The sequence below is a fragment of the Pseudomonas sp. MCal1 genome, assembly GCF_026341415.1.
Lineage (GTDB): Bacteria > Pseudomonadota > Gammaproteobacteria > Pseudomonadales > Pseudomonadaceae > Aquipseudomonas.
The window spans coordinates 1-57,671 of record NZ_JAKUMP010000020.1 but is presented as its reverse complement, the minus strand read 5'-3'; the positions used below and the strand labels follow the sequence as shown (position 1 = coordinate 57,671).

The window sequence follows — 57,671 nt, the reverse complement described above, 5'->3', positions numbered from 1 at the left end:
GCACAGGTGCTGGGTATCTCCCAGCCACCGCTGAGCCAGCAGATTCAGGCACTGGAACAGGAAGTCGGCGCGCGGCTTTTCGAGCGTACCAATCGTCGGGTCGAGCTCAGCGAGGCCGGGCGACTGTTTCTGGAGGAAGCGCGGCTGGTGCTCGCGCAAGTCGATAAAGCAGCCGACGTGGCCCGCCGCGCGCAACTTGGCGAGCTGGGTGAACTGAAGATCGGCTTCACCTCGTCGGCGCCATTCAACTCGACCATTCCCCAGGCGATCTTCTCGTTTCGCCAACGCTTCCCGGCCGTGCATCTGAACCTGCGGGAGATGAGCAGCACTCAGGTGGCAGATGCGCTGGTGGACGAGTCGATCGAGGTCGGCATCATGCGGCCGCTGGGTTTGCCGGATTCGCTCAGCGTGGTCGAACTGATGCGCGAGCCGCTGGTGGCCGTGCTCAGCTCCAAACATCCGCTGGCGCAGGGCTCTGAAGAGGGGCTGTTCCTCTCGGCACTGGCCCTCGAACCGTTTGTGTTTTTTCCGCGCAGCTACGGCAGTGGTTTGTACTCGCAACTCATCAACCTGGCCCGAGATGCCGGATTCAGTCCGCATTTTGCACAGGAGGCGGGCGAAGCCATGACCATCATCGGTCTGGTAGCGGCGGGTTTGGGCGTGTCGGTGCTGCCGGCGTCCTATCAGCGGATGCGCATCGATGGCGTGGTTTATCGACCCTTGCTCGATCCTGAAGCGATTTCGGCCGTGTGGCTGGTGCAGCGCAAGGACCAGAAATCACCGATGGCCAAGGCATTCGTCGAGTTGCTCACGCGCAAGGTTGAAGCCGGTTGATCAGGGCAGCCGCACCAGATCCCCCTTCAATGCCACGCGCGTCACAAACACCCCGGCGCGACATTCGTAAGTATTCAGATCCTTGCGTACGTGCTGGTCGTAGTAGCTGACGATATTGGTCACCGCATTCGCCCCGACACGCTTGGCTTCGGCCTGCAACGCAATCAGATTCGACTGCAGCACCCACTCGCACGAGTCGTGATCGCTCTTGTTGAAGCCGTTGGTCTTCAAGTCACTGACCACTCCGCGCTGCAACAACCGCTGAGTGCCCTGAGGCCCGTTGCCGACCAGATAAAACTTCACACTGCCATCCAGCCGCCCGGCACGCATCGCATCCGACACGACTGTTTCGAACGGCATGTACATCAGATTGGTGGCGTGGCTGGCGCTGGGAAGCAGGCTGAAGAGGGCGGCGGCGATCAGGGCTTTCGCTTGCATGGTTGTCTCCTTGACGGTGAAAGAGAACCGCGAGTACTTGACCGGCAGGGCTCGCCGTTCCGGCAGGCGTTGTGTATCGGCCTGTTTGAGCGAGTGTAGTTGTGGTGAACTGGTTTGGTTGGCTCGACTCCGTACATTTCGAGAAACGGAACTGTCTTAGGGAATATGGCCGTTGTTGCGCAAAATCAGTTCTTTTTCAAACGAGTGTCACGGATGCCACTTCGATATCAGCCTAAGGAGGGCAGCGTTTTGATTTGCGATTTCAGGGGTTATGAAATCCCCGAGATGGTCAAAGTCAGACCCGTTGTTGTGATACGTAAACATCGAACCAACAGCCTGTTGGTAACAGTAGTGCCGTTGAGTACCACCGCCCCTGATTGTTTGCTTGGGCACCATCTTGAACTTGCAAGTCACCTTCAGGGGGCCAGTCCGACTTGTTGGGCAAAGTGCGACATGATTGCCACGGTCAGCCTTTCGCGGCTTGATCGGATCAAAAGCCGGGATCGGCAAGGCAAGCGCATTTACCTGATCTCACATCTTGCAACAGACGAGTTTCACGCCATTAAAACTGCGGTCAGACGGGCGTTGGGACTGTGATGGCAACGGAAGTGGCGCATCGAAGCCAAATGCCAGCCGTTGCTCGACATGAGGTTTCAGGCAATACTGCCGGCGTTCCCGAAAGGGGCTTGTGAGACTCTGAGGATCCTGGGCAACCAGCCATCGCAGAGCCAGACAGGTGACAGGCGATGACAAGCCAACCTGTTTGTGAAAGGGCGCCGAAAGGCGCCCTTTGTCATTTTCAAAGGTTTGATTGCATTACCTCCTGAGTCGAAGTCTCATCCTGCAATCTGCGCCCGATCACATCCAACAAGTCACAACCATCGCGCAACGATGTGACCAATACCTTCGCCAACTCACTGTAAATGCCCTCGCTGAACGCCAGATTTTCAAGAAACTGTGTCGCAGTGCGTATGCGATAGGCGGCTATTTCGTGAAGTACGTCCAGTGGTGCTTGAGTGTCGATCAGGAGTGAAGGTATTTCGCAGTCAATTCCGGTGATAGGCCTGTATCGATCCATGACAGAAGAACTCCATTAGGTAATAGGTGCGGATACTCGGTAGTCAGTGTTCAGTGAGTTTGCAGGCTCTTTTTCAAGGAGGATCCAGGTTGTCCAGCGCCCGATTCACCAGCAACTCGCTCAGGACGGTGAGCTGCTGAATAGCCAACGTTACGTTCCGCTGCGGCCCTTCCACCTCGCCCGCGAGATTCGTAGCCATGATATTGAGCGAAGCGAGGTTTTCGGACGCATGGCAAAGCAATGACTCAGTGTCGACCTCCGGAAGGATTGTGAAAATGTGGCTGACTGGCTCTCGATTCCGAGAGTGATCGCGGATGGGGGTAAAAGTAGTTGTGGGTGGTTTTAACGAGTCAAGAGTCTCCCGAGATGTCGAATCTTGAGCGTGCGGACTGTCAGTGTTTTTTATTTTCACCGTGGTGCTCCCTGCAAGTTGAGGAGTTATAAATAATTAATCCCACTTTGGGGGCGTGGATTATGAGTAACCCGAATTTCTACAATGGTAAAGACAATAGTAAAAAAATTTAATATGTTAACCAGGTGAGTGAACGCTTGGTTAATTAAATGATTAATTGTTGCTATAAGTGGGAGTTGGAGGAGTTGTCTAAGTGTATAAAGTTGGCGCGGTTGAATTTTATGTTGGGGTAAGTTGTAGACTCAAACTGTAAGAAAAATCAGCCATGAGGGTGGGAGCTTTCTGGCTTTAGTCTGGTGTCCTGGCGCGAAATATAAATTAACATTTTCCCAGCCTGTTTAATTTTTTGTTTTTTGCGTAAAACATCGGCGTATACGATCCTGAGCTTTGCTGAGCTTTGCTGAGCTTTGCTGAGCTTTGCTGAGCTTTGCTGAGCTTTGCTGAGCTTTGCTGAGCGTGGTGGCGGGTTTTGTAAGTTACCTGTGGGGGATGTTTAGTGCACAGAAAAGAAAAAGTGGAAAACTTAAAGAGCAATCTTAGATATCTAATAAAAAGCCGTGGGGAAACCCAGCAGTCTTTATGCAGCGCCAGCGGTTTGACCAGAACCACGATATATAACATTCTCGAAGGGAGGGTGGTTAATGTACAACAATCTACAATACGGAAGATTTCTAATTTTTTTGGTGTTTCGTATTTGGAAATTGAAACTGTGTCTTTTGAAGAGAGGGAGATGATTGAAAATAGTGTATCTCCGCAAGGGAATATGAATCCGGCTGCGGTTCCAATCATTAAAGAAAGTGTTTTGATGCAGAGTCTTGATAAAAGGATAGGTGAACTCTCTGCGACTTGTCCGTTGACTTACTATTTTGGCGTTGCTTGTAACTTAATTGGTGTTCAGTTGGAGAGGGAAATTGAGGGTTTAAATAAGGTTGGGGATATATTGATAGTCAAAAGAGGTGCCTCGACTAGTGGAATGGAGAGACTGGTGTATGACGAAGCAACAAAAAAACTATGCATAGTTAATAAGTCTTTTTTGTTGATGGATGGAATTTACGTCGTGGGAGACATAGTGGAGGAGAGGTATAATGCTAAGTAGCGGATGTATCGAAAATACTAAGTATAAATTATTGGGTTTTGAAAATGCGAAAAGCCTTGCCATTGTTATGGTGATTTCAACGGGGAAAGTTTTCAAAATTAAGCTAAGCGATTTGTTGGCTAGTGAGATAGTTGAAGACTTAAGCAAGGCAGAGACGAAGGAGATTTACAAGAAATTCTATTCTCAAGGCGTTGCATTGAGCGTTTACGAGGTCAGTGATCGACACGAACGCTCTTGGATGTTTTATGTTTCCCTAAATTTAATGTTGTTCGCGCTATATGTGTTTACCAACGTGTCTGCGACAAAATTAATATATTTGGAATGGTTTGATGTGGTTGTAACTCCAGGCGTCTTTCTCTATCCTTTGACGTTTCTGATAGTTGATTTGTTGAATGAATTCTACGGTTTGAGGTTGGCGAGGAAGGCGATACTGTTTGTCCTTTCAAGCAATGCGCTCATAGTCGTTTTGCTGAGTGTCTCTACTCGTCTTCCGGGAGTTTCTGGTTGGGGGTTAGACGAGCATTACAATGGTGTTATAGGTCATGTCGCATCTGCACTGGTAGCGTCGTCTGTTGCATTTCTTTTTTCTGAGTATGTAAATTCCTATTTGTTGTGCAAAATTAAGGAGCTGACAAGTTCAAGATATTTGTTTCTGCGTGTATTGTTGAGTACTGTTTTTGCCGTGGTGATCGATAGTATTCTGTTTTGTTATATTGCATTTTACGGTGTGATGAAAAATAGCGAGATTTTTTCTATTGTTTGTGTGCAGATATCTATAAAGATGTTTTTCGCATTCTTCAATATTTTACCTGCGTATGGTGCAAGGTCTTTTTTTCGGAAGTTTGTTATTGAAGGTCGTTGACATAAGGATAGGGGCGGCACGGTCTAATGCTGTTTTGCGCCCCTATGTGTTGGCTCACTCTATCTGCAATCTATATTTCAAGCTATTTGTGAATTTTTTCTTGTTCTGAAGGTAATCGCTTAGCCCCTTCGATCGAAGATTACAAGCGTTGCAGTCACCACAACCACTCCCTCTGATTCCGTTATAGCAGGAAAGCGTATGTTGACGGACCATTTCCAATTTGCCGTGATAATCAGCTAGCGCCCAGGTTTCGGGTTTAGTTAGCCACATCAGTGGGGTTTCTAGTTGTATTTCATACTCCATGCCAAGGTTTATCGCTTTATTTAAATGTTTGACAAACTCATCGCGGCAATCCGGATATCCGGCGTATTCCGTTTCACCGATACCCGATATCAAAGTCTGAGCCTGTACTTGATATGCATAAATCGAGGCCAAGGTTAAAAACACAATATTTCTTCCCGCAACAAATGTGTTCGGAAGTTTACTGTCGGATGCACTTGCGGTTGGTACGGGGATGTTTTCACGCGTCAGACTGCTGACGCTCAGATCGTTCAATAGTTTTAAATCGAGCACGTTATGTTCGGTAACCCCCAGCTCCTTTGCGAGCTGCCGCGCGACTTCGATTTCTTCGCGATGGCGTTGTCCGTAATCAAACGTGACGCAGTGAATCTCGTCGTACTTTGACAAGGCATGGATCAAACAAGTCGTGGAATCCTGCCCGCCGCTGAAAACGATTACCGCTTTTTTACGCATTTTTTCGTCCTTGAGGTGTGCCGCTTGATCGCGGCACCACTGACCTTACAGAGTAGAAAATGCGCTGAATGTGGGACTTTTCCGAATAGAAACGCTGAGCTTTCCTTGTGTGCAGTTTTTTGTGCAATAGATGGAAAAAAGGGCGCCGAATGGCGCCCTTTGTCGTTTCCGACGGCTCAATCAATCCACGTGCGCCAGATCCCCGCGCAACGCCACACTCGACACCACCAGCCCGGCGCGGCACTGGAATTTTTCGGTGTCTTTGTACAGGTCGCGCTGGTCGACGCTGGCGATGTTGATTACCGCATTCGCATCGGCTTTCTTCGCCGCTGCCTGCAAGGTCGCGAGGGCCGATTGCAGCGCCCAGAAGCAGGCGTCGGCGTCGGATTTGTTCGAACCGTTGGTCTTGCGGCTACTGCTGACGGTGTCGAGTTTGCGCACCTGGTTGGGCAGCACTTCGCCGGCCAGGTAGAACTTCACGCTGCCGTCGAGCAGGCCGGCGTCGGTAGCGCGTTTGACGCCTTCACGGAAGCTCAGGTAAGTCGGCTCATCGGCGCCTTGCTTGATGATGCCCAGGTTATTGACGGCTTCGATGTCCGGGTTGATCGACAGCTCTTTGAGTACGTTGTCACGCAGACGATTGACCCAGCGATTGTAGTTACCGTGGATCTTGCCGTCCTTGGCGTCCAGGCCGTAGCTGCTGCGGTAGTCGATCTCGAACGAAGTCGCGCTGAACGGAATGTCGACTTCGGCGTGATGGCGGCCGCGCACAGTGATGGCGGCTTTGATCATGCCCGGACGTACCGATTGCACGACCCACTGGCGGTCATTCAGCGCCGTGACAATGGCACGGCTCATCTGCGCGTCGGTGAAGCCCAGGTTGCTGGAAAACTCTTCCTTGGCGTTGTACACCGGTTTGCTGGTGCAACCACCGAGTACGAAAGCCAGGGCCAGGATGGCGGCGATGCGGTGAAACTGAGTCATTCCCTTCACTCCAGAAATGTTGCGGTCAGTGCCAGCGGCGGAAAATCAACGAAGTGTTGACGCCACCAAAAGCGAAATTGTTGTTCATCACGTATTCGTGGCTCATCTGGCGGAACTCGCCGCGCAGGTAATCAAGCTTGCCGCAGTGCGGATCGACCTCATCGAGGTTGAGCGTGTGCACGTACAGGTCACGGTTGAGCATCTCGATGCTGAACCACGACTCCAGTGCCCCGCAGGCGCCGAGGGTATGGCCCAGGAAGCTCTTTTGCGAACTGATCGGCATGCGTTCGCCGAACAGGGCACTGGTGGCCAGGGTCTCAGCGACATCGCCCTGTTCGGTGGCAGTTCCGTGGCCATTGACGTAGCCGATGACGTCCGGCGCAAGGCCTGCGTCTTCCAGCGCCAGTTCCATCGCCCGGCGCATGGTGACTTGTTCGGGGCGGGTGGTGTGCTGGCCGTCGGCGTTGCTGCCGAAGCCGACGATTTCGGCGTGAATGCGTGCTCCGCGTGCAAGGGCGTGCTCCAGCTCTTCAAGCACCAGCATGCCGCCGCCTTCACCGATCACCAGACCGTCGCGGCCCTTGTCGTACGGGCGTGGCGAGGTGTGCGGTGCATCGTTTTTCAGGCTGGTGGCGTACAGCGCGTCGAACACCATGGCTTCGGTCGGGCACAGTTCTTCGGCGCCACCGGCGAGCATCAGCGGCAGACGTCCGAACTTGATCGCCTCGTAGGCGTAGCCGATACCCTGGCTGCCACTGGTGCAGGCGCTGGAGGTCGGGATCAAACGGCCGGTGAGGCCGAAGAAGATGCTGATGTTCGCCGCCGTGGTGTGCGGCATCATCCGCACATAGGAGTTGGCATTAAGGCCTTCGGCCACCGAGTTGAGCAGCATGTTGCCGAACGCCTTGATTTCGTCGGTGCTGCCGGTGGACGAACCACAGGCCACGCCCATGCGCCCGTCCTTGATCGACTCGTCGCCAAGCAGGCCGGCATCGGCCAGCGCTTTTTCCGCGGCGCAGACGGCCAGGCGTGAAACCCGGCCCATGCTGCGCAGTTGCTTGCGGGTCCAGTGCGCCGGGACCTGGAAATCATCGATGGGCCCGGCCAGGCGCGTGTTGAGCTCGCTGAAACGATCCCACTCGTCCATCCGGCGGATGCCGCTGCGGTTGGCGGCGAAATTGCCGGCGATGGTGTCCCAGTCGCTGCCCAGCGAGGTAATGCCGGCCATGCCGGTGACGACAACGCGCTTCATCAGCACAAGCCTCCGTTGACCGCCAGCACCTGGCGGGTGATGTACGACGCTTCCGCCGACATCAGGAAATTCACCGCACCGGCCACCTCTTCAGGCGTGCCCATGCGTTGTGCGGGGATCATTTTCATCAGCTCTTCCACCGGCACGTTTTCATCGAGCATCGCCGTATCGATCAGGCCCGGCGCAACGCAGTTGACCGTGATCTTGCGCTTGGCCAGTTCGATCGCCAAGGCTTTCGCGGCGCCGATCACGCCGGCCTTCGAGGCGCTGTAATTGACCTGGCCGCGATTGCCGATCAGTCCCGAAACCGAGGTGATGCAAACGATGCGACCAGCGGCGCGGCGGCGGATCATCGGCATCATCACCGGGTGCAGGACGTTGTAGAAGCCGTCGAGGTTGGTACGCAGCACCACGTCCCAGTCGTCGTCGCTCAGGGCCGGAAAGGCGCCGTCGCGGGTCAGGCCGGCGTTGAGCACCACGCCGTAATAGGCGCCGTGGGCTTCAACATCGGCTTCGAGGATGGTTTTGCAGCTTTCGCGGTCAGCCACGTCGAATTGCAGGATGCGCGCGTTGCGGCCGAGCGCTTCGACTTCGGCTTTCACCGCTTGCGCTTCGCTCACGCCGCTGCGGCAATGCAGGACGATATCGTGGCCGGCGCTGGCCAGACGCAGGGCGATGGCGCGGCCGATGCCACGGCTGGAGCCGGTGACCAGTATTGATTCAGTCATCGTTCGACTCCTTGTTGGTTTCGTTGCGGGTTTGTTCCAGATAGTCCGCCGCCTGCGGCGGGCGGAACACGTTCAGCCGGGCGCTGGCCTCGATGCCGGGCGCGTTGATATGGCATTCGAATACCCCCATGCCGTTGTCGTCTTCCAGCGAGCGCAGGCCATGGATGGTCAGTTCGCTGCCGACCGGAAAGGCCGCGACATTGCATTCGAACTTGCGTGTGCCGAGCAGAAAACCCAGCTCCACCGGATTGCCTTTCTGTCGTGCATGGCAGCCGGCGAACGCGGCGACGCTTTGCGCCATCAGCTCGACGCCGACCCAGGCCGGCAGGCTGCCGTCGGGCAGGCTGAACAGGCCGCCGGGCCGGACGGTGAGGGTGGTGTGGATCTGTTCGTCGTCAAAGCTCAGGATCCGGTCGATCAGGATCATGTCGCCAGCGTGGGGCAGCAGTTCGGCGAGCGGCCAGTGGGTCATGGGGCGTCTCCGATAATCAGGCTGACGTTATTGCCACCGAAGGCAAACGAATTGCTCATCAGGTGGCGGGGTGCAGTGGACGCCAGGCGTTCGCTTGCGGTCACCCACTTCAACGCTGGCAGTGCCGGGTCGGCCTGGCCGTCCCAGATGTGCGGCGGCAAGGCGTGGTCGGGATTGTCGGCACTCAGGCTCAACCAGCAGAACGCCGCTTCCAGTGCGCCGGCGGCACCGAGAGTGTGGCCGGTCATCGGTTTGGTCGAGGAACACGGCACGCCGTCGACAAACAGCGCGGCGACGGCCAGGCTTTCCATGGCGTCGTTGTGTTGAGTCGCGGTGCCGTGCAGGTTCAGGTAGCTGATATCGCCGGCTTGCAGTTGGGCCTGATCGAGGGCTTTCTGCATCGATTGCCGCGCGCCACGGCCGGTCGGCTCCGGCGCGGAAATGTGGTGCGCGTCGGAGCTGGCGCCAGCGCCGAGCAGGGCGATGCCCGGCCCTGCGCCGCGTTCTTTGCTCATCACGAACAGCACCGCCGCTTCGCCGATGTTGATGCCGTTTCGGTTGGCGGAAAACGGATTGCAGCGCTCGTCCGACACGGCTTCCAGCGCACTGAAACCATTGAGGGTCAGCTTGCACAGGCTGTCGACACCGCCGCACAGCACTGCGTCGCACAGGCCCAGATCAAGCAGGCGCCGGGCGCTCATCAGTGCGCGTGCGCTGGAGGTGCAGGCAGTTGAAATCACATAGGTCGGGCCGCTCAGTTGCAGCCAGTCGGCGAGGAAATTCGCCGGAGCGCCGAGTTCCTGTTGCCGGTAGTCGTAATCGGCCGGGAACTGGTGGTCCCGAATGTAGTGCGCCAAGCCGCGACTGGCCTCGTCGATACCCGAAGTGCTGGTGCCAAGCACCACGCCGATGCGATCACGACCGTAAGTCTGGATCGCCTGCTCGATGTCATCGCGAATCTGCAACGCGGCTTCCAGCAACAGTTGGTTGTTGCGGCTGCGCTGGTCGGCCAAGGCATCTGGAATCGGCGCCAGATCGCCGTGCACAGCGGCCACCGGCAGCTCGCGCTCCGGCACCCAGCCGGACTCGCGGCGCATGCCCGAGCAGTCGCCGGCAAACAGGTTGCGTGCCACGGCTTGCTTGTCGCGCCCCAGGGCGCAGATCACGCCGAGGGCATTGAGGTAGGCGGTCATGACGTCGGTTCACCGAGTGGCGTTACGCGATAGTGCGGGCCTTGGGGCAGATTCAATTCGAAGCTCAAGGGTTGGGTGTAACGGATGTCCCAGCGCGCCGGCAGGGAACGTTGGCCGCCCTGTTGCTGCGCGTCGGGGTAGTTGCGCGACAGTTCGCCCGATGGGGTCAGGGCGAACAGCAGCGCGGCGAACAGTTCCCGGGCTTCCGGGTTGGGCGGCAGCAGGCCGTCAGCCTGCCAGTGCCCGTCGATCAACTGCTGACGCGCCTGGGGAATGCCCAGTGGATCCATCATCGACCAGCGGATGCCGGGGCCTTCGCGCTGGATCACCAGCAACCAGTCTTGCTGTTGCCCGGCCAGATGCCGCTCGATATGCAATTGCATCGGCAGCGCCAGGTTCGGGTTGCCAACCGGCAGCGGCGCCCGACTGGCGCAGGCACTCAAGAACAGTACAACGACGAGCACAAAAAAACGGCATACATCGGACACTGTGGGAGCGAGCTTGCTCGCGAATGCGATCTCACATTCAACCTTTCTGGTGTCTGAAATACCGTTTTCGCGAGCAAGCTCGCTCCCACATGCGATGTGTGGCATCAGTTATCACCTTGCAGCGGTTTGCGGGCCACCACGTTGACCAGGGTTTCTTCCCGTTGGCCAAAGGGCTTGGGCTGGCGCAGGCCAAAACGTTCGAGCAAACCGAAATCCTTCGACCGGCTCCACCACAGATACGGGTACGAAACGTTCTGTTCGCCGAACTCGAAACCCTGCTGGCGAATCATCTCCAGGTACTGCGCCGCACTCTTTTGTACGTGCATCGGATGGCGGAACAGCCAGCGAATCACCCACGTATCAATGTAAGCCTCGGTGGACTCGGCGAACAGCAGATAACCGCCCGGCTTGAGCACTCGATAGAACTCGGCGAGGGCTTTTTCCTGCTCGACCAGATGATGGAAGGTCTGGTGACAGAACAGCAGGTCGACGCTGGCGTCCGGCACATTGAGCGTCGCGCAGTCGCTGCCGATCAGCTCGACGTCGAAGCCCTGACGTGCGGCCTCGGCAGCGCTCAGTTCAAGGCTGTGCGGATCGGCATCGACGCCGATCAGGCGCTGTGGCGCGAAGGTCTGGCGCAGGTGGCCGAACGACTTGCCCTGGCCGCAACCGGCATCCAGCAGCACCGGGTTGGCTGGCAACGATTCGCTGAACAGCCCGCGCAGATCGTTGATCGCCACGCGCAGCACATGGTGTTGCCAGGTGTGGCTGCGCAGGAACCAGAAGCCGAAACGGGTTTCCTCGACGTAGTTGTCGCTCAAGTAATTCATGTGTCGTCCCTTGCACAGAGTTCGGAGATCGTCTTCAACCGACGGCGCGCTTCACTGACGAACGGGTTGCGTTCGTCCCAGGCGTAACCGGCGAGGATCGAGCAGATCATGCGGCGGATTTCCGGCGAGCCTTGCTCGTGGAAAATCACGTCCTGGAAAGTGCTGGCGTACCAGCCTTCGACGTAACAGCGGAAGGTGTCGACCCCGCGCTTCAGCGGCTCGGCGAACTCCCGTTGCCAGTCCACCGCTTCGCCCTGCAACTGCCGGTGCAGCACAGCGGCGGCCATGCTTGCCGAACGCATGGCAATGGTCACGCCGGAGGAGAACACCGGGTCGAGAAATTCCGCCGCGTTGCCCAGCAGCGCGAAGCCCGGGCCGTGCAGGGTTTTGACGTTGGCTGCATAGCCGCCGAGGGTGCGTGCCGGTGTATCCCACACGGCGTTGTTCAGCACCTTGGCCAGGCTCGGGGTTTCGGCGATGAACCCGCGCAGGCAGCCGTCGAGATCGGCATCGCGACCTGCGAAATGTTCGGCAGCCGCCACCACGCCGACGGAGCAGCGACCGTTGCTGAACGGGATCGACCAGAACCAGATATCGCGGTGCTGCGGGTGGATGGTGATGAGGATTTTCTCCCGGTCGAAACCGGGATGATCGATATGGTCTTCAACGTGGGTGAATACGGCCTGGCGAATCGGGAAATTCGACGGCGCTTCCAGGTCGAGCAGGCGTGACAGCACGCGGCCGTAGCCGCTGGCATCGAGGACAAAATCGGCTTCGACGCGGTATTCGCTGCCGTCCTCGCGACGCACATTCAGCTGCGGGCGCGGGCGTTCGAAATCGACGCTGACAATCGCGTCGCCGTAGCGGATTTCCGCACCCTGCAACGCCGCCTGATCGGCCAGCAACTTGTCGAAGTCGGCGCGTTGCACCTGCAGGGTCGTCGGCTTGCCGGCGGTGAAGGTGTCAGCAAAATCAAACGCGCTGTAGCGCTCGCCCCAGGCAAACGCCGCACCGTTCTTGCGCTGGAACCCGGCGGCATTCACCGCCTCGAGCATGCCGGCCTCTTCGACGAAATCCAGGCAATGGCAGAGCAGGCTTTCACCGATGGAGAACCTCGGGAAATGCTGACGCTCGATCACCAGCACGTCGTGCCCCTTGCGCTTGAGCAATGCGGCGGCGATGGCGCCGGAGGGGCCGGCGCCGATGATCACGACCTGACGGGATTCCATTTCAACGATTGGCACGCGAGCTCCTGGGTACGGCAATAGGATTCAGTGACGCCCGGTGCAGGCCGATGAAAGCCGGCAACAGCGTCGCGATCAGACCCATCAGCATCAGCGCAAAGTACAGCGCCGGGCTGATGAGCTGTTGTTGCAACAGCAGATTGAGAAAGACGATTTCGCTCAAGCCGCGAATGTTCAGCAGCACGCTTTCGCGCCAGCGGCTGGCGCCCGCGAACGACGCGCCGGCCCAGCCGAGGCCGAGCCAGTTGCCCACGATTTTGCTAACGACCGGCAGCAGCAGGAGCGCTGCCCATTGCACAGCGCCAAGGCTGGCGAGGGCGCTGTGCACATCGATCTGCACGATGCCGAAAGTGAGGATCAGCGGAATCGCGACCCACGTCTGCAAGCGGTTCATCCAGTGCGCCGGCAGCGGCAACACCAGCGGCACCTTGAGCGCGGCCATGCACAACAGATAGCCGATGCCGAAAATCAGCGCGTTGAGTTTGTAGTGTTCGGCCAGCACCAGCAGCGCAAAGAAACCGAGGCTGTAGGTCAATGGCCGGCGTATGCCGCACACCCGCAGCAGCACCGGCACGCAGGCCAGCCCCAGCGGCAACAACAGACTGCTCAGGTGCAGGCTGCCCTGAGCGAGGCCGAACAGAGTCCAGCAGGTCAGGTCGATCAGGATCGCGGTCTGCACCAGGCGCCGGGTGGCGGCAGGCGGATAGTCGATATGGCGCAGGTACAGGTAAAGCACCGGGATCGCGGTGATGGCGAACACCAGGCCGATGGCCAGCGAGTTGATCCACGGCTGCGTCGGCAACAGCCAGTACGCCGTCGCCAGGCCGCAGGTGAACGGCACGGCGAAACTCGGCAGGGCGATCTTCACGCTCTGACGGTCCAGGCGCAGGTCGATCACGTCGCTGAGGATGTGCCCCAGCAACAGGGCGAAGCTCAGGCTGTAGAGGTTTTTCAGCCAGCCCGGCGCAATCAGTTCGGCGCCGTTGAGTTGCCAGCCCGGTTCGATCCAGAAGTACATCAGCAGCGGCAGGCCGAAGCTGGCCAGCAGCAATTGACTGACGATCGGGATCAGCCCGAAATGCCGGCCGACCCGGGTGGCGACGAAGAACAGCGCCAGGGCCATCAGCCAGAAAATCCACACCATCACGCTGAACGCTCCGTGACGGCAACCGCATGGGCCTGACGCCCGGCCCACGGCGCGAGCATGAAGCTGAAGGCCAGACCGAGGCTCACCGACAGACCGAAGTTGCTCACCGCTGGCGTACTCGACACCGCCAGCAGGCCGAACGACAGCCAGGTGGTGGCGGCCGCAAGCAAGGTGCCGAGCAGGCTGACGGCCGCGCCGCCGACCTGCTCGCGCATGAGGATTGCGTAGTCGACGCTGATCGCCGTCACCAGCAGCAGGCCGAACAGGCTGAACAGGGTCAGCGGCTGGCCGAGCCAGCCCAGGCTGGCGAGGCTGCACAGCGCAGCAAGCAGCGGCAGGGCGACGATCCGCAGGGCGCCACCGAGACCGAACGGCAGCATCAGCACCAGCACGATCAACACGCAGGAGGCGAGTTTCAGTTCAGCGGCGCTGATCTGGGTCTGGGCGAATACCTTGTTCAGATCACCGAGCCGGTCCACCAGCATCACACCCGGCAGGTCCAGCGCCTGCACCCGCAGCAGCGACGGATTGTTCAGGCCTTGCAGGCTGACCATTGCCGCCACGCCGTCCTCGGTCCGTCCCAGCCACAACGTGCGGTAGGGCTCGCCGAGCGGGCCGGCCAGCGCGGCATCGATGTCTTCGGCGGGCAGGGCCTGCAACTGTTGCAGTTCGTTCTGCAGCGCCGCCAGCGGCACCCCGACCTCCAGCAACGGCTGCCAGAACGGCGGCAACTTGTTCAGCGCTTCACGAACTTGTTGTTGCTGAGCCGGCGGGCTGACCAGTTGATTGAGCGCCAGATAACCTTGCAACTTGTCGAGGTTGACCAGTTGATCCAGCCGCTCGCTCAAAGCCGCTTGCCGCTCCAGCAATTGCTGCTGGTCGGCGGCGCGCACCAGGAAGAACTGGCTGGTCGGCTGATAACCGGTAATCCGCGCAATGGTCTGCGCCTCATCGGTCAGGCGTTGCGGGGCACCGACCCACTGGCGAATGTCGTTCTTGCTCTCCAGTTGCAGCAGACCACCGACGCAGAAGGCGATCAGCAGGGCCAGCAACACCGGAGTCCTGACGTGTTCGAGCAGATTTTCCCGCAGTCGCACCAGACGTTCGGCAAGCCGCAGCGGCCATTGCGCCGGGCGCAGTTCGACGTTTTTCAGCAGCGCCGGCAACAGGCACACCGCCGACAGGTAGGCGCCGAGCAAACCGGCGGCGGAGAACACCGCGATCTGGGTCAGTGCCGGGAAAGGCGTCCAGGCCAGCGCCAGATAACCGATGGCGCTGGTGATCAGGCTCAACGTCAGCCCGGACAGGGTCAGGCGCAGCGCCGGCCAACTGCGCCACGGCTTGAGGCTCCAGCTCTTGGACAGATAGTGCAGCGGGTAATCCACCGCCACTCCGATCAGGCTGGAACCAAGCACCAGGGTCATCACATGCATGTGCCCGAACAGCGCAACACAGGCCACAGCCCCGAACAGCATGCCGACCAGCACCGGAATGAACGCCAGCAGCACCCGCCAGCGGCGGAAGGCGAGCAGCAACAGCAACAGGATGCCGACGGTGGCGCCACCGCCGACCCAGGTCATTTCCCGGGTCGCCTGTTGCTGACCGTTGGCGGCGTAAAGCAGGCCGCTGGCGGCCAGCAATTGCACGTTGGCGCTCGCTGCCAGCTCACGGCTGTGTTGCAGCAGAGCGGCGACTTGCAGCGGCTGATTCATGTCGAAGGCGCTGCCGGTGGTGCGTGCGCGCAGCAGCACCCAGCTCTTGCCGTCGGCATCGGCGATCAACGCGCCGCTGCCGATGTCCAGTTGCACCGCGCCATGTTGCGGCTGGCTGTTCTGGATGCGCCCGGTCAGGCCCAGCCAGTCGTCCTGGCTCGGCACCAGACTGAATCCGGTGAACGGGTCGAACAGCGCCTGCACCCGTTGCTGGATGAAGGCGTCGGGATGTTTGGTCAAAAGTTGCCGGTCATCCGCCGAAAGCATCGCCAGCCGCCCTTGCAGCAGTTGCGTGCGCAGGGCCGGCAGGTCGGCTTGCAGGTTCCACTGGACCTTTTCGAACAGGCCGCTGGCCTGCCATTGCTCGCCCAGGGTCTGGGCCATCGCGACGGCTTGCTGACGATCGGCGTGACCGACCAGCACCAGCATGTCGCGGTTGAGCGGCTCCTGCATGCGTTGTTCGGCGCGCACTTCGAGGGCGTCCGGGTGGGTGCCGGGCACCAGTTCCATCAGGTTCGCCGACAGCGGCGCGCCGTCGCGCCATTGCCAGGCGCCCAGTGCGACGACGGCCAGCAGCAGGATCAGGAACAGCCAGGGCAGCCTGCGTTCACTCGGCAAAGTCATGTTGCTCCGCGTCGCTCAGAGGTTGGCCGGCGGTGCTGTCCTGCATGCGCAGCACGGTGCTGTCGCCCTGGGTTTCCAGCAGTTCGATGGTGTTTACCAACGCGCCGCCGCTGATGTTGATCTGATTGAAGACCTGCTTGAGCAGCACCGAACGCGGGCTCAGGGTCAGTTGCCATTGCTGCGCGTCGCCGCTCAGGGCCAGTTCGAAATCCCGTTGCAGGCCGCTGCTGTCGCCTTGCAGCACGGCGAGGAACAAACGGTTCTGCTCGGCGCCGGCGCTCTTGTTCGGCAGCTGTTGCCAGCCGCTGGCATCACGTCGGGCGATGCCCTTGGCACTGATGCGGTAGTCCTGCTGCAGCGGCGTTTTCAACAGCCACAGCAGGCCATGGTTTTTCGCGAGGACGAAACTGCCCTTGCTGATCAGCGGCTGTGGCAGGGCGCGCAGGTGCTTTTCCTGGGTGAACTGGCCGTGGATCACGTCCGGTTTCGCCAGCTGCTCGCTCAACTGTTGCAGGTCGAAGGCGTTGGCCAGCGACGACAGCGTCAGCAGCGCCAGGGCTCCGAGGGATTTCACCAACACATTCATCGCAGCATCCTTTCCACGGCATCGGTGAAGACTTTCGGCGACGCCAGTTGCATCTCGCGGCTGCTGACTTCGACGGCAACCTGCACCGAGCTGGCGCGAGTCAGGCGTTCGCCGGTCTCGGCGTCGGTGATCAGGTAGTGAATCTTCAGGCGGTTTTCCCATTCCACCAGGCTGGCGCGCACGTTCAGCCGTTGACCGAACACCGCGCCGCGCACGTAGCGCAATTGCAGGTCGATCACCGGCCAGGCGTAGCCCGAGTCGACCATCTGGTTGTAGTTGTGGCCGATCTTGTCGAGCAATGCGCACCGCGCCACTTCCAGGTATTTCACGTAATGGCCGTGCCAGACGACGTGCATGGTGTCGACGTCAAAGAACGGCACGAGGATTTCTGTATCGGCGTGAAGCACTCCGGCACTACGCATGCAGCCTCCAGTGTTGCTCGGCGATGCGTTGCAGACACAGGCGCAGTTCGCCTTCCAGGGCACGGTCTTCGATGACTGGCGGGAAGTCCTGGGCCAGCGCTTCGTGCATCGCGGCCAGGGACGGAGGCAGCGGACGCGCGTCTGCATCGCGACCGCGCAGCCACACGCCTTGATTGGCGGCGAGCAGCGTGGCGGCGGCGACCTGTTCGGTCAGCTCCAGCACACGAATGGCGTCGCGGGCGGCGATGGTGCCCATGCTCACCTTGTCCTGGTTGTGGCATTCGGTGGAGCGCGAGAACACGCTGGCCGGCAGGGTGTTTTTCAACGCTTCGGCAGTCCAGGCGCTGGCGCCGATCTGCACAGCCTTGAAGCCGTGGTTGAGCATCGCGCGGTCGGCGCTGGCGCCGGACAGATTGCTCGGCAAACCGTGGTTGTAACGCTCGTCCACCAGCAGCGCGAGTTGTCGGTCGAGCAGGTCGGCGACGTTGGCCACGAGGTTTTTCAGGCTGTCCATGGCGAACGCGATATGCCCGCCGTAGAAGTGCCCGCCGTGCAGCACGCGCTCGGCTTCGGCGTCGATGATCGGGTTGTCGTTGGCGCTGTTGAGTTCGGTTTCGATGAACGAGCGCAGCCAGTTCAGGCTGTCGGCCAATACGCCTAGTACATGCGGTGCGCAGCGCAGCGAGTAGCGATCCTGCAAGCGGTGCAGCGGCGCGGTCGGCGCGTCGATCGCCAGATCCTTGCGCAGCCACGCGGCCACCTGCATCTGGCCCGGATGCGGCTTGGCGGCGAACAGGCGCTCGTCGAAGTGTTCCGGATTGCCTTGCAGCGCCACCACGTTCAGCGCGGTGATTCGGGTGGCCAGTTGCAGCAGGTAGTCGGCGCGGGCGTAAGCCAGGCAGGCGAGACCGGTCATCACGGCGGTGCCGTTCATCAGTGCCAGCGCTTCTTTCGGACGCAGCACCAGCGGCGTCCAGCCCAGTTCACGGTGTACGTCGGCAGCCTGGCGGCGCTCGCCACGAAACATCACTTCACGCTCGCCGGACAGGGTCGCGGCAACGTAGGACAGCGGCGTCAGATCGCCGCTGGCGCCCACCGAACCTTCTTCGGGGATCAGCGGCAGAATGTCGTGTTCAAGAAACGCATGCAGGCGTTCCAGCAACTCGATGCGCACCCCGGACACGCCGTGGCACAGCGACTGCAAACGCGCCGCCAGTACCGCGCGCGTGGCCGGGGCGTCGAGCAGTTTACCCAGCCCGCAACCGTGGAACGTGTAGAGATGACGCGGCAGCGCCTCGACGTGATGCAGCGGCACCGCGACCACGCAGGAATCACCGTAACCGGTGGTCACGCCGTAGATCACGCCTTCCTTGTCCAGCAGCGAATCGAGGAACCGCGCGCCCTTGGCGATGCGTTCGCGATAAGGCGCGTCGCTCTGCAACTGCACGGGCGCCTGACGGTTGGCCAGGGCCAGCACGTCTTCGATGCGCAAAGGGCGTTCGCCGAAGGTGACCGGCTCAGGAGTTGGCGTTGTCATCGGTTTTCCAGAATGGGTAAAAGTTGAACCATTGGCACGGTGCTTCGAGGCAATAGTGACTCAGGCGTTCGGCGTAGCGGGTGGCCCACTGATGAATGACCTGTTCGCGCTCGCGGCGTGACCACACCACGGCATCGGCGAACGGCTCCAGGGTCAGGCGATAGTGGCCGTCGGGCTGTTTCAGGCACATCAGCAGGTTGACCGGGCATTTCAGCAGGCCGGCCAGCAGCCACGGCCCTTGCGGGAATGGCGCGCGATGGCCGAGAAAGTCCACGGTCACACTGCGCCCGCCATGCAGCGGCACGCGGTCGCCGGCAATCGCCAGCCATTCGCCACGTTCCAGGCGTTCGTGCAGTTGCAGCATGATCACCGGGTCCAGCTCGCTGACCTGGATCAGCCGCAAATTGGTCGCTCCGGCTTCGCCCAGCAGGCGATTGAATTGCTCGGCGTGCTTGGTGTGCACCAGCACGTTCATCGTGACCTTTTCGCCCAGCTCCGCCAGCGCCCGGCACACTTCGAGGTTGCCCAGATGCGCGCCCACCAGCATTTGCCCGCGACTGCCGCGCAACTGATTGCGCAGCAGCGCCGGGTCGATGATTTCGATCTGCTCGATCTTCAGCTTGCCGTTCCACACGTCGAGCTTGTCGAGCAGCGAATCGGCGAATGCCATGAACTGGCGGAACACCCGCCAACGGGTCGGACGCAGTTCGCGGCGACCGCTCCAGTCAGCGAGGCGCTGTTGATACTGCCAGGCACTGCGCCGCGCCGTGCGGCCGAACAGGAAAAAGTACAGAACGATGCCGTACAGCAACGGGCTCAGCAGGCGTCGGCCAAGGACTTTGGCGGCGAACGCGGTGAGTTTCATCAGCAGGAAACTGCCGCGCTCTTCGCGGTCGGCCCAATGCTTCTTGTCGGTCTCGACGGTCATGGGCGCCACCGTCGCCAGAGGATCACGGGCAGGCGCAGCAACATGCCGAAGAACAGGCGCGTGTGCATGCTCGAGATCAGCACGTTGTCATGGAACAGGCGAAAGTGCGACACGCCGTCCAGCGGGTAATGCACGCTGGTCTGCAACCAGCGCATCGGCTGATTGCGCCACGCCAGGCGCACCAGAATGTCCGAGTCGAAATCCATGCGCTTGCCGATCCGCGCCGAATCGATCACGCCCAGCGTCGGTTCCAGCGGATACACCCGGAAGCCGCACATCGAATCGCGAATCTGCAGCGACAAGGTGTTGATCCACACCATCACATGGGTCAGGTAACGCGCATACAAACGGCCCTTGGGCACGCTGGCGTCATACAGCGGATAGCCGCAGACCAGCGACTCGGGGTGAGCGCGGGACTCTTCGATGAAACGCGCGACATCCTGCAAGTCGTGCTGACCATCGGCGTCGACCTGCAAGGCATGGCTGAAGCCCAGACGCGCGGCTTCACGCAGGCCGGTCATGACCGCGCCGCCCTTGCCCTGGTTGGCGGTGAGGCGCACCAGATAAACCCGCTCGCGCTCGGCCAGCGCGTCCAGCACCGCCGCGCAGGATTTGCTGCTGGCATCGTCCACCAGAATGCATGGCAGACCTTCGGCGAGCAGGGCGTCGACCACCGTGCCGATGGCGGTTTCGTGGTTGTAGACCGGGATCACTGCGCAAGGGTTATGCATCGCCAGTCCCCAGCAGAATCCGCCCGCTGGAACAGGTGGCGGTGTCGTTGCGGTAGGCGAAATACAACTTGCCGCGCTCCGGGTCGAAACGCAGGTGCAGCTGGATTTCATCGCCGGGGCGCACCAGTTGCTGGAATTTCAGCACTTCCATGCCGGCGAACGTGCCGGGCAGGTTCAGCAGTTGCCGACCCAGGTTCAGCGCCCATTCGACCTGCACCACGCCGGGCAGCACCGGGGCCTTGGGGAAGTGGCCGCTGAAGTAGGCCAGGTCCGGCGGAACGCTTAATTGCAGGTTCCATTCGCCCTCGGTTTCGGCCTGTTCCAGAATCTCCGGCGCCTTTGGTCGTGGCGCCAGCAGCAAGGCTTCGACGTCGGCCTGAGGCAACTTGCCCTGAGTGTTCAGCGGCAGTTGTCGCAGCAGGCGCCAGCGGCGGGGCAGGGCCAGGGCTTCGCAATGGTCGCCGAGATAACGGCGCAGGGTTTCGGTCAGGCTGCGCCGACCGTGTTCGCGCAGGGCAAACAGGCCGGATTCGCTGAGCACCAGCAGCGCGCCGAGGGACGCACGGTTTTCCTGCACCACGCCCAGACGTGCTTCGGCGACCCAGTCGTGAGCCACCAGCGCCTGTTCAAGCATTGGCAGGGAAATACGTTTTTCTTCGAGTTTGACGATCCGGTCGAGCCGTCCGAGCAATTCAAAGCGGCCATCGCCCTGAATGCGCGCCGCGTCGGCGGTGTGTTCGACATGCCCGGCGGGCAGATACGGCGAAGCGATCAGCAAGGCGCCGTCGCTGTCCTGACTCAACTCGACGCCGGCAAACGGCTGCCACAACGATTCGCCCTGACGCCAGGCGATGCCGCCGGTTTCCGAGCTGCCGAGGATTTCCGTCGGCCATTGTCCCAGACGTTGATGCAGGCTTTGCGCGGCGTCTGCCGGCAGTGCGCCACCGGATGAAAACACCCGGCGCACGACGCTCAGGGCCGGCCAGTCGAGGTTGTCGCCCATGCGCTTGAGGAGCGCCGGGCTGGCGACCCAGGCAAAGGCCGGGTGCTCGCGGCTGGCGCGTTGCAGGTCTTCCGGGAAGGCCAGTTGCTTGCGCAGGAACGGACGCCCGGCGCACAACGGCCACAGCACGCGGAACAGCAAGCCGTAGATGTGTTGGGTGGCGACGCTGCCGAGGATGCAGGCCTCACCCAGATCGGCGCCCCACAGTTGCTCAAGGGCTTCGACTTCGTTGGCCAGTTGCCGCAGGGATTTGTCGATGCGCTTGGGCTCGCCGCTGGAGCCGGAGGTGCACAGGCTCAGACGGCACTGGTCGAGATCCAGTTCGGCAGCGGGCAGAGGAGGTTGCAGCAGATCGCTCAGGCGAGCGTCATCGGCCTGATCGGTGAGCCACAGATCGACTTCGTTCGACCAGCGCTGGCGGGTCTGCGCTTGCAGATCCGAAGGCAGCAACACGCTGATGCCGGCGCGCCAGGCACCGAGCAGGGCGATGGCAAGCTCGGCGGCATCTTCCAGATGCACTGCCAGACGCTTCACGCCGCGGGCCTGCAGACCGGCGGCCAGACTCAGGGCTTGCTCGCGCAGGTGTGCGTGATCGAGTGCCGGCGCGACGGTGATTGCGCGCTGCGGCAGATCCTTGAGCAACAGCTGCTCAAGTTTTATCCAGTTCATGGGCGACCTCTTACCCTTTGTCGTATCAGCCATTCAATGGCAAACATCAGGCCGATCAATCCGTAGGAGATCAGGCCGGTGTACAACATCCACCAGTTCAGCGGCGCCCAGAGTGTCAGCAGGGCGGCGCACAAACCGTTGCAAAAGAAAAACACGCTCCAGGCCACGGTGACCTGGCGGGTGTAACGAATCGCCTTGGGCGGCAGTTGTGGCTCACGCAGGCGCGCCAGACGCTCGACCATCGGCGGCCCGTATTTCAGGCTCAGGCTGAACAGCACCAGCATGAAGCCGCTGATCAGCACCGGGTACCAGCGCAACAGCAAAGGGCTGTCGAACACCGCCAGCAGCAGGCAGAACACGATCGCCACGCAGGCCATCCACAAACTGCCGGGCTTGCGTTCGCCGGTCAGCGCCCGGGCCAGCCACAGGCCGCCCAGCAGCAGGCCGAACTGCCATGGCGCGAAATGCTCCATGCCGAAATACACCGCAAAGGGATACAGCAGGCCCGCCAGCAGCAGGCCGAGGCCGATCAGTCGGCTCATGCGGCCGGTTGAACCAGACGGTAGACCGCCTCGACCACGTCGCTGACGGTACGCACCGACTTGAATTCCTCGGCGGCGATTTTCTTGCCGGTCTGGCGTTTGATGTGATCGATCAGGTCGACGGCGTCGATGCTGTCGATTTCCAGATCCTGATACAGGTTGGATTCCAGGCTCACGCGAGCCGGGTCCAGTTCGAACAGCTCGACCAGGGCATCGCGCAGGGTGTTGAAAATGTCGTCACGAGTTTGCATGGTCCGGTCTCAAGCTGCCTGTTTTGCAGTGACGAACGCCGCAAGGCTCGCCACGTTGGTGAAATGGTTGCGGGTGTCCTTGGCGTCGGCGTCGATCTTGATGCCGTACTTTTTCTGAATCGCCAGGCCGAGCTCCAGAGCGTCGACGGAGTCCAGGCCCAGGCCTTCGCCGAACAGCGTCTGGTCGTCGCCGATGTCCTCTGCGCTGATGTCTTCGAGGCCCAGGGCGTCGATGATCAGCTCTTTGATGTCACGGTTTAGATCGCTCATCTTCGGCGAGCTCCTTGATAAAGAATTGGTGCAAATAGTCGTTGAGCTTGCGCGAAGCCTGCGGGGCAGGTCCCTGCGCGGCAAAAGTCTGTGGGTCTATATCGGCCCCGACGCGAAAACTGAAGTGCACGCGGCGACTGGGGATGCGATACCAGGGTTCGGCCTTGGTCAGGGTGGTCGGACTGACCTGGATGACCACCGGGGTGACGATTTTCGCACCGCGCAGTGCAATGGCCGCTGCGCCCCGATGAAAGGCTGGCGCCTGACCCGGTTGGGTGCGGGTGCCTTCGGGAAAAATGATCAGGGTCTGGCCGCTTTGCAGCGCGTTGGCGGCGGCATCGAGCATGTCCATGCTGCCGTCGTTGCTGATGTATTCGGTGCTGCGCAGCGGGCCACGGGTGAAGGGGTTTTCCCACAGGCTTTTCTTCACCACGCAGTTGGCCCGGCGCACCAGGCCGATCAGGAACACCACATCGATCAGCGACGGGTGATTGGCGATGATCATCTGCCCCGGACGGCCCAGACGTTCGGCGCCCTGGATGTCGTAGGTCAGCACGCCGGTACGGGCCATGAACCGAACGAAAAACCAGAACAGCCGGCTGACGGTCTGGCGCGCCCGCTCGCGATGCGCAATGGCGTCGCCCGGCAGGCAACCGAGCAATGGGAATACCAGCAGGCGCAGGCACAGGCCACCGAGCCCGAACAGGGCGAAGCTGGTGGCGGTGGCCAGCAGACGCCAGTAATAGGCATCGCGGTTTTTTCCGATTACAGGTTGCGTTGCCAGGTCCATAGACGAGTCTTCCAGGCATGTTGGCAATGGGGTTGCTGACCGAGCAGGGTTCGCAGCAGATTCAGTGCATGGGGCCACTGCGGTTTTGACACTGCTTGCGGGGCGCTGTTCAGGGTCAGCCGCCAGTCGGTACCGGGGGTGAGCAACAGCCCGACCGCATAGGGAAACGGAACGTCGTCGACCCACGTCGAATAGGCTTCGGGCGGTTGTTCCTCGGTGATCACCAGCAAAACTGCCGGGGCGCCTTCGTTGAGCAATGTGGCGGCTTCGAGCATGCCGTGTTCGAGGCCGTCGCCGGCCGCGGCGAGGGCGGTCATTTCGCTGGTTTCGCCGCGCATGATCGACCACAGGCCGATGATCGCGTTGTGCACCGACAGGCTGAACTGGGTCGGCGACAGCGGCTGTTCGTTAGCCAGATCGCTGAGGATTTCAAAGGTGCGCGGGGTTTCGCCATGCCGGGAGACAAAGACCAGCGGCAGATTTTCCCGACCGTCGGCCAGCGGCCAGCCGACGCTGAACGCCATCCGCGCCAGACGGCTGAGACGACGGCGCTGCATGGCCGGCAGAAACGACACATCGGGTGCGGCATCGCTGCTTTCGAGCACGACCGGTTGTCGGCTCCAGGCCTGCCAGGCTTCCACGCTGTCGAGCCCGGGAGCCCAGGCGCGCCATTGGGCGATGTTGAAGTTGATCACGGACATTTATCCCGCCCCTGCGGGCCGATTTGACGCGGTTTCGCCAACGTCGCCGCTGAGCTGATTTAGCCTGAAATGGCATGGCGCGTGGCGCCGGGTGGCGCGCATTATCCCGGTGCGACGAGTGTGTAGCAAATGCTGGTTACATTTTGCGCAGTGAAATGGACCGAATGGTACGCAGCAGAAAACTGTCACTTGGCCATTATCCAGATTGTCGGGTGTCTGTCTGTCGGGCGAATCGGCGATCAACGGGTGTCTTTGCCCCGTATTCATTGGGATATTGGCGCCTGACTCTGTAGTCCGTATCCATCGAGGTAGCGAACCGGCACCGGGCACCACTACACTCGGTCATTCTTTGATACACGGAGGTTTTGTCATGCGGCGCGTGGTGTTCAATCAGAAAGGTGGCGTGGGCAAATCCAGCATTGCCTGCAATCTGGCGGCGGTGAGCGCCAGCGAGGGTTATCGCACGCTGTTGGTGGACCTCGATGCCCAAGCCAACTCCACTCAGTATCTGACCGGGCTCACGGGTGATGACATTCCGATGGGCATTGCCGACTTCTTCAAGCAGACCCTGTCTTCCGGGCCGTTCTCGAAAAAGAATCAGGCGGATATCTACGAAACGCCGTTCGACAACCTGCACATCATCACCGCCACCGCCGAACTGGCCGACTTGCAACCCAAGCTCGAGGCCAAACACAAGATCAACAAGCTGCGAAAGCTGCTCGACGAATTGTCGGAAGATTACGACCGGATCTATCTGGATACGCCGCCGGCGCTGAATTTCTATGCGGTCTCGGCACTGATTGCCGCCGATCGGGTACTGATTCCCTTTGACTGCGACAGCTTCTCGCGTCAGGCCCTCTACGGTCTGATCGCCGAGATCGACGAGTTGAAGGAAGACCACAACGAAGGCCTGGAAGTCGAAGGCATTGTGGTCAACCAGTTCCAGGCCCGGGCCAGCCTGCCGCAGCAGATCCTCGACGAACTGATCGCCGAGGGCCTGCCGGTATTGCCGGTCTACCTCGCCAGCTCAGTGCGCATGCGCGAATCGCATCAGGCCAGTATGCCGCTGATCCATCTCGACCCGCGGCACAAGCTGACGCAGCAGTTCGTGGAACTGCACAACCTGCTCGAAGACGCCTGAAGCCTTGTCAGATGCCCTGGCTGCGCAGCCAGGCCATCAACTGCGGCAACGGGAAGGCCCCGCTCTGACGGGCCACTTCCCGGCCGTTGCGCAACAGAATCAGGCTCGGAATCGAACGAATCCCCAACTGCGCCGACAACTGCTGATTGGCCTCGCTGTCCAGCTTGGCCAGCCGGCACTTGCCTGCCAGCTGCGCAGCCGCCTGCTCGAACACCGGCGCAAACGACTTGCACGGCCCGCACCAGTCCGCCCACACGTCCACCAGCAACGGCAGATCGCCCTTGATCTGACTGGCGTAATCGCCTTGCTTGAGTTCAAACGGCTTGTTCAACAGCACTTCGGACTTGCAGCGGCCGCACTTCGGATGATCGTTGAGGCGCTCGGCGGGGATGCGGTTGAGGCCGTTGCAGGAGGGGCAGGGGATGAGGAGTGGGTCGGTCATGATCAGCTCAATGAATAAAACGGGATCGTACGACTGATCTGGAGCCGTACGGATCGATTATCAAGGTGCAGTCGTTCCCGCTTACGACGAACAACTGATCTCCAGATGCTTGCCCCACTCCGGCGGCCGTTCCGCATAGCTTTCCATTCCAGGCTGTTCCTCGAATGGATTGCTCAACACCGCATGCAGCCGCCGTACCTCGGAGTAGTCACCCTGCTCGGCCGCATCAATCGCCTTCTGCGCCAGATAATTGCGCAGGATGTACAGCGGGTTCACCGCATGCATCCGCGCACGGCGCTGTTCCTGATCGGTCGCGCCGTCGCGTGCGACACGGGCGACATAACGCTCGCCCCAGGCATCGAAACCTTTGATATCGACGAAGTCATCGCGCAGGCGAGCGACGGCCCGCTCGGCTGACTCTTCGCCCAGGCGGCGGAAGAACAGCGTGTAGTCGACGCCGCTGTTCTGCATCAGTTGCAGCAGTTGCTCCAGCAACTGCTGGTCGTCGTCCTCGGCGGTGATGAAGCCGAAACGGCGGCGCATCAGGTCGAGGTAGTGCGCCTGGAACAGTGGCAGGTACAGGCCGAGCGTTTCGCGCAGGGCTTCGACGCTGATGAACGGCGTCAGGGCCTGGGCCAGGGCGCTGAGGTTCCACTGGCCGACCGGTACCTGATTGCTGAAGGAGTAGCGGCCCTGATCATCGGAGTGGTTGCAGATGAAGTTCGCGTCGAAATCGTCGAGGAAGGCGAACGGGCCGAAGTCGAAGGTAATGCCGAGGATCGACATGTTGTCGGTGTTCATCACCCCGTGGCAAAAACCGTAGGCCTGCCATTTGGCGATCAATTCGGCGTTGCGTTCGACGATCTCGCGGAACATCGCCAGATACGGTTCCGGCTGTTCCAGGCATTCGGGGTAGTGCATCGCCAGCACGTGCTCGCCGAGCTGCTTCTGCTGTTCGGGACGCTTGGTGTAATAGAAATATTCGAAATGGCCGAAGCGAATGTGGCTCGGCGCCAGGCGCAGCACCATCGCGGCGCGCTCCTGTTTCTCACGCCAGACCGGAGTGTCGGAGCCGATCACGCAGGCGGCGCGTGACGAGGGGATATTCAGCGCATGCAGCGCTTCGGAAGCGAGAAACTCGCGGATCGACGAACGCAGCACCGCGCGACCGTCGCCCATGCGCGAAAACGGTGTCTGCCCGGCGCCCTTCAAATGCAAGTCCCAGTGCTCGCCGGCTTCGTTATAGACCTCGCCCAGCAATAGCCCACGACCATCGCCCAGTTGCGGCGTATACCCGCCGAATTGATGCCCGGAATAAACCATCGCCCGTGGCTCGGCATCGGCCCACAACTTGTGGCCGCCGAACAATTCAGCGAATTCCCGGGTGTCAGCCGCCGCCGGTTGCAGATCCAGCAGCGCGAGGGCCGCCGGGCTGGCGACCACCAGTCGAGGATTGTCGATCGGTTCGGGCAGCACATGGGCCGAGAACGCGTCGCCCAGGCGGGCGAAGCGGTTGTCGAAGGTCAGTTCGTCGAGGGCTTTCAAGGGCCGGCTCCAGCAGAATGTCCGAGCATTCTGCTGGGATTAGTCCGGTTAGTCGAGTTTGGCGGGCGGCGGCTCTTGCAGCGGTTTTTGCTCGTCGCTGACCGGGACGATGGTTTTGGTTTCCGGCTCGATCGGCACCATCTTGTATTCCTGGCCGTGCAGGTTCTTCAGGTACACCTCCATCTGCCGGAACGAGATGTTGATGTGCTGCTTCTTGAACTCACGGTTGATGAAGCGGTTGACCTCGTCGAGCACCGGGTTGCGGTCACCGAGGTCGCGCACATGCATGCGCAGTTCATGATCGAGAGTGCTTTCGCCGAAGTTGAGGAAGTACACGTGCGGCTCGGGTTCCTTGAGCACGCGCGGGTTTTCCCGGGCGGCCTTGAGCAGCAGTTCCTTGACCAGATCCAGATCCGAACCGTAATCCACGCCGAGTTTCAGGGTCACCCGGGTGATGGTGTCGGTCAGCGACCAGTTGATCAGTTGCCCGGTGATGAACGTCTTGTTCGGGACAATGATGTCCTTGCGGTCGAAGTCGGTGATGGTCGTGGCGCGGATGCGGATCTTGCTCACCGTGCCCGACAGGTTGCCGATAGTGATGGTGTCGCCGATCCGCACCGGGCGCTCGAACAGGATCATGATGCCGGAGATGAAGTTCGCGAAGATCTCCTGCATGCCGAAACCGAGGCCCACAGAGAGCGCCGCCACCAGCCACTGCAACTTGTCCCAGCTCACGCCGAGGGTCGACAGGGTCGAGACGAAACCGACCCCGGCGATCACGTACGACAGCAGCGTCGTGGTCGCGTAGGCACTGCCCTGGGCCAGATTGAGTTTCGACAGTACGAACACTTCCAGCAGGCCCGGCAAGTTGCGGGCGAGCGCAAAGGTAATGCCGATGATGATCAGCGCGCCGAGCATGTCGCCGATGCTGATCGGCACCATGCTCATGTTGGCGCCGGTGCCGCTGGTGTATTCGTAGAGGGTGATGTTGTCGAGGTACGAGAACACGGTGATCAGGTCGGCCCAGACCCAGTACAGCGCGGCGATGAAACCGCCGAGCAGGGCCAGGCGGATCAGGCGCAGGGACTGTTCGTTGACCTTCTCGATGTCCAGGGTTGGCTCTTCGATCACCGCTTCGCCATCGCCGGCTTCCTTCGCAGCCTGACGTTTGGCCAGGGCGCGCTGGTAAGCCAGGCGGCGGGCCGCGACCGCCAGACCACGGACGAAAGTGGCCTCGATCACCAGCCAGAACATCAGCAGATACAGCGTGTTGATCAAACGGTCGCTGAGCTTCAGCGCGGTGTAGTAGTAGCCGAAGCACACAGCGACGAACAGCGCGATAGGCAGCAGGGTGAACATCACGCCTACGGCCTTGCGGAACAGCGAGGCGTTTTCATGGGTCGGGCTGCTGATCAGCAGGCGGCTGAGCAGCCATGCCATCAGGGCGTAGCAGGTCAGCACCACCGGCATGCCGATGACGTCGTCGGCCAGCGCCGCCGGTTGCAACTCGGCAACCGCCACCACCGCCACCAGTGCCATGACCACCAGTCCGAGGCGACGGACCCAGCCTTGCAGGAATTCGACCTGCGGCTTTTCCCAGCGGAAGTGCAATTCGGCCACGCCGCCCGGCGCGAGGATCCGGTAAGCGGTGTAGAACACCAGCCATGCCTGGGCCATTTGCAGCAGCGCCGCGCCCATGTTGGCGTTCTGCCCGCGGGCGTCGATCTGCAACGCCAGCCCGCACAGGGCCAGGCCCAGCGCCACCGGCATCGCCAGCAAAATATTGATCAGAATCGCCTGCGGCGTGTGCCACTGGCTGTCACGTTTGAAGTGACCGATGTCCTGGTGAACCTTGTTCAGGCGCGAATACAACTGCTTGCGGCGCCACAGCAACGCGCCGATCAACAGCGCCAGCGGCAGGAACAACAGCGGTCGCTGGGTCAGGCCGTCGGTCAGTTCACTGAAGCTTGAGGCCAGTGGCAAGGTGTCGATCTGACGCTTGAGGCGTTCCGGCACGCCGCGCATCCATTCGGCGTCCAGTGGCTTGTTGCTCGGAATCCAGAACATCTGCTCGTCGAGCGTCGCACGCAGGCTCTGCGCGGTGCTCAGCAGTTGTTTCTGGTTCAGTTGCAGGGTGATCGACTCGTTGAGCATCGCGCTCAGTTCGCGGTTCAGACGCTCCAGCAGGTCGGCGCGGGTGTTGGCCAGTTCCAGCAGGCTTTTGCGCAGTTGCGGCGTGACTTGCTCCGGCGGCTGGGTGGACAGGAGGTTGTCGACGTAAGCCGTCGGGTTGCTCAGCAGTTCTCGCTGCTGGCTGACTTCGAACTGATACAGACGAATATCGGCGATCTGGTCCGCCAGGTCGCGATCGACCTTGAGGCGTGGCAGGGCCTGTTTCTGTTTATAGAGAATCTTCGACAGCAGCAGGCTGCCCTTGAGCACGTTGATCTGCTCGTCGAGGGCCGAATCGCTCTGGGTCACGCTGTCCAGTTGCTGTTTGGTCTGCAGGTTCTGCTGGGTGACTTCGTTGAGGCGGTCGGTGCTCTTGAGCAGATAGTCGGAGAGCTTGAGGTTGGCCGCGCTTTCGGTGGCGAGCAGGGTACTGCTGCCGGACTTCTGCGCCTCGATCGATTGCTGGGTCACGGTCTCTTGAGACAGGGCCAGACGCTTCTGGTTGATCAGGGTTTGCAGTTCCTGGATCTCGCGGTCCAGGCGGTCGGATTTCTCCGAGAGCAGGTCATGCTGACTGTTGCCCAGATCCTGCAACTGGTTGTTGCCGGCCAGTTCCTGCCGACGCAGCGGGATCAGCGCGTTCAGGGCGGCCAGCTCGGCGTTGAGCTGGTCGCGTTGCTCGGCGCTCAGGGGCTTGCCGCCGTCCTTGCCGGTCTTGAGGATGTTGTTGATCTGCTGGATGCGCGTCTGGCTGCTGGAGATCTCGGCCTGGGCGCGCTCGGGGCGGGTCTGGGCGGTGATGATCAGGCTGTTGGCTTCGGCCAGGGCCTTTTGCAGATCGCTTTGCTGGGTCGAGCGCTCGGTGAGCATCTGCTCCAGCTGCTGGATGTTTTCCTTGGGGAAGCGCTGCGCCACCGGCACCACGGCGCTGGCCTTGAGGCGGGTCAGTTCGCGGGTGTTCTCGATGGTTTGCTTCGGTGCCGAGGCCAGTTGCTGCTTGAGATCGATCAGCTTCTGCTCGTAGTCACGCCGGTTATTGAGCTGGTTCAGCGTGTTTTGCAGGACCGTTTGCAGGGTCTTTTTATCGGCGTCGGGCAGTTTGCTGTCGGCGATCTTGTCCAGACTGGCCTGCACGGCTTCGCTGGACGGCGGTTCGGCGGCTTGGAGCGGGCCGACAGTAAGACTCAGGCCCAGCAGGGCCGCGACGAAAAAGGAGCGCAGGGTAGGCATAGAGACCGGTCAAGCAAGTTGGAGTGGACGCAGTTTAGAGGAAGAGCCCGGGGCCTGGGCGACTTCCTTCGGGAAATCTGACGCCCACTTTGCCGATCTTGTTCCCGTCCATGACCGCAACCGTCCAGTGGGTGTTGTTCCATTCCACCTGGTCGCCAACGATCGGTGCACCGCCGACTTTCTGAGCAATGAAGTGGCCCAGGGTCATGTCCGGGTCGATGCCTTCGGCGGGCAGGCCGTACAGGGCGGCAACGGCTTTGAGCTGGGCGTCTCCTTCAAGTACGAAGTCGCCGAAGAAGCGCAGGTCGAGGCCGCGTTGCGGCGCCTGGCTGAACAGTTTTCCGAGGGCCGGAAGGTTGTGTTCATGGCCGATAACACACAGCAAATCATCGACTTCCAGCACCGTACTACCCGACGGATGGAGCAGTTGCTGACCGCGAAACAGGGCTGCGATACGGGTGCCTTCGGGCATTTTCAGTTCGCGCAGGGGCGAACCGATGCACCATTTTTCCGCGCCGAGCTTGTAGACGAACAGTTCCCACTCGCTGGTGACGTGTACTTCGAGGGCGGCGCGGGAGATTGGTGCCGGCTCCGGCGGTACTGTCACCTTGAGCAGCTTGGCCACCCACGGCAGGCTCGTGCCCTGCACCAGCAGCGACACCAGCACGATAAAGAAGGCGAGGTTGAAGTACAGCTGCGCATTCGGCAGCCCGGCCATCAGCGGGAACACCGCCAGAATGATCGGCACCGCGCCACGCAGGCCGACCCAGGAAATGAAGGCTTTTTCGCGGCCATGGAAGGCCTTGAACGGCAGCAGCCCGACTACCACCGACAGCGGCCGTGCGAACAGGATCATCCACAGCGCCAGGCCTAGGGCAGGCAAGGCGATCGGCAGCAAGTCATGCGGGGTGACCAGCAGGCCCAGCACCAGGAACATGCCGATCTGCGCCAGCCACGCCATGCCGTCGAGCATGTGCAGAATGCCGTGACGGCTGCGCACCGGGCGGTTGCCGATCACCAGGCCGCACAGGTACACGGCGAGGAAGCCGCTGCCGTGCAGGGCGTTGGTCAGGGCGAACACCACCAGACCGCCGGCGATCACCAGAATCGGATACAGGCCGGCAGCCAGATTGATCCGGTTGACCAGTTGCAGCATCAGCCAGCCGCCGCCGAGGCCGATCACGCCACCGATGCCGAACTCGCGGATCAGGTGGGTCAGCAGGCTCCAGTGCAGGCCGGTCTGGCCGCTGGCGAGCATGTCGATCAGGGTCACGGTGAGGAACACTGCCATCGGGTCGTTGCTGCCGGACTCGATTTCCAGACTGGCGGTCACCCGCTCGTTCAGGCCCTTGCCACCGAGCAGTGAGAACACCGCCGCGGCATCTGTGGAACCGACGATGGCGCCGATCAGCAGGCCTTGGATCAGATTAAGGTCGAACAGCCACGCGGCGGCCATGCCGGTGAGGCCGGTGGTGATAAGGACGCCGACCGTGGCCAGCGACAAGGCCGGCCACAGGGCCACGCGGAAACTCGACACCCGGGTGCGCAATCCGCCGTCGAGCAGGATCACTGCCAGTGCGAGGTTGCCGACCAGATAGGCCGTCGGGTAGTTATCGAAAATGATGCCGCCGCCATCGACCCCGGCAGTCATGCCGACTGCAAGGATGATCACCAGAATCGGGATGCCGAGACGGGAGGAAAGGGAGCTGACAAGAATGCTTGCGCCTACCAGCAACGCGCCGATCAAGAACAGGCTGTTGATGGTCGTCGCATTCAAAGGCAGTACTCCAGAAGCGGAAAGACGGGCACAAACTGACCATGCAGTCTGCGTGCCAGCGATTCTAACCTGTTGAAATGTGATGCTGTCAAAAAGGTTTTGTACCAGAGGAGGCGATCGTTCCCACGTCGAGGCGTCGAACCGTCCGCGTGGGAATGCTTCAATGGACGCTCTGCGTCCGCTTCTGGGACGCAGAGCGTCCCGGGCTGCATTCCCACGCAGAGCGTGGGAACGATCAACGCAGAGGGCGACTGTATTCCCACGCAGACGGTTCGACGTGGGAACGATCAACGCGGAGGATTAGAGGCTAAACCGCCCAACCATATTGTTCAGATCCAGCGCCAGACGCGACAGTTCGTTACTCGCCGCACTGGTCTGATTCGCGCCGGTCGCCGATTGCACCGACAGATCGCGGATGTTCACCAGGTTGCGATCCACTTCCCGCGCCACTTGCGCCTGTTCTTCGGCGGCGCTGGCGATCACCAGATTGCGCTCGTTGATTTCCACGATGGCGGTGTTGATGGTGTCCAGCGACAGGCCGGCGCCACGGGCGATGTTCAGGGTCGACTCGGCGCGCTCGGTGCTGTTGCGCATCGAATCCACCGCGTGTTCGGTGCCGCTCTGGATGCTGCCGATCATGCGCTCGATTTCACTGGTCGACTGCTGGGTGCGATGCGCCAGGGCCCGCACTTCGTCAGCCACCACGGCAAAACCACGACCGGCCTCACCGGCACGGGCCGCTTCAATCGCAGCGTTGAGTGCCAGCAGGTTGGTCTGGTCGGCCAGGCCGCGAATCACGTCCAGCACCTTGCCGATATCGCGGGATTCGTTGGCCAGATCGCCGATCAGGGTCGCAGTGCTTTGCACGTCGGCGCTCATGCGTTCGATGGCGCTGACGGTTTCCTGCACCAGATCGCGGCCGTCGCCGGCGGAGGTGGTGGCATTCTTCGAAGCTTCGGACGTGCTGACGGCGTTGCGCGCGACTTCTTCAACAGCGCTGGTCATTTCGTTGACCGCAGTGGCGGCCTGCTCGATTTCGTTGTTCTGCTGGGTCAGGCCACGGGCGCTTTCGTCGGTGACGCTGTTCAGCTCTTCGGCGGCGGACGCCAGTTGCGTAGCCGAGCCGGAAATCCGCTGCAGGGTATCGCGCAGTTTCGACTGCATCTTGGCCATGGCCGCCAGCAGGCGTCCGGCTTCGTCGCTGCCATCCACATGGATCGGCTGGGTCAGGTTGCCTTCGGCGATGGTTTCCGCGGCATCCAGTGCCTTGGCGATCGGCTTGGTGATGCTGACGGTCAGCAGCCAGGCGAACAGCAAGGTCAGGCCGGTGGCAATCACCAGCAGCGTCACCACCAGATTGAACGACATCGAATACTGATCAGTGGCGCCCTGATTGGTCTCGGCGATCTGTTGGGTGTTGATCTCCAGCAAACGCGCGAGGGCGGTATTCACCGCTTCGGAATTGGCGAGCAAATCGCTGTTGAGCATCTGCCGCAATTCGTCGACCTGATTGTTGCGCGACAGAGTCTTCATGCGGTCTTCGAGTTGACGGTACTGCGCCAGCAACTGCACGTACTGATCGTAAGCCGCGCGTTCTTGCGGGCCTTCGATCAGCGGCTCGTAGGCGCGTTGCGCGTCGGCGATCTGCCGGTTGCGCAAATCGAACAGCTCGATGGTTTTTTGCTGGACGTCTGGCTCACGGTTGATCAGCAACCGATACGACAGCACGCGCAGGCGCAGGGTCAACTGGGTGAATTCGTCCAGGGCCTTGATCGAAGGCACGCTGGCGGTGGCGATGTCTTCGCCTGCTGCGCGGATCTTGCTCATCTGGTTCAGGGCGAATATGCCGAGAATCAGCATCAGGCCGCCGATCAGGGCAAAACCGGTGAACGCCCGGGGGGCGATGTTCATATTGCGAAGGGACATGGAGGCGGATACCAAAGAAGGGCCGCATCCGTGCGGGCTGAGACTGCTGTTGGGTGACTTATCGGTCATACGACTAAAGTCTTGAGTCGGTGTGCGTATTTGTCGCATCCGCACGCAAGCGACGAAGTGCAGGAACCAGATCGGCAGATCACAGTCTCTAAGACTCGCGAGAACGGTCGAGCCGCCAGGAAAATCAAGGCCTTGCGCCGGTTTAATCCTGGCATCCACGACGACTTTTCTTTATCGTACGCGCCCTTTGAAAAACGCTTGGAATATCAAAATGTTGGAAGCATCCCTCAGCCAATTGGAACAGCTCGTCAGCGATCTGGTGCAACAGAACCAGACCCTGTCGGAAACCAACCAGACCCTGTCCACGGAACTGGCCCGGGCCAAGGATGAAAACGAGAGCCTGCAACTGAGCCTGATGGAACAGGAAGAAAAGCACGGCGCCACCGCCGCACGCATCCAGGCCCTGGTTGATCGCGTCAACGCCGGTCCTGTCAGCGCATGAACCACGGCACAGCAGGGGTAAAAGTCATCTCCATCATGGGGGAGGACTATTCGATCAAGGCACCGGCCGGGGAAGAACAGACCCTGCTGGACGCCGCCTTGATGCTCAAGGCCGCACTGGCCGACACCAAGCGCAAATACCCGACTCTGATCGGCGACCGCCTGCTGGTGCTGGCGGCGATGAATCTGTGCTCGCAGCAGATTGAAATTAAGAAGCAGCATCAGGAAGAACTCGAGCGTTACCAAGAGCAAGTCAGCGCCACGGTCGAGACCATCGCCAAGACCATCAATCAGGGTTGATGGGGTTGCGCACAACCAAAGAATAAGATTGTCGATTGAGCTGTATACAATCGGCACGGCTGTTGCAGTGTTTCAGCCTCTTATTCTTTGGGGGTGCTCCATGCAGTTCTGGCGTCGCAGTATTCAATGGCAGCTGATCCTCGGCATGGGCACCGCTCTGCTGGTCAGCATCTTGATCGTGGTTGGCATTTATACCCTGGTGGTCAACCGCCTCGCCCAGAGCTATCTGGTCGAACAGGCGTTGCCGTCGAGCATCGAAGCGACGCGCAACGACATCGAACGTATCCTCGTTCAACCCCTCACCGCCGCCAAAGACATCGCCAGCAACACCATGGTCCGCGACTGGCTGGCCAATGGTGAAGACTCCGGCAAAACGGCCGGCTTCGCACAGTATCTGGAAGGTATCCGCGCCGAACACAAGGCTTTCACGGCGCTGATCATCGGCACCGAATCCAATCACTACATCACCGAAAAAGGCCTGGATCGCACCCTCAGTCGCGACAAACCGGCCGATGCGTGGTTCTACTCGTTTCTCGACAGCAACCAGCCTCGAACTCTCAACATCGACAACGACGGGGCTACCGGAGAGCTGGCGCTGTTCATCGACTTGAAGGTGGAGCAGGCCGGCAAAGTGGTCGGCGTTGCGGGGCTCGGGCTGAGCATGAAAGAGCTGTCCGAGCTGATCCACAACTTCAGTTTCGGCGAACGCGGCAAGGTCTATCTCGTGCGTTCCGACGGTTTGATTCAGGTTCATCCCGAGGCACAGTTCAGCGGCAAACGCACCCTCACGGAGCAGATCGGCGCCAATGCGGCGCAAGCGGTCATGGGCCACAAAGTAGCGACCAACAGCAGCTTCCAGCGCGATGGCGAAGACTTCCTCGCCTTCAGCCTGCCTTTGCGCGACCTCGGCTGGACCCTGGTGGCCGAAGTGCCACAGTCGCAGATCTACGCCGAAGCCCGCCGGGCGATGTGGATGAGCAGCGGTATCGGTCTGGCCGTGGCGGTTGTTTGTCTGGCGCTGGTGATCTGGCTGGCCCAGGGATTGGTGCGACCGATTCGTCAGGTAACAGCGGCACTGGTAGCAATCGGTAGCGGTGGTGGAGATTTGACTCACCGGTTAGATTCCAGCCGCGCCGATGAACTGGGCGACCTCGCTCGGGGCTTCAACCGTTTCCTCGACAGCCAGCGCGGGATGATCGGCGAAGTGCTGACCACCAGCGAGCGTCTGCGCGTTGCCGTCGGCCAGGTGGCCAGGGTTGTGGATAACACCGCCGAACGCTCGGGTCGCCAGCAGGAAATGACCGATATGGTCGCCACCGCCGTCCACGAAATGGGCCTGACCGTGCAGGAGATCGCCCAGAATGCCGGTAACGCGGCGCTCGCCTCGCAAACCGCCCGCGATGAAGCGATGCAGGCGCGGGAAGTGGTCGGCGGGTCGATTCGCCATATAGAAAGCATGTCCGATGAAATCGGCGTTGCTGCCGGCGCGGTAGGTGAACTGGCGCATCAGGTGGCGTCGATCGATCAGGTGCTGGCGGTGATTCGCGGGGTGTCCGAGCAGACCAATCTGTTGGCGTTGAACGCGGCGATCGAGGCGGCGCGGGCCGGGGACATGGGGCGTGGTTTTGCGGTGGTGGCTGATGAAGTGCGGACGCTGGCGCGCCGCACTCAGGCGTCTACCGACGAGATTCAGCAGATGATCGGCAGCCTCAAGCAGGGGGCGGAGAATGCGGTGTCATCGATGCGCACCGGCCAGGCCGCGACGGGCACCGGCGTTGAATCGAGTCAGCGTACCGGGGCGTCACTGACCGCGATTACCGGGCAGGTCGAGCGCATCAGCGACATGAACCATCAAGTCGCGACGGCGACAGAGGAGCAGTCGGCGGTGACCGAAGAGATCAACCGCAATGTGCAGGGGATTTCCGATCTGGCGCGGGCCACGGCGGGCGAGGTTCGCGCTTGTCGTGAGGATTGTCAGATGTTGCAGCGGCTGGCGGATGATCTGGCGCGGCAGATGGGTGGGTTCAAACTGAGCTGACTGATCGTTCCCTGTCGAGGCACTGATCGTTCCCACGCTCCGCGTGGGAATGCAGCCCGGGACGCTCCGCGTTCCCTCAAGATCGTGACGCAGAGCGTCAGAGTAGGCATTCCCACGCAGACGGTTCGACGCCTCGACGTGGGAACGATCATGGTTAGGGGTTAGAACCACGCATCCTGCATTGCCAGACACGTATCATCCCGCGCCTCCAGCAACGCCAGCTCATGCTGGCACCCCGGCACTTCCCACGTCAGGAAATACCGCGCCGCCTGCAACTTGCCCTTATAGAAGTCGACATCCGCCGCATTGCCCTTGGCCAACCCTTCCTCGGCGCGAATCGCCTGTTCCAGCCAGCGCCAGCCGATCACTGCATGCCCGAACACTTTCAGGTACAGCGCCGAATTCGCCAGGCTGCTGTTGACCTTGCCCTGGGCCAGGTCGGTAAGCAGACCAATGGTCACGCTCTGTAGGCGCGCCACCAGTTTCTCCAAAGGCTCACGCAGTGCGGTCAACGATTCATACGCCGTCGCGCGTTCGGCGGTGTCGGCGATCAGGCGCATCAGGTGCTTGAGTCCGGCGCCACCGTTCTGCGCCAGTTTGCGTCCCAGCAAGTCGAGCGACTGAATGCCGTGGGTGCCTTCGTGGATCGGGTTCAGGCGGTTGTCGCGGTAGTACTGCTCCACCGGGTATTCGCGGGTGTAACCGTGGCCGCCGAGAATCTGGATCGCCAGTTCGTTGGCTTTCAGGCAGAACTCCGACGGCCAGGATTTGACGATCGGCGTCAGCAAATCCAACAGCTCGTGAGCCTGCTTGCGCTCGGCTTCGGTTTCCAGCGTGGTGGTGTCATCGAACAGTCGCGCCGCATACAGGCCGAGATCGAACGCACCTTCGACGTAGGATTTTTGCGTCAGCAGCATGCGTCTGACGTCCGCGTGCTGAATGATCGCCACCGGCGCCGTCGTCGGGTCCTTGCTGTCCGGTACCCGGCCTTGCGGACGTTCGCGAGCGTATTCCAGCGAGTACAGATAACCGGCATAACCGAGCATCACCGCGCCCATGCCGACGCCGATCCGCGCCTCGTTCATCATCTGGAACATGTAGCTCAAACCGTGATGCGGCTTGCCAACCAGATAGCCGACGCATTCGCCGTTATCGCCGAAGTTCAGCGCAGTCGAGGTCGTTCCGCGCCAACCCATCTTGTGAAACAGCCCGGCCAGCAGCACGTCGTTGCGCTTGCCGAGGCTGCCGTCATCGTTGACCAGGAATTTGGGCACGATAAACAGCGAAATCCCCTTCACCCCGGCCGGCGCATCCGGCAGCTTGGCCAGCACCATGTGTACGATGTTTTCCGAGAGCGGGTGATCGCCGCCGGAAATGAAGATCTTGTTGCCCTTGAGTCGATAAGTGCCGTCGGACGCCGGCTCGGCACGGGTACGAATATCCGACAGCGACGAGCCTGCATGGGGTTCGGTCAGGGCCATGGTGCCGAAGAAGCGGCCGTCGATCATCGGTTGCAGGAAGCGCTGCTTCTGCTCTTCGGTGCCGAAACTTTCGATCAGGTTGGCCGCGCCCATGGTCAGGAACGGATAGGAGGTCGAAGCGGCGTTGGCCGACTGAAAGTGAGCGAAGCAGGCCTGGGACAACAATGTAGGCAGTTGCATGCCGCCGGCGTCGAAACTGCGCGCGGCGTTGAGGAATCCGGCTTCGAGGAAGGCATCCACCGCCGGTTTCACCTCGGGAATCAGAATCGCCTGACCGTTCTCGTAGCGCGGCTCGTTCTCATCGCCCTTGCGGTTGTGCGGTGCGAAGTACTTCTCGGCGATGTTGCGCGCCGTGCCGATGGCGGCATCGAAGGTTTCGCGGTTGTGCTCGGCAAACCGCTCACGCCGGGTCAGGCCCTCGGCATCGAGGACTTCGTACAGCTCGAAAGCCAGATTGCGGGAACTGAGCAGCGTCTCGGACATGGCGGCCTACCTTTTTTTGGAATGGGCCGAGTCTAGGCGTGCGAATAAAGACTGAACAGGAAGATTGATGACGGTGATGGAGAGGCCAAAAAAATGGGCGCCGGTGAGGGCGCCCATTTCTATATTGGTGTGCGATCGTTCCCACGCTCCGCGTGGGAATGCAGCCCGGGACGCTCCGCGTCCCATCGGTGCCAGACTTGAAATTGGCAGCGCGGCTGGAACGCGGAGCGTCCCTTGAGGCATTCCCACGCGGAGCGTGGGAACGATCGCGCGAGGATTAGCCGATGGTCATCAGGCTGGCGTTACCACCCGCTGCCGCGGTATTGACGCTCAGCGCACGCTCGATCACCAGACGCTCCAGCGCAATGTTGGTCTCGCCCTGGGACAGGCCCTGAACCCCGACGATGGCGCCGGCACGCTTGGCGATCTGCTGGCAGACCGCCCGCAACTGGTCGGAGTGGCCGTGATGCAGAACCGCATCGAACACCACATCGTCCTTGTTCCAGTCGGAAACCAGTTTGATCCGCGCCTGAATCTCCTTCGGCAGGCGTGCGAACAATGCCTTGCTGGTGTCGGATTCCGGCCAGACAGCCGAACCACCCACCGCCAGTACCGCCGCGAGTTGAGTCAGCAGATCACCTTCGATGTCCGCCAGGCACAGCACGTGCTCGCGCGGCAGGATCGCGTAGCTGTTCTTTTCGCCGGTCGGGCCGGCCAGTACGCGGGTGATACCGCTTTGCGACTGCGCTGCGTACTGCACGCACAGGGTGCTCAGGTCGGCGAACTTGTTGCTGTCGGCCCAGGCTTTCAGGGCAGTCAGCGGTTTGCTCATGGCGTCACGCAGACGAACGTCCGGCGCCACGGCAGCATCACCGCGAGCGAAAGATTGTTCGATGGCGTCGGTAGGACGCGTCGACAGCAGACGGTACAGGTACAGCGGGCCACCGGCTTTCGGGCCGGTACCCGACAAGCCTTCGCCACCGAACGGCTGGACGCCGACCACGGCGCCCACAATGTTGCGGTTGACGTAGACGTTACCGGCGTTGACGTTGTCGATCACCTTGGCGATGGTCTCGTCGATGCGGGTATGCACGCCGAGGGTCAGGCCGTAGCCGGAGGCGTTGATCTGGGCGATCAACTGGTCGATCTCTTTACGCTTGTAGCGCACCACGTGCAGCACCGGGCCGAAGATCTCGCGCTGCAGCTCGTCGAAGCTTTCCAGCTCGATCAGGGTCGGCATGACGAAGGTGCCGCGTTTGACTTCCTCGGCATCGGCGATGGCCACCTGGTACACGTTGCGACCTTTGTCGCGCATGCTCTGGATGTGCTTCTCGATGCCAGCCTTGGCTTCGGCGTCGATCACCGGGCCGATGTCCACGGACAGACGCTCCGGGTTGCCGAGACGGCTTTCAGCCATCGCACCTTTAAGCATTTCGAAGACGCGATCAGCGGAATCTTCCTGCAAGCACAGGACACGCAGGGCCGAGCAACGCTGACCGGCGCTGTCGAAGGCCGACGACACCACATCGATCACTACTTGTTCGGTAAGAGCCGAAGAGTCGACGATCATCGCGTTCTGGCCACCGGTTTCGGCGATCAGCGGGATCGGACGGCCCTGGTTGTCGAGGCGGCCGGCAATGTTGCGTTGCAGCAGGCGCGCGACTTCGGTGGAACCGGTGAACATCACGCCCTTGACGCGCTCGTCACCCACCAGACCGGCGCCGACGGTTTCACCGCGACCCGGCAGCAGTTGCAGCACGCCTTCCGGAATCCCGGCTTCGAGCAGCAGGCGCACGGCTTGTGCGGCGACCAGTGGAGTCTGTTCGGCCGGTTTGGCCAGCACCGGGTTACCGGCAGCCAGTGCGGCAGCAACCTGACCGCTGAAGATCGCCAGCGGGAAGTTCCACGGGCTGATGCAGACCACCGGGCCCAGTGGGCGGTGGGCGTCGTTGCTGAAATCGTTGCGTGCCTGCACCGCGTAATAACGCAGGAAGTCGACGGCTTCGCGGACTTCGGCGATGGCGTTGGCGAAGGTCTTGCCGGCTTCGCGGGCCAGCAGGCCCATCAGCGGCTGGATCTCGCCTTCCATCAGGTCAGCGGCACGTTCCAGAATCGCGGCGCGCTCGGCCGGCGGGGTGGCCTGCCAGATCGGGGCGGCGTTCAGGGCGCATTGGATTGCGTTGTCGACGTCTTCGACCGTGGCTTCCTGCACATGGCCGACCACGTCACGCAGATCGGACGGGTTCAGGACCGGTGCGGGCGCTTCGTTGCTGGAGGCGCAACCGAGCATCGGCGCAGCTTTCCAGTTGTTGTGCGCGGTGGCCAGCAGGGCACAGGACAGCGATGCCAGACGATGTTCGTTGGCCATGTCGATGCCGCTGGAATTGGCGCGCTCGGAACCATACAGGTCACGCGGCAGCGGAATGCGCGGATGCGGCAGGCCGAAACCACCTTCCACGGTTGCCATCTGCTCGATCTGCGCAACCGGGTCGGCCACCAGTTCCTGAATCGAAATCGACTGGTCGGCGATGCGGTTGACGAACGAGGTGTTGGCGCCGTTTTCCAGCAGACGACGTACGAGGTACGCCAGCAGGGTTTCGTGGGTGCCGACCGGAGCGTACACACGGCACGGACGGTTCAGCTTGCCTTCGGCAACTTTGCCTACAACCTGCTCGTACAAAGGTTCGCCCATGCCGTGCAGGCACTGGAATTCGTACTGGCCCGGGTAATAGTTCTGACCGGCAATGTGATAAATCGCCGACAGCGTGTGGGCGTTGTGCGTGGCGAACTGCGGGTAGATGACTTCCGGTACCGACAGCAGTTTGCGGGCGCAGGCGATGTAGGAAACGTCGGTGTACACCTTGCGGGTGTAGACCGGATAGCCTTCCAGGCCTTCGACCTGGGCGCGCTTGATTTCGCTGTCCCAGTACGCGCCTTTCACCAGACGGATCATCAGACGATGACGGCTGCGGCGAGCCAGGTCGATCACGTAGTCGATCACATACGGGCAGCGTTTCTGATAGGCCTGGATCACGAAACCGATGCCGTTCCAGCCAGTCAGTTGCGGCTCGAAGCACAGGCGCTCAAGCAGATCCAGCGACAGCTCCAGGCGGTCGGCTTCTTCGGCGTCGATGTTCAGGCCGATGTCGTATTGCTTGGCCAGCAGGGTCAGCGACAGCAGGCGCGGGTACAGCTCGTCCATCACGCGCTCGTACTGGGCGCGGCTGTAACGCGGGTGCAGGGCCGACAGTTTGATCGAGATGCCCGGACCTTCATAAATCCCACGGCCGTGGGACGCTTTGCCGATCGAGTGAATGGCTTGTTCGTACGAGGCCAGGTACTTCTGGGCGTCGTGTTCGGTCAGCGCCGCTTCACCGAGCATGTCGTAGGAATAACGGAAACCCTTGGCTTCGAACTTGCTCGCGTTGGCCAGGGCTTCGGCGATGGTTTCGCCAGTGACGAACTGCTCGCCCATCAGGCGCATGGCCATGTCGACGCCCTTGCGGATCATCGGCTCGCCGCTCTTGCCGATGATGCGGCTCAGGGACGAAGTCAGGCCGGCTTCGTTGTGGGTGGAGACCAGTTTGCCGGTCAGCAGCAGGCCCCAGGTCGCCGCGTTGACGAACAGCGACGGGCTGTTGCCCAGGTGCGGCTGCCAGTTGCCGGTGCTGATCTTGTCGCGGATCAGCGCATCGCGAGTGCCCTTGTCCGGAATACGCAGCAGCGCTTCGGCCAGGCACATCAGCGCCACGCCTTCCTGGGACGACAGGGAAAATTCCTGCAGCAGGCCCTGAACAATGCCTGCACGACCACCGGCACTCTTCTGGTTACGCAGTTTTTCCGCAATGGTTGCAGCGAGTTTGTTGGTGGCTTCGGCCATCGGTGCCGGCAGGCGAGCCTGCTCGATCAGCATCGGCACCACTTCCGGCTCGGGGCGACGGTAAGCGGCGGTGATCGAGGCGCGCAGCACCGATTGCGGGAGGATGCTTTCGGCAAATTCGAGGAAGCATTGGTGAGCGTGATCGGTGTGGACTTCGCCCGCGTCGTCGGCGTCCTTGGCGGTCAAACCGTTCAGCTCGGTCAGGGTTGCACCACCCTCGAGTTTTTCCAGGTAATTGAAAATTGCCTGCTTGATCAGCCAGTGCGGTGTGCGATCAATCGAGGTTGCGGCAGCCTTCAGGCGCTCGCGGGTCGGGTCGTCAAGTTTGACCCCAAGGGTGGTGGTAGCCATATTTTTATCCTCATAGGTGCCGCAGTTGCGCGACAACAGCTGGCGGCAAGATTAGCCGCGAGCCGAAAGAGGTGCAACCGGGTGCAACCCTTTTTTGTCGGAATATTCTGCAACTCGTCAGGAAATAATTTCTGGTACGAAAGTGCTGCTCCTGCTTGGTGCTTTTGCTTCTAGAAAAGCGCTGTGACTGCGTTAAAAGGGAGCAAAAAGCGACTTCCGCAGGATAAATCCGACTGGGTGCAACTTATTCTCCAGAAACTGGTTGCACCTGTTTTGCTTTGTTGCATAGGATTCGCGCCCAAGGTGCAACCGGGGAAACCCTGCGCACCGGCCAATGGCTTTCCTGGGGAAACATTGGTCATAAATGCGTGGCCGTGCGAATCGTCTGTCAGACGTCAGTCTGCAAACGGTGCAACCGCCGCCGCTAAATAAAAACAAAGCCAGGGCACGTACGTAATGAGCGCAAGCAACCCAACCCTGATCACGTTCGTGATCTACATCGCAGCAATGGTGCTGATCGGCTTCATGGCCTATCGCTCCACCAACAACCTTTCCGATTACATTCTGGGCGGCCGCAGCCTGGGCAGCGTGGTGACGGCATTGTCCGCCGGCGCTTCCGACATGAGCGGCTGGTTGCTGATGGGCCTGCCGGGCGCCATCTACATGTCCGGCCTGTCCGAAAGCTGGATCGCCATCGGCCTGATCGTCGGTGCCTACCTGAACTGGCTGTTCGTCGCCGGTCGTCTGCGTGTTCAAACCGAACACAACGGCGATGCGCTGACCCTGCCGGACTATTTCTCCAGCCGTTTCGAAGACAAGAGCGGTCTGCTGCGGATCATTTCCGCAGTCGTGATTCTGGTGTTCTTCACCATCTACTGCGCTTCCGGCATCGTGGCCGGCGCCCGCCTGTTCGAAAGCACCTTCGGCATGTCCTACGAGACGGCGCTGTGGGCCGGTGCTGCGGCGACAATTGCCTACACCTTCGTCGGCGGTTTCCTCGCGGTCAGCTGGACCGACACCGTGCAAGCCACCCTGATGATCTTCGCGCTGCTGCTGACCCCGATCATCGTGCTGCTGGCTACCGGTGGCGTGGATACCACGTTCCTGGCCATCGAGGCGCAGGACCCGAGCAACTTCGACATGCTCAAGGGCACCACTTTCATCGGCATCATCTCGCTGATGGGTTGGGGTCTGGGCTACTTCGGCCAGCCGCACATCCTGGCGCGCTTCATGGCCGCTGATTCGGTGAAATCCATCGCCAACGCCCGTCGCATCTCCATGACCTGGATGATCCTGTGCCTGGGCGGCACCGTGGCCGTGGGCTTCTTCGGTATCGCTTACTTCTCGGCGCACCCGGAAGTGGCGGGTCCAGTGACCGAAAACCACGAGCGCGTATTCATCGAACTGGCGAAAATCCTGTTCAACCCGTGGGTTGCGGGCGTGCTGTTGTCGGCGATTCTCGCGGCAGTGATGAGCACCCTGAGCTGCCAGTTGCTGGTGTGTTCCAGCGCCTTGACCGAAGACTTCTACAAGGCTTTCCTGCGCAAGAGCGCTTCCCAGGTTGAACTGGTGTGGGTCGGTCGTGCAATGGTGCTGCTGGTCGCCCTGGTCGCCATCGCTCTGGCCGCCAATCCGGAAAACCGCGTACTGGGTCTGGTGTCCTACGCCTGGGCCGGTTTCGGTGCAGCCTTCGGCCCGGTAGTGCTGATCTCGGTGATCTGGAAAAAAATGACCCGAAACGGCGCACTGGCCGGCATTCTGGTCGGCGCGATCACCGTAATCGTGTGGAAGCATTTCGAACTGTTGGGTCTGTACGAAATCATCCCGGGCTTCATCTTCGCCAGCCTGGCAATCTACCTGGTCAGCCTGATGGGCCAGCCGAGCGTTGGCATGGTTCAGCGCTTTGAAGCGGCCGAGAAGGATTTCCATCTGAACAAGTGATGGGAATGAGCTGAAGCTCACAAAAGAACGGCCCGTTTCCTGCCAGGAAACGGGCCGTTTTTTATTGTCTGCAAGTTCTTTGAAAACACCGAGAACCCTGTGGGAGCGAGCTTGCTCGCGAAGGCGTCCTGTCATTCAAATCTGTTTTTCTGACACACCGCATTCGCGAGCAAGCTCGCTCCCACAGGGATTGGTGATGTTGTTGAGGGAAATGTCTGTAGTTGAAAGCGCCAATTTTTGAAGGGGAAAGTGAAGTTTCAAGTAGGGAAAATCTGATTTTCCGGTCACCCAACCTGCACTCCTTGCCCCTCATGCAGAATCGCCCGCCCTCAATCTGCAGAGAGACATCGGATGTTCGCGCCTGCCAATCAACCGCGTTTCACGTTGACCGTCGAAGGCGCCCAATTTGACCTCAAAGTCCTTGAGTTCACGGGCAAGGAAGCCATCAGCCAACCCTTTCGCTTTGACCTGGAACTGGTCAGTGAACGGCCGGATCTGGATCTGGAAAGCCTGCTGCACTGTCAGGCGTTTCTGAGTTTTGATGAAGGCGGTTCCGGTATCCACGGTCAGATCTATCGGGTCGGGCAGGGGGATTCCGGCAAGCGTCTGACCCGCTATCACATCAGCCTTGTTCCGCGCCTGGCCTATCTCGGTCACCGGATCAATCAGCGAATCTTCCAGCACCAAAGCGTGCCGCAGATCGTGACGCAGATCCTCAAGGATCACGCGATCCTGCGCGATGCCTTCGAATTTCGCCTCGGCAGCGATTATCCGCCCCGTGAATATTGCGTGCAGTACGCCGAGAGTGATCTCGCCTTCATTCAGCGCCTGTGTGCCGAAGTGGGCATTCATTTCCATTTTCAGCACAGCCCGGACGGGCATCTGATGGTGTTCGGCGACGATCAAACGGTGTTTCCGCGTCTGGCCGAGCCGACCCTGTACCTGCCGGGCAGCGGCATGGCTGCGGCGGCACCGGCGATCAAACGCTTCACCGTGCGCGTGGAAACCCGCACCAGCGTGGTCACCCGGCGTGATTACGACTTCACCAAGCCCCGGCTGGCGCTGCAAAGTCGCGCCGAGAGCGAACAGCGCCCGGTGCTCGAGGATTACCACTTTCCTGGCCGGTTCACCGAGCGCGAAACCGGCAGGCAGCAGGCCCAGCGCACGCTTGAGCGACATCTCGCCGACTACCGTCAGGCCGAGGGTCGCAGCGATCAATCCTCCTTGGTCAGCGGACATTTCCTGCAACTGAGCGAGCATCCGCGCCAGGATTTGAATGACCTCTGGCTGCTGACCGCTATCGAACACCATGGACGACAGCCGCAAGTGCTGGAGGAATCGGTCACCAGCGATGGCGACGAATTCCAGGGTTACCGTAATACCTTTCTCGCCACGCCATGGGACGTGTTCTTTCGCCCGCCGATGGGCCCGGAAAAGCCTCGGATGCTCGGCTATCAACCGGCCGTGGTAACCGGCCCGAAAGACAGTGAAGTCCATTGCGACGAGTACGGTCGGGTCAAGGTGCAACTGGCCTGGGATCGCGACGGCGAACTGAACGAGCATTCCAGTTGCTGGCTGCGGGTCGCCAGCGGTTGGGCGCATGACCGTTATGGCAGCGTGCTGATTCCGCGGGTCGGCATGGAAGTACTGGTGGGGTTTATTGATTCCGATGCCGACAAACCGTTGGTCATGGGTTGCCTGCCGAACGCCGAAACACCCGTGCCGCTGGACCTGCCGGCCGACAAGACCCGCAGCATTTTCCGCAGTCAGAGCAGTCCGGGTGGTGGCGGTTACAACGAATTGCGCATCGAAGATCGCAAAGGCGCCGAGGAAATCTACTTGCGCGCCCAGCGAAACTGGACCCAGCATGTGCTGAACGATCAGCAGGTGCAGGTGGATAACCAGCGCAGTGTCGTCGTCACCGGTCTCGCCAAGCATGAACATAAAGCCGATGAGCAGCGCATCACCCACGGTCAGCGCCAGACCGAAGTGAAGCAGGACGACCACCTCACGGTGACCGGCGATCGGCACATCCGCGTGAGTAATCAGGCGATCCACGCCAGCGCTCAATTCCACGTCAGCGCCGGCCAGCAAGTGGTGATCGACGGTGGGGCGAGCGCGACGATTCAGGCGGGCGGGCAGTGGATCAACATTGGCCCTGGCGGGATTTTCAGTAGCGTGCCGATTGTGGTGGGTGGTGCGCCGATGGCGGCGATGAGCGCGGCGCCGACCGTGCCGGGGTTGCCGGAAAAACTGGTGGCAGCGCCGGCTGCGATTCTGACTGCCGCGCAAATCATGAGCCTTAAGGGAGACGCGCCGTTCTGTGAAGAATGCGAGCGCTGTAAGGAGGGTGTGTGCCCAACTCCGACTCTGCCCTCGAACAGCTTGACTCACTCCCCAAAGCCTTCGGCCCGGCCAACGCCTTCCAGCGTTGAGCCGGGCTTTCATATTGTTGAACAGGGAATGTCTCGGGCAGCGCTTGAATCAATGTTGTTCCCGCAGCCGGATTCTGCCGTGCTGGATAAATTCCGCAGTCTTAATCCACAACTCACTCAATACGCAAAACCCGGTCAACTTATTGTCCTGAGTGATCCACGTAATACGCAGTGCACGCGCGAAGAAGCCTTATTGATGGAGGCGGCGCAGAAGGTTGATGCGGCGCTGGCGCCAATGAGTGATGCGGAGGCTGAGTTTATGGCGCGGCATCACGGTGAGATTCAGTCGTTTTTATCTCAGGGTTCGACGGCCGTGGGGATCGGCTCGGCGATGTTCAGTAATCATCTGGACAATCTTGGCAAGACGCTGAAAGAGCTGGAGATACTGCATAAGCAAACCTTCGAAAAACACGGAAAACTTCAGGGCGCTGATTTCTTTTCCAGGCGCAAACAGTTGATGGCGCAACTCGATGGCAGTCTTAGCCCGCTAGTGCGTAAAGCGGCTGGTTTACCCGATCATCCAAACTTAAAAAAAACGTTGGGTATTTCCAGCCGGAGTCTCGTTCACCATTGGAGCAAGGCTGGTATTGCGGGTGAGATTCCTGGATACGCAACGCATATTCAAGGCGTAAGTAAGGCCAGCAAGGTGATCAAGTTAGGTGGTTGGGTTGGAGTTGGTCTGGGGGCGACGGCTTCGGGGTTAAAGGTCAGGGAGACTTGCCGGTTAGGTACGGAGGAAGCTTGCAGGAAAGTGAAGTTCACCGAGACGGCGAAATTTGCCGGTGCATTTGGGGGAAGTCTCGGTGGTGGTATCGCGGGCTCTCTTGTATGCGTTGGCATTGGCTTGGGTACGGCAGGAACAGGTGGGGTGCTTTGCTCATTGGTTCTGGTCGGGGCTGGAACTTTTGGAGGGGGAGTGGGCGGCGAGATTTTGGGTGAAAAGGTTGGTGAGGTCATTTATGAAGGAGTCGGCACATGACGAGGGCTGATGAAATCTGGTTCGTTTTGACTTTTGGCGGAATGTTCTTTGGGTTTGCTTTCATATCTGTTGTCGGTCAGTTCTATCTCGTTCTATTCAGAATGGAGGCGATTTTTCGTTTTCTCAGTAATTCGCAAGGCGTGTTAGTTCGTAAGCCTTTGAGTGGTGGGGTTACAGGTGCTTATTTCATGTTGGCGTGCATCGGCTCGTACCTGCTCATGCCATCTCGGGCAATCAAGGGGGGGGCGTTGGATGAGAGTGACTTTCTGAGTTTTCCGAAGGGTTTGTTGCGTTTGATTCGCTATGTGTATTTATCAGCAATTGGAAGCTTCGTAGTGATGGTTGTTTTTTTATTGGTTGCGAACTTTATGGGGTGGCTTGAATGAAATTGAATGGCAGGCAGTTATAGGTTTATGAGAGACGATTCCGTTAGAAATTGGCTTCAAGCCCACCCCGTTGACAGTGCTGAACAACTCTTCGCCATCTTCTGCAATGCGAGCAGTGCCGAGCCGTTCAAAGTTTGGCAACGCTCGAAGTTTGCGTCGGCACCCAGCCCTGTTTGGGCGGAAACGAACTATGCCGAGTGGGATGCGGTGATGCCCTACGTGGGAATCGTCGACGCGGGCAGTGAGTTTCTGGATTGGATGGCGACCACGGAGTCTCGCGACTGGGGCTGGCTGGCGGTCTCTTCGGCGGGGCTTGAGGCGGTGGTCGAGCACTTTCGCAGTTTGACCCAAGTGCTGATGCCGGACGGGAAAGCGGTGTTCTTCCGGTTTTGGGATGGGCGGTTTTTGTTGCCGATCCTTGAGTCGTCCGAAGTGGAGGCCGGCCAATTGCTGCCGGTTCTCACGCGAGGCTTGATCAACGGTCAGGCTGTCGAGATCGGGGGCAGGGCGCGGGTCTCGGGGCGGGAGTTTCCTTGGTGGACGGTGCCGGAAAAGCTGCTGGCGCAATTTGGCGATGAAGCCCGGATCAACAACGCCTTGCAGTGGTTGAGCGAGGAGCAGCCGGCGTTGTTCGAGGCGTTTCCCGCCGATGTCTTGCGCTGCAAGGTTGTCAGGTTTTTTGCGGTTACGGCGTCGGACGAATCGTCGGCTTCGGCATTGCTGGACTACTTGCGGGACGAGTCAGAGTGAAATTTCCGGGCAAAGGCTTCGGACGTTTCCTGCGAGTTGCGGCGGTTTGCGTGAACTGGTGGGCGCGGTGGTGCGGGGATAGTCTTTTGGCTGTCACTGCGAGAGTGGTGACAGGGTGTAGGAACCCTTGGAAAACTCGCCGTGCATTCGCTCTGCTCTTTGATTGCGGCACTTGAACGTGCCCATGACATTGTTCGCGGCGGCTGTGCGTGGGAACGCTTCGGCGTAGCTGAGTTTGGTGGGTTCCTCAGTTTCCTACTCTCGCGTACAGCTGCCACCCAAACCTGTAGGAAGGTCGTTGGCAGCTTCACTTAACCTGCCGAGGTGCAATAAATGTCGACGTTAAAACCCGATCCACCGTACGAGCCCTTCATCCCCCACCCCAACAACCGCCTCATGGCGCTGACCAGCAACTGCAACGACATGCCCACCCTGTTCATCGACACCCACGCCCCGCTCGATGTCCTGATGGACGCCGCCAACTACCGGATCCGCGCGGTCATCCAGGTCCTCGAAAACATGTGCATGCGCGGCTCGGTCGAATGCGACTCGGTCATCCTCAGCGACTTCGCCCAACTCTGTGTGATTCCGCTGCGTGACGGCTGCGATGTCTTGGATGTGATTGGCAAGCGACTACGCGCCATGCCGTTCTGACTCGATCGTTCCCACGTCGAGGCGTCGAACGGTCCGCGTGGGAATGCTTCCAGGGACGCTCCGCGTTCCAGGCGTCCACCGCAGTTGGGGCTGATACCCCATGCGACGCGGAGCGTCACGGGCTGCATTACCACGCAGAGCGTGGGAACGATCATCAGCACAGCGGGACGCCACTCAGCTGCGAGCCCCTGACTTGCCGCCCGGTAAAAGGTAAACTTCACGGCCCTCGCAGGAGCAGCCATGAATTATCGTCACGCCTTCCATGCCGGCAATCACGCCGATGTGTTCAAACACCTGACCTTGACCCGTCTCATCGCCTTGATGTCGCGCAAGGAGCAGCCGTTTGCCTATCTCGACAGCCACGCCGGCATCGGTCTGTATGACTTGCAGGGCGATCAGGCCAACCGTACCGGCGAGTACCTGGAAGGCATCGCGCGGTTGTGGGATCAGCCGGATCTGCCGGCGCTGACCGCCGACTACATGAACGTGCTGCAAGAGATGAACCCGGACGGCCAGTTGCGCTACTACCCGGGTTCGCCGGAACTGGCGCGGCGTCTGACCCGTTCTCAGGATCGGGTGTTGCTCAACGAGAAGCACCCGGAAGACGGCGTGCTGCTCAAGGACAACATGAAGGGCGACCGTCGTGTGGCCGTGCATCTGGGTGAGGGCTGGCATGTGGCGCGGGCGTTGTTGCCGGTGGCCGAGAAACGCGCGGTGATGCTGATCGATCCGCCGTTCGAGAAACTCGACGAGATGCAGCGTTGCGCGGCCTCCTTGAAAGAAGCGATCTCGCGGATGCGCCAGACCGTGGCGGCCATCTGGTATCCGGTGAAGGACCAGCGCGCATTACGTCGTTTCTATCAGGATCTGGCCGGCACCGGTGCGCCGAAGTTGCTGCGGGTCGAGTTGCTGGTGCATCCGCTGGATACGCCGAACAGCCTGAACGGCTCCGGGCTGGCGATTGCCAATCCGCCGTGGGGGCTGGAGGAAGAATTGCGTGAGCTGCTGCCGTGGCTGTCCAAGAAACTTGGACAAACCCAGGGTGGGTGGCAGATGGATTGGTTGATCGCCGAGAGCTGATCGCTGACCGATTGTTCCCACGCTCTGCGTGGGAATGCAGCCCGGGACGCTCCGCGTCCCAACAGCGGACGCAGAGCGTCCATTGAGGCATTCCCACGCGGAGCGTGGGAACGATCAGGCGTAGCGCGGGAGCGATCAGGGCGGGCTTAGTTACCCGCCAGGCTCGGTGGCATGCAAACGCCGGTGCCGCCAATCCCGCAATAGCCTTCCGGATTTTTCGCCAGATACTGCTGGTGATAGGCCTCGGCGAAGTAAACGGTCGGGGCCTGTTCAATCTCGGTGCTGATTTCACCCAGACCCGCCTTCGACAGCTCGGCCTGATACACGGCCTTGCTCTTCAGCGCTGTTTCCAGTTGCTCCGGCGTGGTGGCATAGATCACCGAGCGGTACTGAGTGCCGATGTCATTGCCCTGGCGCATGCCCTGCGTCGGGTTGTGCAATTCCCAGAACATCGCCAGCAGCTCTTCGTAGCTGACCTTGGCCTTGTCAAACACCACCAGAACGACTTCAGCGTGACCGGTCAGGCCCGAGCAGACTTCTTCGTAGGTCGGGTTCGGCGTGTAGCCGCCGGCGTAGCCGACCACGGTGCTGACCACACCTTCGCGCTGCCAGAAGCGACGCTCGGCACCCCAGAAGCAACCCAGACCGAAAATCGCGAAGTCGACGTCTTCGAAAAACGGGCCCAGCAGCGGCGTGTCTTCGAACACAAAGTGTTTTTCAGGCAGGGCCATCGGAGTTTCGCGGCCAGGCAGAGCTTGTTCTTTAGTCGGTAGCACGTTTTTGTTCACCAGAATTTCCGAGCGCAGAACCATGATCGTTCCTCTCAGTCAGGATGGGATGTAAATAAGCAGACCACCAGTGTGCCCAATGATGCCCGTTTTCGCACTATTCAAATGTGGGAGCGAGCTTGCTCGCGAAGGCGGCGATCCATTCAACATTTGCAGTGACTGACCCAGCGCTTTCGCGAGCAAGCTCGCTCCCACAGGGTTGGGGGGATTATGGGATTTAGAGGCAGAGCGGGCCGCGCGGGTAGCGCTTGAGTGCCTGGATCAGCTCGCCGCCCGGAATCGGCCGGTCGAACAGATAGCCCTGGCCGACGTCGCAGCGGTGGCGACGCAGGAACGCCAGTTGCTCGGCGGTCTCGATGCCTTCGGCCACGACCTTGAGCTTCAGGTTGTGGGCCATGGCGATCACGGCGGAGGTGATTTCCATGTCGTCCTGGTTGTCCGGGATTTCATGGATGAAGCTGCGATCGATCTTGATGATGTCGATCGGGAATTTTTTCAGGTAGCTGAGCGACGAGTAGCCGGTGCCGAAGTCATCCATGGCCAGGGTCAGGCCCAGGCGCTTGAGCTGATCGAGCTGCAGGTGAGTGTCTTCGGTGGCCTCCAGCAGCAGGCCTTCGGTCAGTTCCAGCTCCAGCAGATTGGCCGGCAGGGCTTCTTCCTTGAGGATGTTGGCGATCGAGGCCACCAGATCCGGGTCGGAGAACTGCTTGGGCGACAGGTTGATCGCCACTTGCAGTTTGCCCATGCCGGCGGCGGTCAGCGCTTTGCTCATGCGGCAGGCCTGGCGGGCGATCCATTTGCCGATCGGAATGATCAGGCCGGTTTCCTCGGCGACGCTGATGAACTGGTCCGGGCGGATCATGCCGCGTTCCGGGTGATTCCAGCGCAGCAGCGCTTCCATGCCCAGCAACCGACCGCTGCGCAGGCACAGCTTGGGTTGATAGAACACGTCCAGCTCGTTCTGGGTCAGGGCGCGGCGCAGGTTGTTCTCGACGAACAGTTTGTAACTGGCTTCGGCGTTCAGCGCTTCGGTGAACACCTGCACCTGATGTTTGCCGTTGGCCTTGGCCTTGTGCAGGGCGAGGCCGGCGTTGCGCATCAGGGTCTGCGGGTCGCGGCCGTGCAGCGGCGCGCAGGCCAGGCCCACGGAGCCGGTGACGCTGATGAGCTGGTTGTCGACGAACATCGGTTTGTCGAGGGTCATCAGCAGCTGGCTGGCGATCTGTTGGCCGGTCTCCAGGTCAGTGTCGTCGAGCAACACCGCGAATTCATTACTGGCGAACCGCGCCAGGCTGCCGCTGGAACTCAGGCTGTTGCGCAGGCGCCGGGCCAGGCTGATCAACAGTTTGTCGCCGGTCTGGTGGCCGAGGCTATCGTTGATCCGCTTGAAGTTGTCGATGTCCACCAGCAGCAGGCTGATCGGGGTATCGCTGTCCCGGGCGAAGCGTTCATCCAGGTTGCGGATAAATGCAGGCCGGTTACCGAGGTTGGTCAGGTTGTCGGTATACGCCAGACGTTCGATACGCTGCTGCGCCAGTTTGGACTGGGTGATGTCTTCGTAGATGCCGATGTAATGCGTCAGCTCACGGTTGTCGCCGTACACCTTGGAGATCGATAACTGGCCCCAGTAGGGTTCGAGGTTTTTCCGGCGGCTCTTGAATTCGCCCTGCCAGCTGTTGCTCTTGGCCAGCGCCGAGGGCGCGTCGAACAACAGTTCGCTGAGGTTTTCCAGGGCCGGCAGCTCCGCCAGGCGCTGGCCGTGGACTTCCTCGGTGGTGTACTGGGTGATCGCGGTGAAGCTCGGGTTGACGTACTCGACCACGCCGTCGCAATTGACCAGCAAAAAGGCGTTGGCGCTTTGCTCGACCGCGCGCTGGAACAAGTGCAGGGCGCTGGTGGCGGTGCGGCGGTTGTGATTGTTGATGACTTGGGCGAACTGGTCGGCCAGTTCACCGGCAAAGGCGATTTCGTCGGACTGCCAGGCGCGGGTGACGCCGGTCTGCTCCAGGCACAGCACGCCGACCACCTGGCCGTCGACGCGGATGCTGGCGTCGAGCATGGCGTTGACGTCACGGGGGCGCAGGGCCTCGGCCATCTCCCGGGTGCGCGGGTCGCGCATCGCGTTGTTCGCGTCGATGGCGCGACTGCTGTGCAGCGCTTCCATGTAATCGGGGAAGCCGCTGACGTCGATGGCCTCCGGCAGAATGTATTCCTGAGTGGCGCGGTGGTAGGCCGAGATCGGCACCAGTTTCTGGCCTTCCAGATTCCATAGGCTGGCGCAGTCGATTTCATAGATGTCGCAGGCGCAGCGCGTGATCAGTTCGGCGGCTTCTTGCAGGGAATTCTGGCTGCTGTAGCGCTGGCGGGCCAGCAACAGGATCAGATCCTGCTGGGCGCGCACCCGCTCCAGATGCTGCAGTTGCTCCTGCTGGGCACGCTGGTTGAGCTCAAGGGCGATTTGCAGGCGCGAGTTCTGGGTTTCCAGGTCGACGGACGGCAGCGCTGGTGCTTCGTCGAACACGTTGTCGACCGCCAGCAGGTAACCGCGCAGCAAGTGACGGTTGTGCTGTTTGTAGGCCTCACCGAGTTCAAGAATGCTCAGGGCGCCGGCGGCGGTGTGCAGGGTGTAGCGCACCAGATAGTGCGGACTTTGGCCGAGTTGCTGCTGGATCGTGTCATGCAGCTGATAGCGCGCTTCGGGCTCCATCAGGCTGGCGTAGGGCGAGCCGACCAGGGCGCAGAGTTCGACGGCGGGCTGGCCGAACTGACGTTCGCAGTTGGGATCGAGAAACAGCATCGCCCAGCTGGCTTCATTCAAGCGCTCGAAACGCAGCATGCCGAGCCGCGAGGGCACAGGCAACTGCGTCACTACCTCGGCCACCATACGGCTGGCGGCATCGGGTTGGCTCTTCATGAAGGGAACTCGCTTGGAAATTTGCTGAACGCGCCGGGCTCTCGCCCTCTTTACTGTTGCCTGCGGCAAGGTTGCATCATTGCGGCACTGACTGACAAGAGACATGAAGGCCAAGTGCTATAAGAATATGTCGGCTGCAGTGAACATTTCTCCAGCGCTTGCCGGAAACTAATGCTTTCAAGCGTGGTGATGCCCGTTCCAGAGCCTTCTGGCATCCGGAACGGTCGTTGCCGCTGGATTCACCGCAACGGAATATCGATCGATTGCAGAGGCTTGCCATCGCGGTCGTGGTAGTTGACCTGGATCCGCCCGGCCTCGACCACCATGTGCGCGAAGTTGTCCTGGCTGATGACCTGACTGGTCAGCGCGTGCCGGTATTCGCCTGACTCGGTCTGTGCCAGTGGCGAGTCGAGCCTGAAGGTCGCGGCGGTGGCGTAGGGCAGCAGTTTGCTGTTGCTCAGCGGCGAGGAAACGACGGTGTGTACTTCAAAGTCCGGGTCTTCGCTGTGGCTCAGGCGACTGGTCAGCGAACCATGCACATCGCCGGAAATGAACACAACGTTTTTGAGCCGATGCTTGCGGATGGTCTCCAGCAGGCGCAGGCGCTGTTCGGGGAAGCCCGCCCAGGCATCGTTGCCGTTCAGTTTGCGGTCGGGGTAGAACATGACGCTGGTGACCACGAACTTGACCCGCGCCGGGCTGTCGACCAGCCACTTGCACAAGGCCTGTTCCTGTTCTTCATCGAGGATGCGGCGGTTGTCGTTCGACAAGTTGCGGCGAGTTCGGCTGTCCGTTACAAACCATTCGATATCGCCGTCACTGAATTGATACCAGTAGTGCGTCAGAGAAGTTCGATCGATAGTGCCGTTAGTTGTTGTTGAACAGATCGGGCTATGGCTGGCTTGATAAATATCGTAAGCCGCCATTGCATTGCGATAGAGAGTTTCGTCGGACGTGTTGGCGTTCATGGGCCAGTTATCTTCTATTTCATGATCATCAAGAATCATGTAAGTCGAAGTCTCCGACATCAGTCGTCGAATATTGGGCAGGGAAAACGCCGCACGATACTTTGCAATGATCTCGTCATAGTCGCGGTCAGGAGCGAGCAGGTTCAAATCATCGGCGTAGATCTGATCGCCACACATCATGATTGCGCTGACTGCCGGTCGTGCTCCTTCGATCAATTGGCTGATGGACGCGAAGATCCGGTCGCCCAGATGCGGGAGGACAGGGATGCCGGAGGTCATGCGCAGGTAGCGACAGGAACCAAGGATGTAGGCACGCGGCTGTAACGGCTGATGGCTGCGGGTGCGCAGGCGATACGTTTCCCGTGGCCATTGCAGCGGCAGCTCCGCCACGCTGTGGACGGTGTGGACGGGGCTCATCGGGCTGAACCAGCCGGTCTGGTATTCATATTCGGTGTCGGCTTGCAAATGATCGAGTACCAGCACCTCAGTCATGTCGCGAGTTGAATCAAGCTTTACAAACCGGCCCGTTTGCCATTGTTTGGAATCCAATGGCCGGTAACGAATGCCGGCAAATACGGCCGTGTTATGTTGCAGTCCGCCGCGAATAAAGATTCGCGCCTGATGAGTTGTTGTGTGGCCAACGATCGGGCCGACAGTAGGTTTCAGCATGTTCGAATCCATTCGAATAGAAGTTGGTGATGAACAAAGTTGCCCCGTTTTATTGGTGCAACTTTAATACGCCAAGGTTAGTTGCCTGTTGCTGAAAAATATCAACAGGAAGTGGACTTGAGGTGTGGCTTATATCAGCACGAGTTGTGGGAAAAGTTCGGGCGGAAGTTATTTCAGGCAAAAAAAAGGTTCTTCACGGAATCTCGGGAAACACACAAACAAGAACGCCGATTTGATTGATGATGTTCGTGCGA

Annotated in this window: 48 protein-coding genes and 2 pseudogenes (1 of these 50 running past the window's edge); 14 read left to right on the top strand and 36 right to left on the bottom strand. The window is 60.5% G+C overall.

Features of this window, described 5'->3' with window-relative positions; translation table 11 throughout:
* Positions 1-834, top strand: partial view of a LysR family transcriptional regulator gene (locus MKZ87_RS26970; protein WP_085701104.1) — the 3' portion only. Its footprint begins 63 nt before the window's first position; the window shows 834 of its 897 coding nt (coding positions 64-897); its start codon lies beyond the left edge, outside the window; the stop codon is at positions 832-834.
* On the opposite strand, the gene MKZ87_RS26965 is transcribed toward MKZ87_RS26970, so the two are convergent.
* Positions 835-1,272: an excinuclease gene (locus MKZ87_RS26965; protein ID WP_236193093.1), complete on the bottom strand. Its 438-nt coding sequence runs from the start codon at positions 1,270-1,272 to the stop codon at positions 835-837.
* A 165-nt stretch (positions 1,273-1,437) separates the two neighbouring features.
* On the opposite strand from MKZ87_RS26965, the gene MKZ87_RS26960 reads away from it, so the two are divergent.
* Positions 1,438-1,869 carry a type II toxin-antitoxin system PemK/MazF family toxin gene (locus tag MKZ87_RS26960; RefSeq protein ID WP_323873478.1) on the top strand — a complete coding sequence of 144 codons (432 nt, stop codon included), beginning with the start codon at positions 1,438-1,440 and terminating at the stop codon, positions 1,867-1,869.
* A 202-nt stretch (positions 1,870-2,071) separates the two neighbouring features.
* Here MKZ87_RS26960 and MKZ87_RS26955 read toward each other — a convergent pair whose 3' ends face one another.
* Both MKZ87_RS26955 and MKZ87_RS26950 read right to left on the bottom strand, forming a co-directional pair.
* Entirely contained in the window at positions 2,072-2,350 is a 279-nt protein-coding gene (locus MKZ87_RS26955; protein ID WP_085704954.1) for a hypothetical protein, read from the bottom strand.
* A 73-nt stretch (positions 2,351-2,423) separates the two neighbouring features.
* Complete coding sequence (locus MKZ87_RS26950; RefSeq protein WP_266202169.1) at positions 2,424-2,762, bottom strand: DUF6124 family protein; 339 nt, start codon at positions 2,760-2,762, stop codon at positions 2,424-2,426.
* 496 nt (positions 2,763-3,258) lie between these two features.
* Here MKZ87_RS26950 and MKZ87_RS26945 point away from each other — a divergent pair, with 496 nt between their 5' ends.
* Both MKZ87_RS26945 and MKZ87_RS26940 read left to right on the top strand, forming a co-directional pair.
* On the top strand, positions 3,259-3,858 hold the full coding sequence (locus tag MKZ87_RS26945; RefSeq protein WP_266202168.1) for a helix-turn-helix domain-containing protein: 600 nt from the start codon (positions 3,259-3,261) through the stop codon (positions 3,856-3,858).
* Positions 3,848-4,720 carry a queuosine precursor transporter gene (locus tag MKZ87_RS26940; RefSeq protein WP_266202167.1) on the top strand — a complete coding sequence of 291 codons (873 nt, stop codon included), beginning with the start codon at positions 3,848-3,850 and terminating at the stop codon, positions 4,718-4,720. Before MKZ87_RS26945 ends, MKZ87_RS26940 begins: the two co-directional genes overlap by 11 nt.
* A gap of 54 nt (positions 4,721-4,774) precedes the next feature.
* On the opposite strand, the gene queC is transcribed toward MKZ87_RS26940, so the two are convergent.
* From queC to MKZ87_RS26830, 22 genes are all read right to left on the bottom strand, one after another.
* Positions 4,775-5,473, bottom strand: a complete 699-nt coding sequence (gene queC / locus MKZ87_RS26935) for a 7-cyano-7-deazaguanine synthase QueC (protein ID WP_266202166.1) — start codon at positions 5,471-5,473, stop codon at positions 4,775-4,777.
* A 180-nt stretch (positions 5,474-5,653) separates the two neighbouring features.
* Complete coding sequence (locus MKZ87_RS26930) at positions 5,654-6,457, bottom strand: hypothetical protein (protein ID WP_085704961.1); 804 nt, start codon at positions 6,455-6,457, stop codon at positions 5,654-5,656.
* 25 nt (positions 6,458-6,482) lie between these two features.
* Complete coding sequence (locus MKZ87_RS26925) at positions 6,483-7,709, bottom strand: beta-ketoacyl-ACP synthase (RefSeq protein ID WP_266202165.1); 1,227 nt, start codon at positions 7,707-7,709, stop codon at positions 6,483-6,485.
* The gene (locus MKZ87_RS26920) at positions 7,709-8,437 is read right to left on the bottom strand and encodes a 3-ketoacyl-ACP reductase FabG2 (protein WP_085701100.1); all 729 of its coding nucleotides are present in this window, start codon (positions 8,435-8,437) and stop codon (positions 7,709-7,711) included. The genes MKZ87_RS26925 and MKZ87_RS26920 overlap by 1 nt, the downstream gene beginning before the upstream one ends.
* Positions 8,430-8,909: a hotdog family protein gene (locus MKZ87_RS26915; RefSeq protein ID WP_085704967.1), complete on the bottom strand. Its 480-nt coding sequence runs from the start codon at positions 8,907-8,909 to the stop codon at positions 8,430-8,432. The genes MKZ87_RS26920 and MKZ87_RS26915 overlap by 8 nt, the downstream gene beginning before the upstream one ends.
* Positions 8,906-10,102 carry a beta-ketoacyl-[acyl-carrier-protein] synthase family protein gene (locus MKZ87_RS26910; protein ID WP_266202164.1) on the bottom strand — a complete coding sequence of 399 codons (1,197 nt, stop codon included), beginning with the start codon at positions 10,100-10,102 and terminating at the stop codon, positions 8,906-8,908. Before MKZ87_RS26910 ends, MKZ87_RS26915 begins: the two co-directional genes overlap by 4 nt.
* A complete protein-coding gene (locus tag MKZ87_RS26905) occupies positions 10,099-10,695 on the bottom strand; it encodes a hypothetical protein (RefSeq protein ID WP_176247775.1) in 597 nt (198 codons plus the stop codon). The genes MKZ87_RS26910 and MKZ87_RS26905 overlap by 4 nt, the downstream gene beginning before the upstream one ends.
* Entirely contained in the window at positions 10,695-11,420 is a 726-nt protein-coding gene (locus tag MKZ87_RS26900; protein ID WP_085704971.1) for a class I SAM-dependent methyltransferase, read from the bottom strand. Before MKZ87_RS26900 ends, MKZ87_RS26905 begins: the two co-directional genes overlap by 1 nt.
* Positions 11,417-12,664, bottom strand: a complete 1,248-nt coding sequence (locus MKZ87_RS26895; protein ID WP_085704973.1) for an NAD(P)/FAD-dependent oxidoreductase — start codon at positions 12,662-12,664, stop codon at positions 11,417-11,419. The genes MKZ87_RS26900 and MKZ87_RS26895 overlap by 4 nt, the downstream gene beginning before the upstream one ends.
* Entirely contained in the window at positions 12,651-13,811 is a 1,161-nt protein-coding gene (locus MKZ87_RS26890; RefSeq protein ID WP_085704975.1) for a sodium:proton antiporter, read from the bottom strand. Before MKZ87_RS26890 ends, MKZ87_RS26895 begins: the two co-directional genes overlap by 14 nt.
* Complete coding sequence (locus MKZ87_RS26885; RefSeq protein WP_085704977.1) at positions 13,808-16,147, bottom strand: MMPL family transporter; 2,340 nt, start codon at positions 16,145-16,147, stop codon at positions 13,808-13,810. Before MKZ87_RS26885 ends, MKZ87_RS26890 begins: the two co-directional genes overlap by 4 nt.
* Positions 16,131-16,733 carry an outer membrane lipoprotein carrier protein LolA gene (locus tag MKZ87_RS26880; protein ID WP_085701093.1) on the bottom strand — a complete coding sequence of 201 codons (603 nt, stop codon included), beginning with the start codon at positions 16,731-16,733 and terminating at the stop codon, positions 16,131-16,133. Before MKZ87_RS26880 ends, MKZ87_RS26885 begins: the two co-directional genes overlap by 17 nt.
* Complete coding sequence (locus tag MKZ87_RS26875) at positions 16,730-17,155, bottom strand: acyl-CoA thioesterase (RefSeq protein ID WP_085685400.1); 426 nt, start codon at positions 17,153-17,155, stop codon at positions 16,730-16,732. The genes MKZ87_RS26880 and MKZ87_RS26875 overlap by 4 nt, the downstream gene beginning before the upstream one ends.
* Positions 17,148-18,692, bottom strand: a complete 1,545-nt coding sequence (locus tag MKZ87_RS26870; RefSeq protein WP_085704979.1) for an HAL/PAL/TAL family ammonia-lyase — start codon at positions 18,690-18,692, stop codon at positions 17,148-17,150. Before MKZ87_RS26870 ends, MKZ87_RS26875 begins: the two co-directional genes overlap by 8 nt.
* Positions 18,673-19,620, bottom strand: a complete 948-nt coding sequence (locus MKZ87_RS26865; RefSeq protein ID WP_085701091.1) for a glycosyl transferase — start codon at positions 19,618-19,620, stop codon at positions 18,673-18,675. The genes MKZ87_RS26870 and MKZ87_RS26865 overlap by 20 nt, the downstream gene beginning before the upstream one ends.
* Positions 19,617-20,351 (bottom strand): glycosyltransferase family 2 protein, encoded by a 735-nt coding sequence (locus tag MKZ87_RS26860; RefSeq protein ID WP_266202163.1) that lies wholly within the window; start codon positions 20,349-20,351, stop codon positions 19,617-19,619. The genes MKZ87_RS26865 and MKZ87_RS26860 overlap by 4 nt, the downstream gene beginning before the upstream one ends.
* Positions 20,344-22,023: an acyl-CoA synthetase family protein gene (locus tag MKZ87_RS26855; protein WP_227234203.1), complete on the bottom strand. Its 1,680-nt coding sequence runs from the start codon at positions 22,021-22,023 to the stop codon at positions 20,344-20,346. The genes MKZ87_RS26860 and MKZ87_RS26855 overlap by 8 nt, the downstream gene beginning before the upstream one ends.
* A complete protein-coding gene (locus MKZ87_RS26850) occupies positions 22,020-22,565 on the bottom strand; it encodes a hypothetical protein (protein WP_007952346.1) in 546 nt (181 codons plus the stop codon). Before MKZ87_RS26850 ends, MKZ87_RS26855 begins: the two co-directional genes overlap by 4 nt.
* Positions 22,562-22,816, bottom strand: coding sequence for an acyl carrier protein (locus MKZ87_RS26845; protein ID WP_007947135.1), 255 nt, complete (start codon positions 22,814-22,816; stop codon positions 22,562-22,564). The genes MKZ87_RS26850 and MKZ87_RS26845 overlap by 4 nt, the downstream gene beginning before the upstream one ends.
* Before the next feature lie 9 nt (positions 22,817-22,825).
* Complete coding sequence (locus MKZ87_RS26840) at positions 22,826-23,086, bottom strand: phosphopantetheine-binding protein (RefSeq protein WP_085701087.1); 261 nt, start codon at positions 23,084-23,086, stop codon at positions 22,826-22,828.
* A complete protein-coding gene (locus MKZ87_RS26835; RefSeq protein WP_085704983.1) occupies positions 23,067-23,876 on the bottom strand; it encodes a lysophospholipid acyltransferase family protein in 810 nt (269 codons plus the stop codon). The genes MKZ87_RS26840 and MKZ87_RS26835 overlap by 20 nt, the downstream gene beginning before the upstream one ends.
* Positions 23,852-24,577, bottom strand: a complete 726-nt coding sequence (locus tag MKZ87_RS26830; RefSeq protein ID WP_085704985.1) for a beta-ketoacyl synthase chain length factor — start codon at positions 24,575-24,577, stop codon at positions 23,852-23,854. Before MKZ87_RS26830 ends, MKZ87_RS26835 begins: the two co-directional genes overlap by 25 nt.
* A gap of 370 nt (positions 24,578-24,947) precedes the next feature.
* Between MKZ87_RS26830 and MKZ87_RS26825 the strand changes: the two genes are divergently transcribed.
* Complete coding sequence (locus MKZ87_RS26825; protein WP_064382864.1) at positions 24,948-25,718, top strand: ParA family protein; 771 nt, start codon at positions 24,948-24,950, stop codon at positions 25,716-25,718.
* Between the two features lie 7 nt (positions 25,719-25,725).
* Here MKZ87_RS26825 and trxC read toward each other — a convergent pair whose 3' ends face one another.
* The 6 genes and pseudogenes from trxC to MKZ87_RS29175 all read right to left on the bottom strand — a co-directional run.
* On the bottom strand, positions 25,726-26,160 hold the full coding sequence (gene trxC / locus MKZ87_RS26820) for a thioredoxin TrxC (RefSeq protein ID WP_011332109.1): 435 nt from the start codon (positions 26,158-26,160) through the stop codon (positions 25,726-25,728).
* Between the two features lie 81 nt (positions 26,161-26,241).
* Entirely contained in the window at positions 26,242-27,705 is a 1,464-nt protein-coding gene (selO, locus tag MKZ87_RS26815) for a protein adenylyltransferase SelO (protein ID WP_085704987.1), read from the bottom strand.
* Between the two features lie 48 nt (positions 27,706-27,753).
* Positions 27,754-31,107 carry a mechanosensitive channel MscK gene (gene mscK, locus MKZ87_RS26810; protein ID WP_085701082.1) on the bottom strand — a complete coding sequence of 1,118 codons (3,354 nt, stop codon included), beginning with the start codon at positions 31,105-31,107 and terminating at the stop codon, positions 27,754-27,756.
* A gap of 34 nt (positions 31,108-31,141) precedes the next feature.
* Complete coding sequence (locus MKZ87_RS26805) at positions 31,142-32,884, bottom strand: potassium/proton antiporter (protein WP_085701081.1); 1,743 nt, start codon at positions 32,882-32,884, stop codon at positions 31,142-31,144.
* 300 nt (positions 32,885-33,184) lie between these two features.
* Complete coding sequence (locus tag MKZ87_RS29180) at positions 33,185-34,048, bottom strand: methyl-accepting chemotaxis protein (protein ID WP_371857704.1); 864 nt, start codon at positions 34,046-34,048, stop codon at positions 33,185-33,187.
* Positions 34,040-34,795 (bottom strand): annotated as a pseudogene (locus tag MKZ87_RS29175) (MCP four helix bundle domain-containing protein); the annotation flags it as partial. The gene MKZ87_RS29180 and the pseudogene MKZ87_RS29175, both read right to left, overlap by 9 nt.
* A 295-nt stretch (positions 34,796-35,090) precedes the next feature.
* On the opposite strand from MKZ87_RS29175, the gene MKZ87_RS26795 reads away from it, so the two are divergent.
* The 3 genes from MKZ87_RS26795 to MKZ87_RS26785 all read left to right on the top strand — a co-directional run bounded on the left by MKZ87_RS26795 (position 35,091) and on the right by MKZ87_RS26785 (position 37,658).
* Positions 35,091-35,321: a hypothetical protein gene (locus MKZ87_RS26795; RefSeq protein ID WP_085685455.1), complete on the top strand. Its 231-nt coding sequence runs from the start codon at positions 35,091-35,093 to the stop codon at positions 35,319-35,321.
* Entirely contained in the window at positions 35,318-35,620 is a 303-nt protein-coding gene (locus MKZ87_RS26790) for a cell division protein ZapA (protein WP_085704991.1), read from the top strand. The genes MKZ87_RS26795 and MKZ87_RS26790 overlap by 4 nt, the downstream gene beginning before the upstream one ends.
* A gap of 100 nt (positions 35,621-35,720) precedes the next feature.
* Positions 35,721-37,658, top strand: coding sequence for a methyl-accepting chemotaxis protein (locus tag MKZ87_RS26785; protein WP_085701079.1), 1,938 nt, complete (start codon positions 35,721-35,723; stop codon positions 37,656-37,658).
* A 161-nt stretch (positions 37,659-37,819) separates the two neighbouring features.
* Here the strand turns inward: MKZ87_RS26785 and MKZ87_RS26780 are convergent, their stop codons facing one another.
* Both MKZ87_RS26780 and putA read right to left on the bottom strand, forming a co-directional pair.
* On the bottom strand, positions 37,820-39,622 hold the full coding sequence (locus MKZ87_RS26780; RefSeq protein WP_085704993.1) for an acyl-CoA dehydrogenase: 1,803 nt from the start codon (positions 39,620-39,622) through the stop codon (positions 37,820-37,822).
* A 277-nt stretch (positions 39,623-39,899) separates the two neighbouring features.
* Positions 39,900-43,853, bottom strand: coding sequence for a trifunctional transcriptional regulator/proline dehydrogenase/L-glutamate gamma-semialdehyde dehydrogenase (gene putA, locus MKZ87_RS26775; protein ID WP_266202162.1), 3,954 nt, complete (start codon positions 43,851-43,853; stop codon positions 39,900-39,902).
* A 456-nt stretch (positions 43,854-44,309) separates the two neighbouring features.
* On the opposite strand from putA, the gene putP reads away from it, so the two are divergent.
* The 6 genes and pseudogenes from putP (at position 44,310) to MKZ87_RS26745 (ending at position 52,078) form a co-directional block, all read left to right on the top strand.
* Complete coding sequence (gene putP / locus MKZ87_RS26770) at positions 44,310-45,794, top strand: sodium/proline symporter PutP (protein WP_085701076.1); 1,485 nt, start codon at positions 44,310-44,312, stop codon at positions 45,792-45,794.
* 351 nt (positions 45,795-46,145) lie between these two features.
* Positions 46,146-48,152 (top strand): annotated as a pseudogene (locus tag MKZ87_RS26765) (type VI secretion system tip protein VgrG); the annotation flags it as partial.
* Between the two features lie 1,052 nt (positions 48,153-49,204).
* Entirely contained in the window at positions 49,205-49,594 is a 390-nt protein-coding gene (locus MKZ87_RS26760; protein ID WP_266202161.1) for a hypothetical protein, read from the top strand.
* A gap of 27 nt (positions 49,595-49,621) precedes the next feature.
* Complete coding sequence (locus tag MKZ87_RS26755) at positions 49,622-50,344, top strand: DUF4123 domain-containing protein (protein ID WP_266202160.1); 723 nt, start codon at positions 49,622-49,624, stop codon at positions 50,342-50,344.
* A gap of 333 nt (positions 50,345-50,677) precedes the next feature.
* Positions 50,678-50,998 carry a hypothetical protein gene (locus MKZ87_RS26750; protein ID WP_227234216.1) on the top strand — a complete coding sequence of 107 codons (321 nt, stop codon included), beginning with the start codon at positions 50,678-50,680 and terminating at the stop codon, positions 50,996-50,998.
* 240 nt (positions 50,999-51,238) lie between these two features.
* Positions 51,239-52,078: a 23S rRNA (adenine(2030)-N(6))-methyltransferase RlmJ gene (locus MKZ87_RS26745; RefSeq protein WP_266202159.1), complete on the top strand. Its 840-nt coding sequence runs from the start codon at positions 51,239-51,241 to the stop codon at positions 52,076-52,078.
* A 146-nt stretch (positions 52,079-52,224) separates the two neighbouring features.
* On the opposite strand, the gene msrA is transcribed toward MKZ87_RS26745, so the two are convergent.
* The 3 genes from msrA to MKZ87_RS26730 form a co-directional block, all read right to left on the bottom strand.
* A complete protein-coding gene (gene msrA / locus MKZ87_RS26740; RefSeq protein ID WP_085701072.1) occupies positions 52,225-52,890 on the bottom strand; it encodes a peptide-methionine (S)-S-oxide reductase MsrA in 666 nt (221 codons plus the stop codon).
* A 193-nt stretch (positions 52,891-53,083) separates the two neighbouring features.
* The gene (locus MKZ87_RS26735; RefSeq protein WP_085701071.1) at positions 53,084-55,780 is read right to left on the bottom strand and encodes a putative bifunctional diguanylate cyclase/phosphodiesterase; all 2,697 of its coding nucleotides are present in this window, start codon (positions 55,778-55,780) and stop codon (positions 53,084-53,086) included.
* Between the two features lie 239 nt (positions 55,781-56,019).
* Complete coding sequence (locus tag MKZ87_RS26730; protein ID WP_266202158.1) at positions 56,020-57,417, bottom strand: alkaline phosphatase D family protein; 1,398 nt, start codon at positions 57,415-57,417, stop codon at positions 56,020-56,022.
* Positions 57,418-57,671 lie beyond the last annotated feature (254 nt).

Coding starts and splice junctions, on each gene's coding strand:
- MKZ87_RS26965 (WP_236193093.1), bottom strand. CDS start 1,272: ATGCAAGCGAAAGCCCTGATCGCCGCCGCCCTCTTCAGCCTGCTTCCC.
- MKZ87_RS26960 (WP_323873478.1), top strand. CDS start 1,438: ATGGCCGTTGTTGCGCAAAATCAGTTCTTTTTCAAACGAGTGTCACGG.
- MKZ87_RS26955 (WP_085704954.1), bottom strand. CDS start 2,350: ATGGATCGATACAGGCCTATCACCGGAATTGACTGCGAAATACCTTCA.
- MKZ87_RS26940 (WP_266202167.1), top strand. CDS start 3,848: ATGCTAAGTAGCGGATGTATCGAAAATACTAAGTATAAATTATTGGGT.
- queC (WP_266202166.1), bottom strand. CDS start 5,473: ATGCGTAAAAAAGCGGTAATCGTTTTCAGCGGCGGGCAGGATTCCACG.
- MKZ87_RS26930 (WP_085704961.1), bottom strand. CDS start 6,457: ATGACTCAGTTTCACCGCATCGCCGCCATCCTGGCCCTGGCTTTCGTA.
- MKZ87_RS26925 (WP_266202165.1), bottom strand. CDS start 7,709: ATGAAGCGCGTTGTCGTCACCGGCATGGCCGGCATTACCTCGCTGGGC.
- MKZ87_RS26920 (WP_085701100.1), bottom strand. CDS start 8,437: ATGACTGAATCAATACTGGTCACCGGCTCCAGCCGTGGCATCGGCCGC.
- MKZ87_RS26915 (WP_085704967.1), bottom strand. CDS start 8,909: ATGACCCACTGGCCGCTCGCCGAACTGCTGCCCCACGCTGGCGACATG.
- MKZ87_RS26910 (WP_266202164.1), bottom strand. CDS start 10,102: ATGACCGCCTACCTCAATGCCCTCGGCGTGATCTGCGCCCTGGGGCGC.
- MKZ87_RS26905 (WP_176247775.1), bottom strand. CDS start 10,695: ATGCCACACATCGCATGTGGGAGCGAGCTTGCTCGCGAAAACGGTATT.
- MKZ87_RS26900 (WP_085704971.1), bottom strand. CDS start 11,420: ATGAATTACTTGAGCGACAACTACGTCGAGGAAACCCGTTTCGGCTTC.
- MKZ87_RS26885 (WP_085704977.1), bottom strand. CDS start 16,147: ATGACTTTGCCGAGTGAACGCAGGCTGCCCTGGCTGTTCCTGATCCTG.
- MKZ87_RS26880 (WP_085701093.1), bottom strand. CDS start 16,733: ATGAATGTGTTGGTGAAATCCCTCGGAGCCCTGGCGCTGCTGACGCTG.
- MKZ87_RS26875 (WP_085685400.1), bottom strand. CDS start 17,155: ATGCGTAGTGCCGGAGTGCTTCACGCCGATACAGAAATCCTCGTGCCG.
- MKZ87_RS26870 (WP_085704979.1), bottom strand. CDS start 18,692: ATGACAACGCCAACTCCTGAGCCGGTCACCTTCGGCGAACGCCCTTTG.
- MKZ87_RS26865 (WP_085701091.1), bottom strand. CDS start 19,620: ATGACCGTCGAGACCGACAAGAAGCATTGGGCCGACCGCGAAGAGCGC.
- MKZ87_RS26860 (WP_266202163.1), bottom strand. CDS start 20,351: ATGCATAACCCTTGCGCAGTGATCCCGGTCTACAACCACGAAACCGCC.
- MKZ87_RS26855 (WP_227234203.1), bottom strand. CDS start 22,023: ATGAACTGGATAAAACTTGAGCAGCTGTTGCTCAAGGATCTGCCGCAG.
- MKZ87_RS26850 (WP_007952346.1), bottom strand. CDS start 22,565: ATGAGCCGACTGATCGGCCTCGGCCTGCTGCTGGCGGGCCTGCTGTAT.
- MKZ87_RS26845 (WP_007947135.1), bottom strand. CDS start 22,816: ATGCAAACTCGTGACGACATTTTCAACACCCTGCGCGATGCCCTGGTC.
- MKZ87_RS26840 (WP_085701087.1), bottom strand. CDS start 23,086: ATGAGCGATCTAAACCGTGACATCAAAGAGCTGATCATCGACGCCCTG.
- MKZ87_RS26835 (WP_085704983.1), bottom strand. CDS start 23,876: ATGGACCTGGCAACGCAACCTGTAATCGGAAAAAACCGCGATGCCTAT.
- MKZ87_RS26830 (WP_085704985.1), bottom strand. CDS start 24,577: ATGTCCGTGATCAACTTCAACATCGCCCAATGGCGCGCCTGGGCTCCC.
- MKZ87_RS26825 (WP_064382864.1), top strand. CDS start 24,948: ATGCGGCGCGTGGTGTTCAATCAGAAAGGTGGCGTGGGCAAATCCAGC.
- trxC (WP_011332109.1), bottom strand. CDS start 26,160: ATGACCGACCCACTCCTCATCCCCTGCCCCTCCTGCAACGGCCTCAAC.
- mscK (WP_085701082.1), bottom strand. CDS start 31,107: ATGCCTACCCTGCGCTCCTTTTTCGTCGCGGCCCTGCTGGGCCTGAGT.
- MKZ87_RS29180 (WP_371857704.1), bottom strand. CDS start 34,048: ATGCAGTCGAAACTGCGCGATACCCTGCAGCGGATTTCCGGCTCGGCT.
- MKZ87_RS26795 (WP_085685455.1), top strand. CDS start 35,091: ATGTTGGAAGCATCCCTCAGCCAATTGGAACAGCTCGTCAGCGATCTG.
- MKZ87_RS26790 (WP_085704991.1), top strand. CDS start 35,318: ATGAACCACGGCACAGCAGGGGTAAAAGTCATCTCCATCATGGGGGAG.
- MKZ87_RS26785 (WP_085701079.1), top strand. CDS start 35,721: ATGCAGTTCTGGCGTCGCAGTATTCAATGGCAGCTGATCCTCGGCATG.
- MKZ87_RS26780 (WP_085704993.1), bottom strand. CDS start 39,622: ATGTCCGAGACGCTGCTCAGTTCCCGCAATCTGGCTTTCGAGCTGTAC.
- putA (WP_266202162.1), bottom strand. CDS start 43,853: ATGGCTACCACCACCCTTGGGGTCAAACTTGACGACCCGACCCGCGAG.
- putP (WP_085701076.1), top strand. CDS start 44,310: ATGAGCGCAAGCAACCCAACCCTGATCACGTTCGTGATCTACATCGCA.
- MKZ87_RS26760 (WP_266202161.1), top strand. CDS start 49,205: ATGACGAGGGCTGATGAAATCTGGTTCGTTTTGACTTTTGGCGGAATG.
- MKZ87_RS26755 (WP_266202160.1), top strand. CDS start 49,622: ATGAGAGACGATTCCGTTAGAAATTGGCTTCAAGCCCACCCCGTTGAC.
- MKZ87_RS26750 (WP_227234216.1), top strand. CDS start 50,678: ATGTCGACGTTAAAACCCGATCCACCGTACGAGCCCTTCATCCCCCAC.
- MKZ87_RS26745 (WP_266202159.1), top strand. CDS start 51,239: ATGAATTATCGTCACGCCTTCCATGCCGGCAATCACGCCGATGTGTTC.
- msrA (WP_085701072.1), bottom strand. CDS start 52,890: ATGGTTCTGCGCTCGGAAATTCTGGTGAACAAAAACGTGCTACCGACT.
- MKZ87_RS26735 (WP_085701071.1), bottom strand. CDS start 55,780: ATGAAGAGCCAACCCGATGCCGCCAGCCGTATGGTGGCCGAGGTAGTG.
- MKZ87_RS26730 (WP_266202158.1), bottom strand. CDS start 57,417: ATGCTGAAACCTACTGTCGGCCCGATCGTTGGCCACACAACAACTCAT.